At 60.6% G+C, this 43591-nt stretch carries 31 protein-coding genes and 2 pseudogenes; 16 read left to right on the top strand and 17 right to left on the bottom strand.

All coding sequences use genetic code 11. The annotated features are described in order from the left end of the window. The first annotated feature begins 45 nt into the window (after nucleotides 1-45). Nucleotides 46-246 (top strand): hypothetical protein, encoded by a 201-nt coding sequence (locus ACO54Z_RS09700; RefSeq protein WP_485996823.1) that lies wholly within the window; start codon nucleotides 46-48, stop codon nucleotides 244-246. A gap of 2 nt (nucleotides 247-248) precedes the next feature. Further along, nucleotides 249-632, top strand: a complete 384-nt coding sequence (locus ACO54Z_RS09695) for a transposase family protein (RefSeq protein ID WP_485996822.1) — start codon at nucleotides 249-251, stop codon at nucleotides 630-632. Between the two features lie 131 nt (nucleotides 633-763). Here the strand turns inward: ACO54Z_RS09695 and ACO54Z_RS09690 are convergent, their stop codons facing one another. The 3 genes from ACO54Z_RS09690 to ACO54Z_RS09680 form a co-directional block, all read right to left on the bottom strand. Beyond that, on the bottom strand, nucleotides 764-12736 hold the full coding sequence (locus ACO54Z_RS09690) for a glycosyl hydrolase (protein ID WP_485996821.1): 11973 nt from the start codon (nucleotides 12734-12736) through the stop codon (nucleotides 764-766). 39 nt (nucleotides 12737-12775) lie between these two features. Continuing rightward, the gene (locus tag ACO54Z_RS09685) at nucleotides 12776-14017 is read right to left on the bottom strand and encodes a lytic murein transglycosylase (RefSeq protein WP_485996820.1); all 1242 of its coding nucleotides are present in this window, start codon (nucleotides 14015-14017) and stop codon (nucleotides 12776-12778) included. A gap of 183 nt (nucleotides 14018-14200) precedes the next feature. Beyond that, nucleotides 14201-16243, bottom strand: coding sequence for an OPT family oligopeptide transporter (locus ACO54Z_RS09680; RefSeq protein ID WP_485996819.1), 2043 nt, complete (start codon nucleotides 16241-16243; stop codon nucleotides 14201-14203). Here ACO54Z_RS09680 and ACO54Z_RS09675 point away from each other — a divergent pair, their 5' ends adjacent. From ACO54Z_RS09675 to ACO54Z_RS09665, 3 genes are all read left to right on the top strand, one after another. After that, entirely contained in the window at nucleotides 16244-16369 is a 126-nt protein-coding gene (locus tag ACO54Z_RS09675; RefSeq protein ID WP_485996818.1) for a hypothetical protein, read from the top strand. Beyond that, nucleotides 16366-17316 (top strand): M48 family metallopeptidase, encoded by a 951-nt coding sequence (locus ACO54Z_RS09670; protein WP_485996817.1) that lies wholly within the window; start codon nucleotides 16366-16368, stop codon nucleotides 17314-17316. The genes ACO54Z_RS09675 and ACO54Z_RS09670 overlap by 4 nt, the downstream gene beginning before the upstream one ends. A 150-nt stretch (nucleotides 17317-17466) precedes the next feature. Then, nucleotides 17467-18057 (top strand): uracil-DNA glycosylase family protein, encoded by a 591-nt coding sequence (locus ACO54Z_RS09665; protein WP_485996816.1) that lies wholly within the window; start codon nucleotides 17467-17469, stop codon nucleotides 18055-18057. Nucleotides 18058-18284: 227 nt separating this feature from the next. Here ACO54Z_RS09665 and ACO54Z_RS09660 read toward each other — a convergent pair. The 5 genes and pseudogenes from ACO54Z_RS09660 to ACO54Z_RS09640 form a co-directional block, all read right to left on the bottom strand. Beyond that, nucleotides 18285-18788: pseudogene (locus ACO54Z_RS09660) on the bottom strand (ATPase); the annotation flags it as partial. Between the two features lie 29 nt (nucleotides 18789-18817). Continuing rightward, complete coding sequence (fbpC, locus tag ACO54Z_RS09655) at nucleotides 18818-19885, bottom strand: ferric ABC transporter ATP-binding protein (RefSeq protein ID WP_485996815.1); 1068 nt, start codon at nucleotides 19883-19885, stop codon at nucleotides 18818-18820. Between the two features lie 14 nt (nucleotides 19886-19899). After that, the gene (locus ACO54Z_RS09650) at nucleotides 19900-21939 is read right to left on the bottom strand and encodes an ABC transporter permease (RefSeq protein ID WP_485996814.1); all 2040 of its coding nucleotides are present in this window, start codon (nucleotides 21937-21939) and stop codon (nucleotides 19900-19902) included. Nucleotides 21940-22259: 320 nt separating this feature from the next. Continuing rightward, nucleotides 22260-23291 carry an ABC transporter substrate-binding protein gene (locus tag ACO54Z_RS09645; protein WP_485996813.1) on the bottom strand — a complete coding sequence of 344 codons (1032 nt, stop codon included), beginning with the start codon at nucleotides 23289-23291 and terminating at the stop codon, nucleotides 22260-22262. A gap of 148 nt (nucleotides 23292-23439) precedes the next feature. Continuing rightward, complete coding sequence (locus ACO54Z_RS09640) at nucleotides 23440-24474, bottom strand: ABC transporter substrate-binding protein (RefSeq protein ID WP_485996812.1); 1035 nt, start codon at nucleotides 24472-24474, stop codon at nucleotides 23440-23442. A gap of 306 nt (nucleotides 24475-24780) precedes the next feature. On the opposite strand from ACO54Z_RS09640, the gene ACO54Z_RS09635 reads away from it, so the two are divergent. Continuing rightward, on the top strand, nucleotides 24781-25377 hold the full coding sequence (locus ACO54Z_RS09635; RefSeq protein ID WP_485996811.1) for a DJ-1/PfpI family protein: 597 nt from the start codon (nucleotides 24781-24783) through the stop codon (nucleotides 25375-25377). Nucleotides 25378-25415: 38 nt separating this feature from the next. On the opposite strand, the gene ilvA is transcribed toward ACO54Z_RS09635, so the two are convergent. Beyond that, complete coding sequence (gene ilvA, locus ACO54Z_RS09630; protein ID WP_485996810.1) at nucleotides 25416-26936, bottom strand: threonine ammonia-lyase, biosynthetic; 1521 nt, start codon at nucleotides 26934-26936, stop codon at nucleotides 25416-25418. A gap of 30 nt (nucleotides 26937-26966) precedes the next feature. Between ilvA and rpiA the strand changes: the two genes are divergently transcribed. Both rpiA and ACO54Z_RS09620 read left to right on the top strand, forming a co-directional pair. After that, nucleotides 26967-27623, top strand: coding sequence for a ribose-5-phosphate isomerase RpiA (gene rpiA, locus ACO54Z_RS09625; RefSeq protein WP_485996809.1), 657 nt, complete (start codon nucleotides 26967-26969; stop codon nucleotides 27621-27623). A gap of 89 nt (nucleotides 27624-27712) precedes the next feature. Next, on the top strand, nucleotides 27713-28555 hold the full coding sequence (locus ACO54Z_RS09620; RefSeq protein ID WP_485996808.1) for a 23S rRNA (adenine(2030)-N(6))-methyltransferase RlmJ: 843 nt from the start codon (nucleotides 27713-27715) through the stop codon (nucleotides 28553-28555). Nucleotides 28556-28605: 50 nt separating this feature from the next. Here the strand turns inward: ACO54Z_RS09620 and ACO54Z_RS09615 are convergent, their stop codons facing one another. From ACO54Z_RS09615 to ACO54Z_RS09600, 4 genes and pseudogenes are all read right to left on the bottom strand, one after another. Beyond that, the gene (locus ACO54Z_RS09615) at nucleotides 28606-29391 is read right to left on the bottom strand and encodes a segregation and condensation protein A (RefSeq protein WP_485996807.1); all 786 of its coding nucleotides are present in this window, start codon (nucleotides 29389-29391) and stop codon (nucleotides 28606-28608) included. Between the two features lie 74 nt (nucleotides 29392-29465). Continuing rightward, nucleotides 29466-29699 carry a DUF3791 domain-containing protein gene (locus tag ACO54Z_RS09610; protein WP_485996806.1) on the bottom strand — a complete coding sequence of 78 codons (234 nt, stop codon included), beginning with the start codon at nucleotides 29697-29699 and terminating at the stop codon, nucleotides 29466-29468. Between the two features lies 1 nt (nucleotide 29700). Next, nucleotides 29701-29949, bottom strand: coding sequence for a hypothetical protein (locus ACO54Z_RS09605; RefSeq protein WP_298079846.1), 249 nt, complete (start codon nucleotides 29947-29949; stop codon nucleotides 29701-29703). Then, nucleotides 29946-30428: pseudogene (locus ACO54Z_RS09600) on the bottom strand (DUF3990 domain-containing protein). The gene ACO54Z_RS09605 and the pseudogene ACO54Z_RS09600 overlap by 4 nt, the downstream one beginning before the upstream one ends. Before the next feature lie 192 nt (nucleotides 30429-30620). On the opposite strand from ACO54Z_RS09600, the gene ACO54Z_RS09595 reads away from it, so the two are divergent. The 8 genes from ACO54Z_RS09595 to ACO54Z_RS09560 all read left to right on the top strand — a co-directional run bounded on the left by ACO54Z_RS09595 (nucleotide 30621) and on the right by ACO54Z_RS09560 (nucleotide 38380). Continuing rightward, entirely contained in the window at nucleotides 30621-31265 is a 645-nt protein-coding gene (locus tag ACO54Z_RS09595) for an endonuclease III domain-containing protein (protein ID WP_298079848.1), read from the top strand. A 453-nt stretch (nucleotides 31266-31718) separates the two neighbouring features. Further along, a complete protein-coding gene (locus tag ACO54Z_RS09590) occupies nucleotides 31719-32222 on the top strand; it encodes a GNAT family N-acetyltransferase (RefSeq protein WP_485996805.1) in 504 nt (167 codons plus the stop codon). A gap of 520 nt (nucleotides 32223-32742) precedes the next feature. Continuing rightward, the gene (locus tag ACO54Z_RS09585; RefSeq protein ID WP_485996804.1) at nucleotides 32743-34602 is read left to right on the top strand and encodes a PP2C family serine/threonine-protein phosphatase; all 1860 of its coding nucleotides are present in this window, start codon (nucleotides 32743-32745) and stop codon (nucleotides 34600-34602) included. Next, nucleotides 34599-35144 carry a GNAT family N-acetyltransferase gene (locus tag ACO54Z_RS09580; protein WP_485996803.1) on the top strand — a complete coding sequence of 182 codons (546 nt, stop codon included), beginning with the start codon at nucleotides 34599-34601 and terminating at the stop codon, nucleotides 35142-35144. Before ACO54Z_RS09585 ends, ACO54Z_RS09580 begins: the two co-directional genes overlap by 4 nt. 25 nt (nucleotides 35145-35169) lie before the next feature. Beyond that, a complete protein-coding gene (locus ACO54Z_RS09575) occupies nucleotides 35170-35889 on the top strand; it encodes a hypothetical protein (protein WP_485996802.1) in 720 nt (239 codons plus the stop codon). Between the two features lie 61 nt (nucleotides 35890-35950). Next, the gene (gene ybiA, locus ACO54Z_RS09570; RefSeq protein ID WP_485996801.1) at nucleotides 35951-36514 is read left to right on the top strand and encodes a riboflavin biosynthesis intermediates N-glycosidase; all 564 of its coding nucleotides are present in this window, start codon (nucleotides 35951-35953) and stop codon (nucleotides 36512-36514) included. An 80-nt stretch (nucleotides 36515-36594) separates the two neighbouring features. Continuing rightward, nucleotides 36595-36849, top strand: a complete 255-nt coding sequence (locus ACO54Z_RS09565) for a hypothetical protein (RefSeq protein ID WP_298079830.1) — start codon at nucleotides 36595-36597, stop codon at nucleotides 36847-36849. Between the two features lie 28 nt (nucleotides 36850-36877). Beyond that, nucleotides 36878-38380, top strand: a complete 1503-nt coding sequence (locus ACO54Z_RS09560) for a protein kinase domain-containing protein (protein ID WP_485996800.1) — start codon at nucleotides 36878-36880, stop codon at nucleotides 38378-38380. Between the two features lie 246 nt (nucleotides 38381-38626). Here the strand turns inward: ACO54Z_RS09560 and ACO54Z_RS09555 are convergent, their stop codons facing one another. From ACO54Z_RS09555 to ACO54Z_RS09540, 4 genes are read right to left on the bottom strand one after another with little or no spacing between them, the layout of a single operon-like run. Then, entirely contained in the window at nucleotides 38627-39715 is a 1089-nt protein-coding gene (locus tag ACO54Z_RS09555; RefSeq protein WP_485996799.1) for a glycosyltransferase family 2 protein, read from the bottom strand. 35 nt (nucleotides 39716-39750) lie between these two features. After that, on the bottom strand, nucleotides 39751-40509 hold the full coding sequence (locus ACO54Z_RS09550) for a DUF4184 family protein (protein WP_485996798.1): 759 nt from the start codon (nucleotides 40507-40509) through the stop codon (nucleotides 39751-39753). A gap of 17 nt (nucleotides 40510-40526) precedes the next feature. Beyond that, on the bottom strand, nucleotides 40527-41051 hold the full coding sequence (gene speG / locus ACO54Z_RS09545) for a spermidine N1-acetyltransferase (protein WP_298079048.1): 525 nt from the start codon (nucleotides 41049-41051) through the stop codon (nucleotides 40527-40529). 30 nt (nucleotides 41052-41081) lie between these two features. Beyond that, entirely contained in the window at nucleotides 41082-42881 is a 1800-nt protein-coding gene (locus tag ACO54Z_RS09540; RefSeq protein ID WP_485996797.1) for an ABC transporter ATP-binding protein/permease, read from the bottom strand. Between the last annotated feature and the right edge of the window lie 710 nt (nucleotides 42882-43591).

The raw sequence follows: 43591 nt of genomic DNA, 5'->3' as shown, positions 1-43591 counted from the left end.
ACAGGCGGTGGAGCGGGCTTTTATTGAGTATATTATTTAGGGTGGATGGCTATATGCAAGATTATCAGTCAGGTAGAAGAAGTATTGGTACGCCATCCGCAGTTTGCCCTGCCGGGCAAGAAAGCACTATTGCAGTCATTGGAAGAAACGGAAGTAGTGATGATTGATGCGACAGAAATCATGGTTGAGCGTCCCAAAAAAAGCAAAAACGCTGTTATTCCGGCAAAAAGAAGCGACACACATTAAAAATGCAGGTTGTGGTGAGCCAAAAGAGCGGTAAGGTGCTGTGTGTTCATGCGGCAACGGGAAGTTGTCATGATTTTCAACTGTTCAAGCAATCGCGCCTGCCACTGGCACGAGCGCTGAAAGTGTTGACAGACAGTGGTTATCAGGGTATCAAAAAATACCACCAAAATAGTGAGATACCGACAAAATCCAGCAAGCACAAACCACTGGACAAGGAGAAAAGAGAGTACAACCGGCAGGTCGCTTCGCAGCGTATTGGCAATGAACATACCATTGGTTTTATCAAGCGATTCAGAATGGTCGCGGGGCGTTACCGTAATCGACTTCGGCGTTTTTCGCTACGCTTTACACTCATTGCTGCCATCTGCAATTTTGAAATAGCTTAGTTTGGAAAGAGGTCTAATATCGCTCCCCCACCCCAACCCTCCTCCGGGCCTCATTCAAAATGCGGCCGCATTTTGAATGGGTATCCGCCCGTTGCGGGCGCTGCAGGGGAGGGAGGAATTTGAACAGGTTCTTAAATGAGATGGCTATTGTCCTCCTGCGGTAGTGGTGCGGAGTGCGGCGTGCTGTGGTGCGACGGGTCGTACTGTTGCGGGTCGCGGATTTCGACGTGGCTGAGGATGTCTGCCACCGTCAGCGGTTTGCCGCCTGCCGCCGCGATGTCGATGCTGCGGGTATGACCGGCGTGGTCGGTGATATTGAGGTGCTGGCCATCGCCGTCCGTGCTGACTTCCAGCCGCGCGTCGGCAAGGCCGCGTCCTGCCAGCACGATGCGGTCGCCCTCTGCCGGGTTGTAGTCGCTGATTTTGCCCGGCTGTTGCCAGCTGGCCGCGTCGTCGCTGTCCAGCAGGAAGGCGAAGGTATCCGCGCCCGCGCCGCCGGTGAGCTGTGCTGTGCCGTGGCTGGCGATGAGGGTGTCGTTGCCTGCGCCGCCGTGCAGGGCGTGCGCGCCCGCCGTTTTGGTCGCGGCGAGTAGTTCGGCACTGTGTTCGCCGAGGTATTGCAGCAGGTCGGCGCCGTCGTGGCTGACGAGTTTTGCGTAGGCGGCGGTGTCCGCGCCGTCGGCGGTGTGGACGCCGTCGTTGTTGGCGTCGTGGGCAGCCGTCCCGTCGGTGTGGTGGGGCAAGCCCCACCCTACGGTTGTATCGTGGTTCGTGGTGTCGGCAGCTGTGCCGTCCGCGTCGTGATGCGCCCGTTGGGAGGCGGGGTGGCTGTAGTTGGCGCTGGAGGCGCTGTCGTGCAGGGTGGTTTCAACGCTGCCATTGCCGATGGTCGCGCCTTGTGCGTTTGCCAGTTTGACGGTGTAGGTTTCGTCGCCTTCTTTTTTGCCGTCAGCTACGGTTTCGACGGTGAAGTCGGCGCCGGTCTGGCCGCGCGGGATGGTGACGCTGTGTGTCGTGGTTTTAAGGTCGCCGTCGTTGGTGCTGCCGTGGGCGATGGTCACGTCCACGGTCACGTCTTTTCCCGGCATTTTGGCCAGCGTCAGGTCGCCGAGGAATTTTTTGAAGTCGGCTTCCATTTCGTGCCCCGGCCACGGGGTGTAGCTCTGGAATTTGCCGTCTTCGTCCACGCCCCAGTTCGCCCAGGTCATCATGTAGGCGAGGTTCATCGCGCCGTTGCCTGCTTTCATGGCATCGAGCAGTTGGCTGAAAAATTCGGGGTTTTCGTTGCCGTTTTGCTGGATGACGCGGTCGTTGTTGAGGCCAAATTCGGTGAATGCCGCCACTTTGCCGTGTTCACCCGCGAGTTTGGTGACCATTTCGAGATCGCGCACGGTTTGTGTGCGCCATTCGGCGTCACTTTGCCGCGTCTGCGGTTCGCTCTGGTAGGCGTCGTAACCGAAGACATCAACGTATTTGTCGCCGGGGTAGGCTTCGAGGTATTTGGCGCTGTCGCCGCCGAGGCTGCCGTTGGGCGAGTAGGCGTAGAGCAGGTTGTCCGCGCCTTTGCTGTCGAGGTATTGGTGGATGTGCTGCCACAGCGTCTTGTAGTCGTCGGCGCTCATGTGGCCTTTGCCCCACCAGAACCAGTCACCGGTGTTTTCGTGCAGCGGGCGGAAGATGACCGGGATTTTGCTGCCGTCGGCGCGCACGGCGTTGTTGGCGGCGGTGGCGACGGTGTCGAGCCAGTCGTGCAGTTTGCCTTGCAGGTCGCCGCTGATGAGGCGCTGGACATCCACTTTGGTGGTGTCGAAGGCGGTGCCGCCACTCACCGGGTTTTTCAGGTGCGAGGAGAGGGTGACGGTCGCGCCGAGGCTGTCTGCTTCGATGAAGGCGCGGGCGAGCGCCTTGCCGTTTTCTTCCGGGGTTTGTGCCGGGTCGGTCGGGTTTTCGTCGGAGTCAAAGCCGAAGACGGCGGGGTATTTGCCGGTCATGGCGGCGACGTCGGATTTGCGGCCGTAGCCGTCGCTGGCGCTCTCGCCGCGTGCGCTTTCGTCGGTGGCGTGCTGTTGGCCAAAGAGGATTTGCCGGTGCGCAGCGAGGTCTTTCAGTTGTTGCAAGAGCGCCGCCGCACTTGCCGTTTTGCCGACGGGCGAGAGGTCGAGGCCGACGTGGTACTGCGCCGCGCTGCCTTCGGTGATGTCATGCGCGCCGCTGAGGTTGGCGGTGATGTCGCTGGTGGCGGGCGGTGTGTTTTCGCTGACCGCCGGGGTTTCGCTGCTGGTTGGCGTTTCGTGGTGTTTGGCGTTGTCGTCGTAGGTCGCGCGCACGCTGATTTTGTGACCGAGGTCGTCTTTGGTGAGGGTGTAGCGGTCTTGTGTCGCGTGGTTGATGGCGACGCCGTCGCGCAACCACTGGTATTGCACCGTGTCGGGGACGCCGTCGGCATCGCTGACGGTGGCGGCAAGTGTCGCTCCCACTTTGGCCTCGCCTGTGATGGCAACGCTGCCTTCGTGGTTTTCGGCGGGCGGTTGTTGTGGCGAGGCGCCGTTGCCGTCCTTGCCGTCCAGTTGGTAAACGCGGACGTAATCGACTTCCATTGTCGCCGGGAATTTGTCGATGCTGTTGTGCGCATCCTGGTATTTCCCGGTCATGTAGTCGCCGCCGACCGCAACGTTGAGGCGCAGGTAGAACGGGATGTTGAACGGGCCGGGGTGCTCAGTGGCGTTCGGCGCAGCGAAGTTGTCAATGGTGTGGTAGTGGCGACCATCCACGTAGTATTCGAGTTTGCCTTCCTGCCATTTGACGGCATAGGTGTGCCATTCGTCGCTGCCATCCACGTAGGTGATGCCCTGTTTGTGGCGGTGGTTGCCTTTGCCGTAGCCGGTGCCCCAGTGGGCATCGGCGGCGACCTTGATTTGCCCGTCGTGATCGCGGTCTTCGTTGTTGATGTAGCTGCGGGTTTCGAGGACGTCTATTTCGCCACTGCGCGGCCAGCCACCGTATTTGGCTTTGTCCGGACTCATCCAGAATGCCGGCCACAGGCTGCCGTTTTCGGCATTCGGCATTTTGATGCGCGCTTCAAAGTAGCCGTATGTCCAGGTCTGTTTGTCGCGCGATTCGACGAAGCCGGAGGTAAAGTCGTAGGTTTTGCCGCCCCGCTCCAGCCCCGGTTCGTAGTGCGCACTCAATTTGAGCGTGCCGTCGCTGACCGAGACGTTTTTGCCGGAATTGCTGTAGTAGTTTTGTACTTTTGAGCTGTTCCAGCCGCCGGTGGCGATTTGCCAGTTGCCGTCATTCAGCGCGGTGCCGTCAAATTCGTCCTGCCACACGAGGCGGTAGCCGCTTTGGCCGTCAACGGTGGCATCTGCCGCGCTACTGTCGGCATTTTCGGCGTGCTGCGCCTTGTCCTGATAGTTGACGTGGACGCTGATTTTTTTGCCCGCGTCTTCCGGGCGCAACTGGTAACTGCTGCCGGTGGCTCCGTCAATTTTCTGTCCGTCGCGCAGCCATTGGTATTGGATGTTGGTACTGTCAACGCCATCGTCGTCTTTGACCGTAGCGGTAAGGGTACCGCCGACTTTGGCCTCGCCCGTGATGGCAACGCTGCCTTCGTGGTTTTCGGCGGGCGGTTGCGGGTTGGGCGGGGTGTTGCCGTTATCGTTTTCGATGGTGATGTCGAGGGTCGCCGCCGGGGTGGTCTGGATGGCGGCGGTGGCGTTTTTGATGGCGTCCACCGCCGGTTTCGGGCTGCCGTCGTGTTTCCAGAAGCCGTAGTAGGCTTCGTGGTCGGCGGCGTCAAGCAGGTCGGGGCGGTTGTTGTGGTCGGCGTCGATGTTGGCGTCGGGGATGCCGTCGCCGTCGGTGTCAATGTTGACGTCCACGATGCCGTCATGGTTGTCGTCGCGGTTGAGGATGCCCTGGATGTAGTCGGCGCGGTCGTTCTGCGCCTGATACAGGATCATCGGCCCGGTGTAGGCGGATTTTTGTTGCCATTCGATCAGGGCTTTCATGGTGTTCGCCTGCCAGGTTTCGGCGATGCCTGCAAACATCGCGTCCCAGCCGGTTTCGGTCGGCCAGATGAGTTTGCCGCCGTCGCCATGCTCCTGCATGATTTGCATCAGGGTTTTTTCGCCCGCGCCGGGGGCGACGATGTCGCCGTTCATCAGTGCCCAGCCGTTGTCCTTGAAGTCTTTGGCGAGGATGCCGTAGGGGTGGTGCGAGAGCGCGTCAAAGTAGCCTTGTGCGCCCGCCTTGTACATCCGTTCGAGGAATTCTTGCGGGTTGATGTAGCTGCCGTCGGCACGGGTGTCGCCCACGGTCATGCCGCCGGCGAGAACGTTGGCTTCCGCGTCGGCGGCGTGTGCCGCTTCGTACACTTGTTTGAGCAGGCGGGTGTAGTGTTCGGGGTTCGGTTTGGGGTTCGCCCAGGTATCGCGCCAAAATTCGTTGCCCGGTTCGTTCCAGAATTCGTAGTCGTGGATGCCCTGCGCGCTGTAGCGTTTGACGACTTCGCCGAAGAATTTGGCAAATCCGGCGTCGTGTTCGGCTTTGGGCGCGAAGGTGCTGGCGTGGTCTGCCCATTTCTGTTGTTCGGCAGCGCTTTGGTCGCCGAGTTCGCTTGCCCAGTTCGGCGTTCCCATCACTTGCATCATCACTTTCATGCCGTATTTGTGCGCCAGCTTGACGGCGGCGTCGATGTTGCCCCAGTCCCAATGGTCGCCATCTTTCGCCTGTACCCGGTTCCAGCCTGCGGTGATGCGTACCCATTTGACGCCGAGTTCGGCGGCGCGGGCGTAGCTTTCTTCGATGGCGGCGATGTTGTCGCCCGTCCAGCGCGGGTTGACGGGTTGTACGCCAACGCCGTTGGTGCCACGGAAGCTCTCGCGGCCAATGTTGAAGGCGACGGCTTCGTGCTGGTTGTCGGGGCTGGCGTGGATTTTCGGGTCATAACTATAGGAAAGCGTACCGCTCGCGGCGTCGTAGCCGGTGAGTGTCAGCGTGCCTTTGTCGTCGTCAATGACGGTGCGCGGATGGTTGGCGAGGTCGGCCAGTTTGCTGGCGTTCAGCGTGGTGTCGCCGACGGTGAGGGCTTCGCCCGCACCTACTTTGCCAACGACGATGCTGCCCTGGGTCGCGCCGTCGGTCTCGCGCACGGTGAGGCTGTTGCCGGCGGGGGGCTGTACGGCGGGGATGTCGGTGGCGCTGCTCACCGGGTTTTCTGCATGGTGCGCGTTGTCGTTGTATGTCGCCTTGACGCTGATTTTGTGTCCGGCGTCGGCGACGGTGAGCTGGTAGTGGTTGCCGGTCGCGTTGTCTATCGGCTGGCCGTCGCGCAACCACTGGTATTGCACCGTGTCGGGGACGCCGTCGCTGTCGCTGACGGTGGCGGTGAGGGTCGCGCCCACTTTGGCTTCGCCACTGATGCTGACGGTGCCTTCGTGGTTCGCGGGTGGTGCCGGGTTCCTGGTATGCGGCTCCGGCGTGTTGGAATGGTTGCTGCCGTCGTCTTTCATCGGGATGTAGCTGAAGGATTCGAGCGTGACTTTTTGCGGTTTGTTCGCCGTCCAGCCATCGTCGGTGCGCAGCGTCCACATATTGCTGTGGATTTGTTGCAGGTTCGGCTTGATGATGTCGGTGCTGATTTCCTTGATCGGGAATTCTTCACCGGTATCGGCGTTGCGCAGGCTCCAGCGGATTTTGGTCGGCGTCCACTCCAGTTTGGCGGTGGCGTGCGTCCAGCTGTCCGGCCAGATGTTTACCGGCTTGATACCAACGCCGTTGGTATTGGTAAACGGGTAATAGGTTGTCCGGCCTTCGAGGGTGTCGGTACCCCAGCGCGAGATTTCCATCGCGTCGATTTCGCGGTAGCCGTCGTCTTTTGCACCATCCGGGTAGTTCCAGTCAAAGGTGAAGAAGCCGCCAAATACGGTGTATTTGTCAAAGGTGCTGAAGTCGCCCTTGAAGGTCATTTCGTAGGTGCCGTAGCCCATTGAGCGGGTCGAGATGATTTCGGAGGCTACCGGGGTGTGGCCGTCGGCGTTGGTTATGGAGAGATCAAGGCTGGTGTCGTGCTGCTGCACGTTGTCCTTGGACCACTGTCCGTTGGCGTGCGGGCTGCCGTCTTTTTTCCAGCTGTCGCGTGCGACCCATTTGAAGCCCGCCCAGTCGATGGTGGGCTGGCCGTAATCGTTCTCGTAGGCCGGTGCGGTGCCTTCGGCGGCGACGTTCAGGCTGGAGAGGCTGTCCTTGCTTTCAGCGTGCGCTTTCTGGTCGGTGTAGCTGGCGCGGACGCTGATGTCGTGGCCAACGTCGTCGCTGGTCAGGGTGTACTGTCCGCCGGTCGCGCCGTCAATGTCCTTGCCGTCGCGCAGCCACTGGTATTTGACTTCGCCCATGCCGTCTTCGTCGGCGAGGGTGTTGCCCGCATACAGGGTTTGTCCGGCCTGTACCAGACCGCTAACGGTCACGGTACCGGTCGGCGCATGGTTTTCGGCAGGCGGGTTGTTGTCGGCAACCGCGTCGGTCGCGCTGCTTACCGGAGTTTCAGGGTGGTGCGCGTTGTCGGTGTAAGTCGCGCGCACGCTGATTTTGTGGCCGAGGTCGTCTTTGGTGAGGGTGTAGCGGTCTTGCGTCGCGTGGTTGATGGCCACGCCGTCGCGCAGCCATTGGTATTGCACCGTGTCGGGGACGCCGTCGGCGTCGCTGACGCTGGCGGTGAGGGAGCTGCCTACTTTGGCGTCGCCCGTGATGGCGACGCTGCCTTCGTGGTTTTCGGCGGGCGGGGTGGTGCCGCCGTCGTCGTGGATGGTGGTGCTGACGCTGTCTTTGCCCGCCTCAATTTGCCCGCCCTGGGCATTGCTGATTTTGACGGTGTAATGCTCGTCGCCTTCCGCCTTGCCATCAGCAATGGCATCGACGGTAAAGGTAGCGCTGTTTTGGCCTTTGGGGATGGTGACGGTGCGGGTGGTGGTCTGGATGTCGCCGTCGTCTGTCGTGCCGTGCTGGATGGTGACATCGACGGTGATGTCGCGGTCGGCGTTGCGCGTCATCGTCATTTGTCGCGCAAATTCCTGGAAGTCCGCTTCCATTTCGTGTCCCGGCCACGGGGTGAAGGCGGAGTAGTCCGCGCCCGGATTGCCGCCCCAGTTCGCCCAGGTCATCATGTAGGCGATTTTGGCGGCGTCCGGGTCGGCCTTGATGGCTTTGAGCAGGTCGGTGTAGAAGGTGAGGTCGGTGTTGCCGTCCGGCTGGATCATTTTGTCGCCGGAGAGGCCAAATTCGGCCAGCGCCGCCACTTTGCCCCGCGCCGCTGCCATGCGCGAGAGCATCGCCATGTCTTCTACGGTTTCTTTGACCCATTTGTCTTTGGCGGGTAGTGCCTTGTTGGTGTCGTAGGCGTCGTAGCCGAGGATGTCCACCACATCGTCGCCCGGATAGAGCAGGTTGTAGTGGCTTTCGTCGCCGTTGAAGTTGCCGTTGGGGGCAAAGGCGGTGAGCATTTGTCCGTCCGCGCCGTGCTCTTTGAGGTAGTTGACGATGTAGCGGAACAGCTCTTTGTAGGTCTCGGCACCGCCGCGTTCGTAGTACCACCACGCCCATTCGCCGTTGCCTTCGTGCAGCGGGCGGAAGATGAAGGGGATTTTGGTGCCGTCGTCGCGCACCGCGTGTTTGGCCATTTCGGCGACGGTATCAAGCCAGCCGTTCAGCTCCGCGTTCTGGTCGCCGCCGGGCAGCAATCGCTTCAGATCCACCTTGGTGCGGTCGGTCTCGCCCCCCGGCATATCCCAGTGGGCGGAGATGCTGGCAATGGAGCCGACGCTGTCGATTTTTTTGATGGCATCCGCCATGCGTTTGCCGTTTTCTGCGGCGGAGAGGCCGCGCTCCATCGGCGTTTCCATCATCGCCAGTCCGATGATGGAGGGGTAATGGCCGGTCATGGCGAAGACGTCGGATTTGTTGCCTTCGCTGTTGGCGCTGCCGTCGTGCGAGACATCCAGCCCGCGTTGCTGGCCAAAGAGGATGCCGTTGTGGTTTTGCAGGTTGTGCAACAGCTCGCTCGCCGAATTTGCCTGCGGCAGCGCGCGGTTATCCAGGCTGACGGTATAGGTCGCCTTGCCGCCTTCGGTCACTTCGCTTGAGCCGCTGAAGGTAATGCCGGGCGCGTTCGGTGCAGGCGGGGCGGGCGGGGTGTCTTCGCTGACCGCCTGCGTTTCGCTGCTGGTGGGTGATTCATGATGCTTGGCGTTGTCGTCGTAAGTCGCCTGCACCGTAATCTTCGCGCCCTTCTGCGCGGCGGTGAGGGTGAATGTGCTGTTGGTGGCACCGTCGATGGCTTTTCCGTCGGCAAACCATTGGTACTGCACGCCGCTCGCCGGGACGCCATCGGCATCGCTGACGGTGGCGGTGAGGGTCGCGCCCACTTTGGCATCGCCCGTGATGGCAACGCTGCCGGGCTGGTTCGGCGCGGGCGGGGTGATTTGGCCGTCATCGGCGACCGCTTGTGTTTCCGCGCTCTTCGGCATTTCCTGATGTTTGGCGTTGTCTTCATAGACCGCCTGCACGCTGATTTTCGTGCCCTTCTGCGCGGCGGTGAGGGTGAAGGTTTGAGCAGTCGCGCCCATGATTTCGCGCCCGTCGGCGTACCACTGATAGCGGACGTCAGCGGGGACACCATCGGCATCGGTCACGTTTGCCGTGAGCGTCTCCCCGACTTTCGCCGTGCCGCTGATGCTGATGGTGCCTTCATGGTTCGGCGCGGGTACCGCGTCGGGATAGACCGTCATGCTTTTCATGAAGGTGGCGGTGTTGGCGTTGCCCGCGAGGTCGCTGTATTTGCCCTTGCTGACCGAGAGGTAGGCGTCCGCATCCGTCTGCCCGGCGGGGACGGCGTCGGGGGTAAAGCGCACCCGGTATTCGGTGCCGCTGATTTTCTCGAAACCGCTGATTTTACCGCCGTAGGCCTCGATGTCGCTTTCCTCAAAATCCTTCACCGGCTCGCTGAAGACAAAAGTCTGCGTCACCGCTTCTCCGGCTTTCAGATTCATCTCGCCACGGATTTCCAGCAGGCTGGGCGGAATGCTGTCCTGCGGCGTGCTGACCGCGAACACCGCCGAAGTATCGTGCGCCAGCGGCGTGCCTTCCAAATCGGTAAACGCCCCGGCGGCGACGCTCACCGCCGCATTGCCATTACTGGCCGCGCCTGCGGTGAAAGTGGCGGTGTACTCGGTGTCGCTGACCTTCTGGAAGTCGCTGATGGTGCCGTTGGTGGCCTGCAAATCGCTGGCGTCAAAACCGTTCACCGCCTCGCTCAACTTGAAAGTGAGCTTGGTCGGCACGCCCTCGGTGAGCTGATAACTGTCCGCCGTAATCTGCAACTGCGGCGGGGTCGGATTCGCTGGCGGAGTGTTGTCGGCAACCGCGTCGGTGGCGTCGCTGGTCGGCGTTTCGTGATTGTTGGCGTTGTCGTCGTAGCTCGCCTGCACCGTGATTTTCGCGCCCTTCTGCGCGGCGGTGAGGGTGAAGGTTTGCCCAGTCGCGCCATCTATCACCTTGTCATCGGCAAACCACTGATATTTGACGCCCGTCGTCGGTACGCCATCTTCGTCGGTTACAGTCGCTTTCAGCTCGCTGCCGACTTTGGCGTCGCCCGTAATGCTGACTTTGCCCGCATGATTGGGTTGCGGTTGCGGATTGGGTGATGGATTCGGATTGGGTTGCGGGTTTGGCGACGGATTCGGTGCGCTGTTATCAGCGACGGCAGCGGTGGCGTCGCTGGTCGGCGTTTCGTGGTTCTTGGCGTTGTCGTCGTAGGTCGCCTGCACCGTAATCTTCGCGCCCTTCTGCGCGGCGGTGAGGGTGAAGGTTTGTCCGGTCGCGCCATCGATGGCTTTGCCGTCGGCAAACCACTGGTATTTGACGCCCGTCGTCGGCACGCCGTCTTCGTCGGTTACGGTCGCTTTCAGCTCGCTGCCGACTTTCGCCTCGCCGCTGATGCTCACTTTGCCCGCGTGGTTGGGCTGCGGCTGCGGATTGGGTGACGGGTTTGGATTCGGTTGTGGGTTCGGCGATGGGTTCGGATTCGGTTGTGGATTGGGCGACGGGTTCGGGTTCGGCGATGGATTCGGCGCGCTGTTATCGGCGACGGCGGCGGTGGCGTCGCTGGTCGGCGTTTCGTGGTTTTTGGCGTTGTCGTCGTAGGTCGCCTGCACCGTAATCTTCGCGCCCTTCTGCGCGGCGGTGAGGGTGAAGGTTTGTCCGGTCGCGCCGTCGATGGCCTTGCCATCGGCAAACCACTGGTATTTGACGCCAATCGCGGGGACGCCGTCTTCGTCGGTGACAGTCGCTTTCAGCTCGCTGCCGACTTTCGCCTCGCCGCTGATGCTGACTTTGCCCGCATGATTGGGCTGCGGCTGCGGATTGGGTGACGGATTCGGATTGGGCGATGGGTTCGGGTTAGGTTGCGGGTTTGGATTCGGTGACGGCTGCGGGTTTGGCGATGGATTCGGTGCGCTGTTATCAGCGACGGCAGCGGTGGCGTCGCTGGTCGGCGTTTCGTGGTTCTTGGCGTTGTCGTCGTAGGTCGCCTGCACCGTGATTTTCGCGCCCTTTTGCGCGGCGGTGAGGGTAAAGGTTTGACTGGTTGCGCCGTCGATGTCCTTGCCGTCGGCAAACCATTGGTATTTGACACCGGTTGTTGGCACGCCGTCTTCGTCGGTGACAGTCGCTTTCAGCTCGCTGCCGACTTTCGCCTCGCCGCTAATGCTGACTTTGCCCGCGTGGTTGGGTTGTGGTTGCGGGTTCGGTGATGGCTGCGGATTTGGTGACGGATTCGGGTTCGGTTGTGGGTTCGGTTGTGGGTTCGGGTTGGGCGACGGGTTCGGCGTGCTGTTATCGGCAACGGCATCAGTGGCGTCGCTGGTCGGCGTTTCGTGGTTCTTGGCGTTGTCGTCGTAGGTCGCCTGCACCGTGATTTTCGCGCCTTTTTGTGCGGCGGTGAGGGTGAAGGTGCTGTTGGTCGCGCCGCTGATGGCTTTGCCGTCAGCAAACCATTGGTATTTGACGCCTGTGGCGGGAACGCCGTCGGCGTCGTCAACTTTGGCGGTCAGTGTTTCGCCGACTTTGGCGTCGCCGGTAATGCTGACTTTGCCCGCGTGGTTGGGCTGCGGCTGCGGGTTAGGCGACGGGTTCGGGTTCGGCGACGGTTGCGGGTTCGGTGACGGTTGCGGATTCGGCGACGGTTGCGGATTCGGTGACGGTTGCGGATTCGGCGACGGTTGCGGATTCGGCGACGGTTGCGGGTTCGGCGACGGCTGCGGGTTCGGCGACGGCTGCGGATTCGGCGACGGTTGCGGATTCGGTGACGGCTGCGGGTTCGGCGACGGATTCGGGTTCGGTGACGGTTGCGGGTTCGGCGACGGTTGCGGGTTCGGCGACGGTTGCGGGTTCGGCGACGGATTCGGGTTCGGCGACGGATTTGGGTTCGGCGATGGATTCGGGTTGTTCGGATTTTGGTTGTCCGGCGCATCCGCAGGCGGCGGGAATAGCGGGTAGGTGTTGTTGCCCGGCGTTTTTTGGTCGGGCGGAAGTGGGGCGTGGTTGTCCGGGGTGTTGCCGGGGGCGGGCGTGGGCGGCGGGTTGTCGCCCGGCTGCTGCGGTTGCGCCGGCTGGTGTTTGTGGTGTTTGTCGTGGTTGTGCGCGGCGATGGCGATGCCGCCAGCGACGAGGCCGACCGCGCCGATGGTGGCAAGGGGCGCCGAGCTGATGTCGCTGCCTGCGGCGGCGCTGGCGCTGTCGTCGGCGAGGGTTTCGGCGAGGAGGTGTTCGGGGGCGACGGCGACCGGGTAGCGGTAGAGGCTGCCGTCGGGCTGGGTGCCGACCAGCGCGCCTTCGCCACGCGCGTAGTAGTCGTCGATGACGAGCGTGCCCTGGCCGTCGCCGAGGGTGATGTGCAGGTCATCGCCGTCGCGCGCGGTGCGAATGTCGGGCAGGCCGTCAAGCTGGTAGTAGGCGCCGTTAATGGCTTCGATGTGCTGTTCACCCGCGCCGTTGAGCGGGTATTGGGCGATGGGGTTGCCGTTTGCGTCTTTGAGGGTGATGGTGTTCATGCGGTGTTCCTTGTTGGTAGGTGTTGCTGCCTTGCGGGGTTAGTGGATGAGAGCGGCGGCGCTGCGCTGGCTGATGAAGCCGTCCGGGGTTTGGCCGTTGGCCGCCTGCCAGGCGGCGAAGGCGCGGCGGGTGTTCGCGCCCATGACGCCATCGGTGCCTTTGGTGTCGTAGCCCTGCGCGGTGAGGTTCTGTTGCAGGCGCTGTACCTGGTCGCGCGTCAGCCCTTGTTCGTCGCGCGGCCAGCTGGCGCTGATGCCGCCTCCGCCGCTGATGCCGTCGGCAATGAGGCCGATGGCAAGGGCGTAGCTGTCGGCGTTGTTGTAAACCTTGATGGTTTTGAAGTTGGGGTAGGTGAGCAGTGCCGGGCCGCTCACGCCTGCGGGCAGCCACAGTCTGGCGGTGCCCGCCTCATTGGTCAGCGCCGCGCCGTCGGCCTGGCGCGCGCCCAGTTGTCCCCATTGTGCCGGGGCGAGGTTGTTTTCGATGTAGCGGTAGTCGAAGTCGGGGGCGAGGCGCACTTCGCGTCCCCAGCGCTGGCCGCGTTGCCAGCCGCTTTTGCCAAGGTAGTTGGCGGTCGATGCCAGCGCGTCTTCGATTTGCCACGGGTCTCGGCGACCATCGCCGTTGCCGTCGGTGCCGTACTGGAGGAAGGTGGTGGGGATGAATTGGGTGTGTCCCATGCCGCCTGCCCATGAGCCGCGCAGTTCGTCCCAGCGCACGTCGCCGCGCTCAATCAGTTGCAACAGCGCGATGAGCTGCTGTTCGGCGAAGTCGCGGCGGCGGCCTTCGTAGGCGAGGGTGGAGAGCGCTTGGATGAGGTCAATGTTGCCGGTGTTTTTGCCGTAGGCGCTTTCTATGCCCCAGATGGCGACGATGTAGGGCGCGCCGACGCCGGTTTGGTTTTCCAGTTGTTGCAACAGCGGGCGGTATTCGGCCAGTTTGGCGCGGCCTTGCTGGATGCGGTCAGCGGAGACGGCGCTGTCGAGGTACGCCCAGATCATTTTGTTTTGTTCGGGCTGTTTGCGGTCGGCGGAGACGACTTTTTCTTCGTAATGGGTGCGGGCGAGCAGTTGCCGGATGTCGTCGTCGCGGATGCCAGCCGCTGCGGCGCGCTGGGCAAAGGCCTGCTGCCAGGCGGCGAAGTTTGCCGGTTCTGTCGGTGGGGGAGGGGAGGGCGGTTCCGGTTGGGGTTGCGGCCGCGGCTCGATATTCGGCGCGGGTGCGGTGGTACAGGCGCTGAGGATGGTGGCAAGGGCGAGGGTGACAAGGTTGCGGTTCATGGTGGTGGTAATGGTTTGGCAAGGGTAGGGCGGTAGGATAGCGATTGCGGCGAAAGGCGGCAAGATGTTCGGTTGGTGCGGTTTTTGGTGTTCAAAAAAACGCTCCGGACGGGAGCGTTTTGGGTTATTCAGATTCCGCCTCATGTATGCGGAGCATGGCATGAGGCGGATGTGTTTGCGGATTTATTTTTGTCTGGAGCCGCTCATGATGCGTTGAACAAAGACAATGACGCAGGCGAGGAAGGCGACGAGGCCAATCCATTGTGCGGCAGTTCCCCAGTTGTCAAGTTTGATGGCAAGCGGGGCTTCAGAGCCGCCGCTGGTAACGGAGATGACGATGATGAAGGCGAGGATGACGCCAATCAGGCTCTCGCCGACAATCAGCCCGGCCGCAAAGAGGGTACCGATGCGTTCGGCGTTTTTCAGGCGCGGTTCGCTGTCGCTATAGCGTTTGCGGATGAAGTGGTTGGTGATGGCGGCGAGGAAGGCGCCGACAATCAGCGGCGGGGTAATCATCGGCGGCAGGTAGATGCCCATGCCGATAGCGAGCGGCGGTACCGCCAGGCGGCCGTCGGTCGCTTTCTTCAGCCAGAGGTTGAAGGCGATGGCGGCTGCGCCAATGCCCATGCCGGTGAAGATGTAGCCCCATTGCAAGTCGTGCGAGAAGATGCCTTTGGCGATGGTGGTCATGATGGTCGCCTGCGGTGCATTCATGGCGAGGCTTGCGTCCATGCCTTCGCGCGGCATGGCACCGGCAAAACCGTAGGACTGGTAGAGCAGTTCGAGTACCGGAGCGATGACGATTGCGCCAACGATAACGCCGATGATGAGCGAGACTTGTTGCCGCCACGGGGTGGCGCGCAGCAGGTAACCGGTTTTCAGGTCTTGCAGGTTGTCGTTGGAAATGCAGGCGGCGGCAATGATGGCGGTGCCGCAGAAAAGCGTCAGCGCCAGCAGGAATTGGCGGTTGCCTTCGTCGGCAAAGAGACCGCCCGCCTCGCCAATCATCAGCAATATCAGCGAGATGATGATGGTGGCAATGATACCGATGCCGGAAATGGGGCTGGAGGACGAGCCGATGAGACCCGCCATGTAACCGCAGGCGGCGGCGACGAGGAAGCCGATGAGGATGGTGAGCAGGGTGCAGACGACGACCAGCGTCCACGCCATACCGCTGCCGAGGCTGGCGTCGGCGACGAAGCGGTGGAAGCAAAAGACGAGGATGACGGCGGCGATGGCGATCCACAAGAGCATGCTCTGCGGCGAGAGGTTCAAGTCTTCGCGGTGCGCCGCCTGTTCACCCTTGCCGCTGAAGGCGGCGATGGAGAGCTTCATCCCTTCAACCATCGGTTTGAAGAGGGTGATGAGCGTCCAGAAGGCGGCGATGGCGATGGTGCCTGCGCCGATGAAGCGCACGTTATTCTTCCACAGCCCCATCGCATAACCCGCCATATCCGCATCCGGCGGCTGCGGCAGGGTGGCGCTCAGATAAGGAATGATGCCAAACCAGGTCAGCGCGAGGCCGATGAGAATGGCGATACCACCCGCGAGACCAACGAGATACCCCGCGCCGAGCAGGGCAAACGAAAAACCCATCGGCGCCTGGAAAATCGCCGCGCCGGATTTGAACCAATAACTGGCGCTGTCAGCGACAACCCGCAAGCCTTGCGTGCAAAGACTCATCACGCCCGCCAGCGCGCCGCCGGTGAGAATTTCCCTGACGCCGCTTGCGCCCTGCTGCGCGCCGCTGTTCTCAATATTCGGATCGTGGCAGCCGACTTTCAAAATCTCGGCGGCGGCGACCCCTTCCGGGTAGGGCAGATCGCTATGCACCACCATCGCCAGGCGCAGCGGCACAGTGAAAATCACACCGAGAATCCCGCCGGCGGTACACAGCAGTGTTGTCTGCCAGAACGGAAACCCGCTCCAATAGCCGACCATGAGCAGCCCCGGCAGGACGAAAATCACCGAAGAAATCGTCCCGGCGGCGGAGGCCTCGGTCTGCACCAGATTGTTCTCCAGAATATTGCTGCCGTGGGCGAACTTGAGCACGGCCATGGAAATCACCGCCGCCGGAATGGTCGAGGCAAACGTCAGCCCGACCTTGAGGCCAAGATAAACATTGGAAGCCGTAAAAACGACGGTAATCAAAGCACCCAGCACCATGCCGCGCAGCGTCAGCTCGCGGTAATTGGCAAATGGGTCGTGATACGAAGGCGATGACATATGAAAACTCCTGAAGATGAAGAAGGCTGGCATCTTGAAATTATGTTAATGGGAAGTCAAGAAAATCGGCGCGGTGAACTGTGGAAAAATACCGCTCCCCCGCCAACCACACGAGGACAAGCATGAAACTGAACACCCTGCTCATCGCCGCCGCCATCAGCCTGGGCGGCTGCGCCGACGTCGCCAACATGGCCGGTTACGACTCGCAAACGCTCAACCTCAAGGCAGCAGAAGGCTACCAGCAGGTGCTGAGCGAAGCGCGCAGCGAAAACGCGCTCGACACCCGCTCGCAGACGGCGCAACGGGTGCATAACGTCTTCAACCGCATGGTGCCAATAGCGAACGCCAACAACCGCACCGGCATACCCTTCCAGTGGGAAATGAACGTCATCCGCTCCGACGAACTCAATGCCTGGGCGATGCCGGGCGGCAAAATGGCGGTGTACAGCGGCCTCGTCGAAAAACTGCACCTGACCGACGACGAACTCGCCGCCGTCATCGGCCACGAAATGACCCACGCCTTGCGCGAACACAGCAAGGCGCAGGTGGGACAACAAGTATTGACGGCTATCGGTGTGGGCATTGGTGGCAGCATCCTCGCGCAAAACAGCAACATTGACCCCGATATGCTCAAAACGGGCAGCGCGCTGCTTTCCGAATACGGCATCAGCAACCCCTTCAGCCGCCAGCACGAAACCGAAGCGGACATTGGCGGGCTGATGCTGATGGCGCAGGCAGGCTACAACCCGCAGGCGGCGCTGTCCGTCTGGCAAAAAATGGAACAGGCGGGCAGTGGCGGTATGCCGTCCTTCCTCTCCACCCACCCCAGCGGTGCCGACCGCATCCAGGTATTACAACAACATATGCCGGAAGCGATGGCGCTCTACCAGCAAAGCGGCGGCCGCGCCCCCGCGCCGATGCCCGCAGCGCAGGCGAACCCGCTGCCGCAGGGAATACCGGTTGCGCAACCCGCTGCCGTCGCGCCGCAACCAAGCAACTGGGTACCGCAAAACCCTGGCGTGGGGATGCCCGTTGAGCAATGGATGCAGAAACCGGGCAAACGGCGACGCTAAGCGGTTTATAGCCATCCACCGAAAGCCTCATACGGTGTTGCGCCGCTTCGCCGTACAACCGCGTACTGCCTTCAGCGGCGCGCCTTGTCTGAAACTTTCGGTGGATGGCTATATATGAAAGGGGAAGGTAGCTATCTCGCGAACGAACCCATGACAGAAAAAACCGAAACCCACCCGCTGCCGCCCTTCGCCCCGGCCAATGCCCGACTGCTCATGCTCGGCAGTTTTCCGCCGCCGCGCGGGCGCTGGAAAATGGACTTCTACTATCCGAATATTCAGAACGATATGTGGCGCATCTTCGGCCTTGTTTTCTTCGATGACCGCGACCGCTTCGTTAGTGCCGACGGCAAAGGCTACCGCGAGGCGGACATTCGCGCCTTTCTCGCGGCAAAAGGCATCGCCATCAGCGACACCGCACGTCGCGTCCGCCGCCTGCAAGGCAATGCCGCCGACAAGGCGTTGCAAATCCTTGAGCCGCTTGACCTTGCCGCCTTGCTCGCCCGGCTGCCGCATTGTCGTGCCATCCTCACCACCGGTGAACTGGCAACCCGCACCCTGCTGACGCTGCTTCCCGCTGACAGCGCCGCCCCGGCCATCGGCGCGTCCGGACACGCGGACTTTTGCGGACGCACGCTGCGTCTTTACCGCCTGCCGTCTTCTTCCCGCGCCTATCCGCTGGCGCTTGGCAAAAAGGCGGCCAGTTACCGCCAATGTTTTGCCGACATCGGGCTGTTGCCATAAAAAAGCCGCCGAAACGGCGGCGTATTTTTTTAACTATTCCCCGTCTGCTGGCGCAGGGCGGCGGCGTCCAGCCGTAGCGGTTTGCCGTCCCGTGTTTGGATAATGGCGGTATCCGTTTGCAGCGCCAATTGGCGCGCGGCGCGGGCAGCGCGTTGCATCGCCGCCGCTGAGGCGCGCAGCTCGGCATTTTGTGCTTGGGCGATGTCGCCTGTGCAGCGATGATGGTTTTCGCCCCAGGCGAGCAGGGCAGGGCAGTCGGCGGTGTTTTCGTAAACTGCCCAGTGATTGACCGCAGCGCAGTAGGCGTCCAGGTTGGCCAGCCCGGTGGCGAAACGGCGGCGGATGGTCGCCTCCGGGATGTTATGCCCGCCCTGTTTGACCCGCTCGGCGACGCGCAGCACGGAATAGTCGGCGGCGGGCAGGCGGATGAAGTAGAGGCTGACCGCATAGCCCAGCTCCTGCCACGCCGGGATTTGCCGCAGGTAGCTTTGGCTGGAGAGCGTCGTCTCCAGCGCGAAGGATGCGCGGCGCTGCACGGCGGCGGCGATTTCTTCCAGCATCAGCCGCCCCGCCCTGACCGCTGCCGCATCGGGGTCAAACGGCGACAGCCCGGCAGCAATCAGATCGGCGTTGATGAAGTGCGGGCATTGCACTTCGGCAGGCAGAAAGGCGCGGGCGAAGGTGGTTTTGCCCGCACCGTTCGGCCCGGCGAGGATGAGAATTTTGGGCATGGCTTTGGCGCTGTGAACAGGAAGCGCCGTCATGCGCTTTTTTTCTGCCCGTCCGCAGGCAGCAGGAAAACGCCGGTCGGAGTGAGGTGGATATAGCCTTCTTCCTGTCCTTCGCGGAAGTCTTCCGGCTTGAGGTTTATCAGCAGTTCGTGGCCTTGCCAGTCGGCGATGATTTCCCAGTGGTTGCCCATGTACACCGCGTTCTGGATACGGCATTTTTGCGCCGCCTCGCCGCCCGCTTGCAGGGTAATCGCTTCGGGGCGGACGCCGACGAGGCAGTCGCCGTCTGCGAGTTCATATTGGGCAGCATCGGGCAGCTCAAAGCGGTAGCCGTTGGTGGCGACAGTATTGCCGCGCAGTTCGCCCTTGAAAATGCTGGATTCGCCCATGAAGTTGGCGAGGAAGAGCGAGTTCGGGTGCAGGTAGAGTTCGCGCGCGGGCGCTTTCTGCACGATGCGCCCCTTGTCCATGACGATGACCTGGTCGGAGACGGCGAACGCTTCGCTCTGGTCGTGGGTGACGTAAAGCGAGGTGATGCCAAGGCTTTGCTGCAATTCGCGGATTTTCTCGCGCATACTGCGGCGCAGGTTGGCATCGAGGTTGGAAAGCGGCTCGTCGAACAGCAACACTTTCGGCTTCAGCACCAGCGCACGGGCGAGGGCGACGCGCTGCTGTTGGCCGCCGGAGATTTGGTCAACGTAGCGTTCACCGAATCCGGCAAGGTCAACGAGCGCGAGGGCTTCTTCGACGCGGCGGCGGCGTTCGCCGTGCGGCACGTTGAGCATTTTCAGGCCGTAGCCGACGTTATCCGCGATGCTCATGTGCGGGAACAGCGCGTAGGACTGGAAGACGATGCAGATGTCGCGCTGCTGGATGGAGGCCTTGGTGACGTCTTCGCCGTCGATGAAAATCTGCCCGCTGGTCGGGCTTTCCAACCCGGCGACGAGGCGGAGGATGGTGGTTTTGCCGCAGCCGGAGGGGCCGAGCAGGGTGGTCATGGTGCCGCGCTCAATGGCGAGGTTGAGGTGGTCGATGACCACGGTTTTGCCGAAGGATTTGGTGACGTCTTTCAGGACGAGGAAGGCTTTTTCGTTCATGGTGTTTCCGGGATTCAGTGTTGGCGTGCTTTGGAGCGGGCGATGCGGGTGTCGCCGATAATCCAGTCAAAGAAGAGGATGATGCTCATCATGACGACGATGAGGATAGAGCCGTAGGCGATGGCGGTGCCGTATTCGCCGTCTTCGACGCGGTTCAGGATGTAGGCGGTGGCGACGCGCGTGTCGGCGGTGACGAGGAAGATAATCGCGCTGACGGTGGTCATCGCCTTGACGAAGCTGGTGACGAGCGCCGAGAGCAGCGCCGGTTTCAGCAGCGGCAGGATGATGTAGCGGATGGTTTTCAGCGAGCTGCCCTTGAGCGAGAGCGAGGCTTCATCGAGCGACTTGTCGAGCTGGCCGAGCCCGGCGATGGCGGCGCGCATCCCGACCGGCAGGTCGCGCATCACCATCGAGATGATGACGATGATGCCGGTGCCGGTGATATACAGCGGTGCGTCGTTGAAAGCGAGAATGTAGGACACGCCCGCTGCGGTGCCGGGAATGGCGAAGCAAAGCATAGTGAGAAATTCCAGCGTTTTCTTGCCGCGAAACTCCTTGCGCACCACGATATAGGCAATGAGCAAACCGAGCGCGGCGGTGAATACGGCAGCAATGCCCGCATAAATCAGGGTATTAATCAGCGAAGGCCAGGCACCGTCGCTAAAGCCCTGCCCGAAAAGAATCTGATAATTGCGCAGGGTCAGGTTGTAATCCACGCCCCAGTTCACGGTAAAGCTGCCATAGAAAATACTGCCGTACAGCAGCAAATTAAACAGCACCCAGAACGCGAGCAAGCCGCTAATCAGATTTTTCAGACCACGCGGTAATTCCTGCACCTCGCCGCGATACGATTTGCCGGAAACGGTAATGTATGAGCGGTTGCCAATCCACAGATATTGCACGATAAAAATGCCGAGCGAGAACAGCAATAGCAAGGTGCCGAGGGTACTCGCCGAGGCATAATCCAGTTGCGAGCCGGCGATATAAAAATAAATTTGCGTGGCGATGACGTCAAAACTGCCGCCCAATACCAGCGGATTACTGAAATCGGCAAGCGATTGCACGAATACCAGCAGGAAGGCATTGGCGAGTGCCGGACGCAGCAGCGGGAAAATAATCTGGAAGAAAGTCTGATAGCGGTTGGCGCGCAGCGTATAAGAGGCTTCCTCAATCGAAGGGTGAATGGATTTCAGCGCGCCGTCGAGAATCATAAAGGCGAGCGGGGTGAATGCCAGAATCTGTGCAATGGCAATCCCGTTGAAACCATAGAGCCAGTTGCTGTTGGCAAAACCGAGCCATTCGGTGAGATAACCGGAGCGGCCCAGCATCAGCGTTACCCCCAAGCCGACGACAAACGGCGGCGTCACAATCGGCAGAATGGAAAAAATCTTGCCGATAAAGGCGGTGCGGCGGGCAATGCGGGTGGTATAAAGCGCGAAAGCGAGGCCAAAAATGGTGGACATCAGCCCGACAAAACCGGAAAGCATCAGCGAATTGCCAATGACGCGCAGAATGTAACTCTGGCTGAGAATGCGCAAGACCTGTTGCGGATGAAAAGCGCCGTCCTCATAAAACATCGCAATAAAAATCGCGCCGGTCGGGAAGACAATAAACAGCGAAATCAGCAGAATAATGATGAGCAGCGAGGCAATAATAAACTTGTCGCCTTGCAATACCTTGAGACGGGCAAGCGCTAATGTTGCAATAGCGACCAAAGCACCGGCAAGACCGATTACCGCATAGCCGAGCGAAACGTGCGCCAGCTTGGCGCTGACGAGGGTAATGAAGGCAATGATAGCGGTCCAGACGAGTTCGCCTTTGGCACGCGCCGCTGGCGTCGAATTGAACAAAGGAAAAAGCAAAAATAGCAATACCGGTGCGAACCACAGCGCGCTTAAATTGAGCGAATGCCAGCCCATCGCGGCGAGGCGCTCATCCCAGGTAGATTCAACAATGCCGTAATCGAGGGCAAAGGCGGGCAGTAGTGCATAACAGAGCAGCGCGACCGCCACCCAGAAAGCGGACTGGTTCGTCCATCGCAAAAAGACTTTCATAAAAATATTCCGGCTGAAAATTTGAAGGGATGTCATCAATGACACTCCCGAAAACCAATCCTGAAAATCATCGCGGCAATGGTAAATATTTCCGCAACCGCCGCGCTCCCTCCCCCTGTGGGGACTGGAACAGCTCGTCCGAAGGACGAGAAAGTTGGGGTGGGGTTACTGGTGACACACACGGTGTCATTGCAAACTCACGTTTACATACACATCGAGCGCTCAAGTGTATGTAAATAATATGTGGGGTTTGTTGCTGACGCGATGTGTCTGCTGCCCCCACCCCTTCCCCTCCCCCACAGGGGGAGGGAGATCCAATGTTATTTCGCCAATTTGACCTCATCCACCCATTTCTTGATGATGCGCTTGCGCAAATCGCTCGCACCATATTTGTCAAAATCATAGTTAATCAAATTGACGGATTTGAAATCGAGTGAATACGGCGACATTTTCGCTTCGCTATTGGTCAGAATTTGGTGCGTTTCCCCTTTCTGCCATGACAATTCCTGCGCTTCTTTCGACAATGCCCAATCGACAAACAATTTTGCATTTTCAGGATTGCGCGCGCCTTTAATTACGCTCACTCCGCCGATTTCATAACCGGTGCCTTCGCAGGGCACGACCAGTTCCACCGGTGCGCCTTTTTCCCGCTCTAGCGAATGTTCATGCAAAAAGCCAATGCCGATGGATGCCTCGCCGCGTGCGGTATTGCGCGTTGCGGTATTGCCGGACTTGGTATATTGCGAGACGTTTTTGTTCAGTTCCTTCAGGTATTTGAAGGCTTCGTCTTCGCCCCATAATTGAATGAATGTCGCAATCTGCGTGTAAGCGGTGCCGGAGCTTTGCGGGTCGGCGGCCTGAATTTCGTTTTTGTATTTCGGGTCAATCAAATCTTTCCAGCATTTGGGCACGGGCAAATTGAGTTTCGCCAGCCGCTCGGTATTGACGCCAAAGCCGAGAATGCCGAGATAAATGGCGGAGGAATAATTGCCCTTGCGTTTCGCCGGGTCTTTTAATGAATCGGGAATGTATTGCAGATTGGGTGATTTGTAGGGTTCAAGTAATCCCATTTCGCCCGCCTGTGAATGCGGGTCAAGCGTGCCGCCATACCAGACATCGCCTTGCGGATTGTCTTTTTCCGCATCAATTTTGGCGAGAATGCTGCCGGTGCCGCCACGGATAAAACTGGTCTTGATGCCGTATTTTTTTTCAAAGGCGAGGGTTTCCTGTTCGCACATGGTATTTTGCGCGCTGCAATAGACGACGAGGCGGCCTTCGGCAGCGGCGTGTGCAGCAAAAGAAGTGAGTCCTGCCAATACGGCGAGGGTTAATGCGGTGTGAGCGGATTTCATGGTTTTTCCTTATAGGCAATTGTAGTCATGTAGGGTGGGGCTTGCCCCACCATGAAATGATTTATGCGTGGCGGTGGGTCAAGACCCACCCTACAACTATCGGGCGGTTACGACGCAAGCGTCTAACCGCCCCTACATTCGCTTTTTCTTATTTGGCCAGTTTTACCGTTTCCACCCATTTGTCGATGAGGCGTTTGCGTTCGGCGGCAGAGCCGTATTTGGCAAAGTCGTAGTCAATCAGTTTCAGCTGTGCCGGGTCGGGCGTGTTCGGCGCCTGTTCGGCGGTGGTGTTGGTGAGGATTTGCAGCGATTCGCCGTGTTGCCACGCAGATTCCTGCCCTTCTTTGGACAGCGCCCAATCGACGAACAGCTTGGCGTTGTCGAGGTTGCGCGCGCCCTTGAGGATGCTGACGCCGCCCAGCTCATAGCCGGTGCCTTCGCACGGCACGACCAATTCCAGCGGTGCGCCCTTGTTTTTTTCCAGAGTGTAGTCGTGGAGGAAGCCGATGCCAATCGCCGTTTCGCCACGCGCGGCGTTGCGCGATGGCGTGACGCCGGATTTGGTGTATTGCGAGATGTTCGGGTGCAACTGTTTGAAATAGTTGAAGGCTTCGTCTTCGCCCCAAAGCTGGACGAAGGTGGCAAGCGCGGTGTAGGCGGTACCGGCGCTTTGCGGATCGGCAATTTGCACTTCGCCCTTGTATTCCGGCTTGGTCAGGTCTTTCCAGCATTTCGGCACGTCTTTGATGCCGAGTTTTTGCAGGCGCTCGGTGTTCACGCCAAAGCCGAGGATGCCCATATAAATGGCGGAGGTGGCGTTGCCCTTGACCTTGCCCGGATCGCGGAAACGCTCGGTGATTTGCTGCAGGTTGGGCGATTGGTAGGGCTCAAGCAGGCCGAGTTCACCGGCTTGTGATTGCGGGTCGAAGGTGCCGCCGTACCAGACGTCTGCCTGCGGGTTGTTTTTTTCCGCTTCAACCTTGGCGAAGGTGCTGCCGGAGCCGTTGCGGATGAAGGATGCCTTGACGTCGTATTTTTTTGAGAATTGCTGCACCGCGTTTTCGCACATGGCGTTGGTGGCGCTGCAATAGACGACGAGACGCCCGGCAGCGTTGGCGTGTACGGCCAAGAGAGAACCGGCGGCAACGGCGGCGGCCAGTTTGGTGAATTTCAACCATTTCATAGTTTTACTCCTGATTCTGAATGTTCTGCGCGCCGCAGTGCGAACACGCCGTGGTTGGGGAAGTGTGGATTTTGTGCGAAAAGCCACAGATTCCCACAACGTATGCACATTATAGGACGGCTATGGACGGATAAAAAGCACAAGTTTCAACAGAAATCGGACGAAATTTATACCGCTCTAACATTTGTGGATGGTGTGGATTTGGGGGCTGGTACCGGCCCGCAGAGGGCGGGAAGCGGATGGGCAATCCCTCGCGCCAAACGCCCCCACAGCGCATAATGGCGTCCCCCTTTTCAGGAGTTTTCCATGACCACGACCCACATCTATTGCCTGCTTTTCCCCGGCTACCAGACGCTTGATCTGATGGGGCCAGTGGAGTTGCTCTCGCGCCTGCCGGATGTGCGCCTGCATTTTGTCTCGCATAGCGGCGGGCTGATTGACAGCGCACAGGGCTTTGCCGTCGCCACCGACAAGCTGGACAGCCTGCGCTCCGGCAGCATCCTGCTCGTGCCGGGCGGCATGGCAACGCGCACGCTGGTCGCCGATGCCGCCTTCATCGCCGCGCTGGCGGACTGGGCGGCGCAAAGCGCCTGGTGTCTCACCGTCTGCACCGGCGCGGCGCTGCTGGCGGCGACCGGCCTGCTTGACGAACTGCCCGCCACTTCCAACAAGGCCGCCTTCGCCTGGGTGCGCGACACTTTCCCGCAGGTGCAATGGCAGGGCAAGGCGCGCTGGGTGCGGGCGAACCGCTTTTATACCGCCTCTGGCGTCTCGGCGGGGATGGACATGGCGCTCGGTTTTATCGCCGACCGCTACGGCAGCGCGCAGGCGGAAGCCATCGCCCATCGCTGTGAATATGTTTGGCAACGCGAGGCCGGTGCCGATCCGTTCGCGGTGGCATGAAAAAAGGGCTGCATTGCAGCCCTTTTGCTGTGCGCGGCTCAGCCGATTTTCATGAAGCGCTGGTAGGCGCTGTTGTCGGTTTCTTCGCTGTAGTCGTAGCCGATGGCGGCCAGGTGCGCTTCCAGTTGTGCCGGGTCGTCGCTCTGAATCCCTGCAAGGACGCGGCCATAGTCGCTGCCGTGGTTACGGTAGTGGAAGAGGCTGATGTTGTTTTTCGTACCGAGGGTTTGCAGGAAGTGCAGCAGCGCGCCGGGGCGTTCCGGGAAGCCGAAGCGGAAGATGCGCTCATCGGCCATCGCCGCGCTCGCGCCGCCAATCATGTAGCGCAGGTGGGATTTGGCGAGTTCGTTGTCGGTCAGGTTTTCGGTGTCGTAGCCGTGCGCGCGCAGTTTTTCGATGATGGCATCCAGCTGGGCGCGACCGCCGCTCAGTTCGACGCCGACGAAGATTTGCGCCCGCGCCGCGCTTTGGTAGCGGTAGCTGAATTCGGTGACGTTGTGCGTACCAAGCAGGGTGCAGAAGTTGAGGAAGGTGCCGGGGATTTCCGGGATGGTGACGGCGAGCAGGCCTTCGCGCTGTTCGCCGATTTCGGTGCGCTCGGCGACGTAGCGCAGGCGGTCGAAGTTCATGTTGGCGCCGGAGACGATGTTAATCAGCGTCAGGTTTTTCGCGCTTTGTTGCGCCGCCCATTTTTTGCTGCCGGCGGCGGCGACCGCGCCGGAGGGTTCGGCGATGGCGCGGGTGTCGTCAAAGAGGTCTTTCATCGCCGCGCAGATTTCGTCGGTGCTGACGGTGATGAAGTCATCGACGTGCTGTTTGATGAGTTCAAAGGTCAGCTCGCCCGGCATTTTCACCGCGACGCCGTCGGCGAAGATGCCGACCTGGTCGAGCGTCTGCCGCTTGCCGCCGCGCACCGCAGTGGTCATTGAGGCGGCGTCTTCCGGCTCAACGCCGATGACTTTGATGTCCGGCCGTAGTGCTTTCACCAGCACGGCGATGCCCGCGAGCAGGCCGCCACCGCCGCAGGGAACGAAAATGGCGTCAATGTGGTGCGGGTGCTGCGTCAGGATTTCCAGCGCGATGGTGCCTTGCCCGGCGATGACGTCCGGGTCGTCAAACGGGTGAATGTAGGTGTAGCCGTGCGCTTCTTGCAGTTCGCGCGCGTGCTGCGAGGCGGCGTCGTAGAAGTCGCCATGCAGGACAATTTCCACCTGCGCCCCGCCCAGACGGCGCACCGCGTCAATCTTGATTTGCGGCGTGGTGACGGGCATGACGATCACCGCGCGCATCCCCAAGCGGTTGGCAGAAAGGGCGACGCCTTGGGCGTGGTTGCCCGCAGAGGCGCAAATCACGCCGCGCGCGCGTTCGGCTTCGCTCAAGCGGTACATCTTGGTATAGGCGCCGCGCAGTTTGAAGGAAAACACCGGTTGCAGGTCTTCGCGCTTGCAGAGAACATTGTGTCCGATCCGGTCGGAGAGGCGCGGCATCGCGTCCAGCGGCGTCTTGGTCGCCACGTCATAAACCGGAGCGGTAAAAATTTTCTCGATATAATGCTGCATGCGTGAAATTCCTTAATAAAGAGGTAACAAATGGACCAAAACGCCCTGAAAATGCTGGCGGCCAAAGCGGCGCTGCATTATATCGAAGACGGCATTACATTGGGGGTCGGCAGCGGCTCGACGGTCAATTGCTTCATCGAGGCGCTTGGCGCGGCAAAAATGCAGTTCGCCGACATCGTCACCGCCTCGGACGAAAGCACGCGCCGCCTCGAAGCATTCGGCTACCGCGTCAGCGATTTGAACAGCGTCGGCCGCATTGACGTGTACGTCGATGGCTGCGACGAAATCAACCCGCACAAGGCGATGATCAAGGGCGGCGGCGCGGCACTGACCCGCGAAAAAATCGTCGCCGCCTGCTCGGCCAAATTCGTCTGCATCGTCGATGAAAGCAAACACGTTCCGGTGCTGGGGCGCTTCCCGCTGCCGGTGGAAGTCATCCCGATGGCGCGCAGCTTCGTCGCGCGCGAACTGGTCAAACTGGGCGGCGAACCGCGCTGGCGCGAAGACGTCGTCACCGACAACGGCAACTGGATTCTCGACGTGCATCACCTCGAAATCGCCGAACCGTACAAACTGGAAGAAGCGATTAACAACATCCCCGGCGTGGTCACCAACGGCATCTTCGCCCGGCAGGCGGCAGACGTGGTGATTACCGCCTACCAAAGCGGGCGGATTGGCACAAGCTGACCGCGCAGCAAAACCTCACACGGTGCGCCCCGGCGCACCATTTTTACATTCATGCTCCAGCACCGGACAGCCCGCCACACATCTGAACCATGCTCAGCTACCGCCACGCCTACCACGCCGGCAACCACGCCGACCTGCTCAAACACTACCTGCTCGCCCGCACCCTCGCCTATTACAACGAAAAACCCAAGCCTTACGACTACATCGACACCCACGCCGGCGCCGGATACTACGACCTGGGCGCCGCCCATGCCCAAAAAAACCGCGAATACCACAGCGGCATCGCCCGCCTGCACGCCGCCGCCGACCTGCCCGCACCGCTTGCCGCCTGGCGCGAACAAATGCGCGAATGGCAACCCGCGCCGGACGCCTACCCCGGCTCCGCCTGGATTGCCGCCTGCCTCCTGCCCGCTCCCGGCAAACTGCACCTCTTTGAGCTGCACCCGACAGACTACGCCGCGCTGGATGAAAACCTGCGCCCGCTGCGCCTCGGTCGCCGCCTGCGCCTCCAGCGCGCCGACGGCTTCGCCGGGCTGATAGCGCTGCTGCCGCCCGCGAGCCGCCGCGCCATCATCCTCATCGACCCGCCCTACGAACAAAAAAGCGACTACCAGACCACCCTCGCCACCCTCGCCGCCGCGCACAAACGCTTCGCCAGCGGCAGCTATCTCATTTGGTATCCCTGCCTGCCGCGCGCGGAAAGCCGCCAGTTCCCTGTTGAGCTCACGCGCCAGTTTGGCGACAACTACCTGCGCGCCGAGCTGCACATCCGCGCGGCAAGCGGCGCGCACGGGATGCACGGCAGCGGAATGTTCCTCATCAACCCGCCGTACACCCTGCCCGCCGAACTGGAAACCGTGCTGCCCGCGCTGCAAACCCTCTGCGGCGAAGACAGCGGCAGTCGCTTCGTGCTGGAAGCGCACATTCCCTGACCGGCCGCCACAAAAAAAGCGCCAAACAGGCGCTTTTTTCATGACTACACTCACCCGCCGCGCAGGCGCACACTAACCGGGGCAAACAGCGCCGGTTGCTGCCATTCCAGCAACTGCGAGCGATCCAGCTCCAGCATCGCCATCAGAGAAATCACCAGCCCGCCGCGCCCCTCGCCCGCATGACAGAATGACGCCAGCGACTGCCAGCCGTCATGGCGACGCAAACTCGCCTGCATCGCGTCCATCCGCTCGGTCAGCGAAAACTCCTCGCTCTCGACCTCATGCGCGCGGCGCAAATCATGCCGCAGCCACAACTTGCGCAACATCTCCGCCAGCTTCGCCGCATCCGCCGGCGGTTTCACCAGCGGTTGTGCCGCCGCGGGCGGCACGTGCGCCGACAGCGCCGTCCCGGCACCGACACGGGGTAACGCCGCCAGCGCCTCCGCCGCCTTGCCCGTCTGCACATAGCGCAACAACTGCTCCGCCAGCGCCGCACGCGGGTCGGGCGCCTCCTCCGTCTCCGCATCCGGCAGCGGTGGCCGTGGCAGGAGCATCCGCGCCTTAATCTCGGCCAGCGTCGCCGCCATCAACAAATACTCCGCCGCCAGCCCCATATCGAGCTGCTCCATCACCTCCAGATAAGCAAGATATTGCCCGGTAATCAGCGCCACCGGAATATCCAGCACATCAAAATGCTGCTTGCGGATCAAATAAACCAGCACATCCAGCGGCCCGGAAAACGTCTCCAACAATACCCTGAGCGCATCCGGCGGAATAAACAAATCCTTCGGCAACTGCGCCACCGGCTCGCCAAAAACCAATACCTGCTGTTCCATCCATTCATCCTGCGAAAAAGGCGCGCATTATACGCGCGCCCGCTGCCTTCAGGCGGTTTTGTCCGCCCTGTTTTTTAATGGGACGGGCATTCGCTCTGCCGCTCGGCCATTAGCCGGTCAATATCGGCAAAGGCATTTTCCAGACGCTCAATATGATAAATGCCGTAGAGATCGAAAATGAAACGGGTCAGGTTCAGTTTGTCCCATTGCTCCAGCACCCGATTGGCCGTGGTATCTTTCGCTTCGGCATAGCGCTCTATCAGATAAATGAAGAATTGCATTTCTTGGGAAAGCGTGGCTGTCGTCATTTCAGTATTCCGCGCGGATGTAAAGAGAATTGGCAGGGTCGCCGGTAATCTGCTCGCATTCCCACATATCAAAAACAATCAGCGGGCTGCCTTTGTCAAAGGCCAGCTCCGCATCGGCAAGCATTTGATAGGTTTTTGACTGGATGAACCTTCTGAAGGCCTCCTGTTCGGGCAGTCCGTATTTGGCGATGATTTCGCTGATAACGGCACGGTCAAAGTAATCGAGCGTCCTCGCGCTTACCTTGTTCATAAAATTTCACTCCCGTCAAATTCAAGAAATGCCAGGGCGTCAGGGGTGAGAAAAGCATATTGGTCGGTCAATCGCTGTGGCAATAACCGCCGGATGGCTTCTTCCCGGGTATATCTGCCGTCGATATAGTCATCAATAACCGGCAGGGTGGCATCATTGGCAACCGGGCCGACAATCAAATCATAAGCGGCAACGGGCAGGGCACAGCGGTTGGCAACGACAAATTCGAGCCAGTCTTCGCCCGCTTCATGGAAATGTTTGACGCGCAGTCGGGAATTCTACGCCGTATTAAAAAGATAGCGGTTGAGTATGGCTTGTGCTGTGCCGCGACGGCGGGCGACCAGCCTTGCCCAGCGTATCGCCTGCTCCTGATCGCTGGTTAAATAGAATCCTGCGCCGAAATCCAGCGCGCGCAAACGCGGCAGGATTTCGGGCTGGCGCACTTCGGCATTGCTGCCGTGATAGAGGGATATTTTCATGTTTTTCATGAGGAGCAGTTGGAAAATCAGGCAAATATTCTTTTCAGATCTTTCAGTTTATGCTGTTCATACACTGCAAGCGGAGCCTATTTTAGAGATTTTGCGACGGGCGGGAAAGGTGCGAGTCGTCGCCAGAGCTGACAGAAATTGCGTAAAATATCGCGCCTGCCATTTTTCTGAAACATAAAACATATGACCGTATCTTCCCTTTCATTGCATGAGCGTCGCCTCGCCGTACTCAATGCGCTGGTTGCCCACCATGGCGCCCAACACTGGTGGGAGCATGAAAACCGCCTGCTTGACTGGGTTGCGACCATCCTTATCCAGCAAACCACCCAGGCGAATGCGGAAAAGGCGCTGGCGAATCTGGAAGCCCGGCTGAATGCGCCGTGGTTGCATCAGGTAGCGTTATCCGAACTGGAAATGTTGATTCGTCCGGCCGGTTTTTACCGGCAAAAGGCGCGCTATCTGAAAAACCTGATGGTATGGTTCGCGCGTCTGGATTTCAATCTGGCTGCCTGCGATGGTATTCCCGATGATGAATTGCGACGCGAATTGCTCGCCATCAAGGGTATTGGTGCGGAAACCGCCGATTCAATGCTGCTCTATATTTTCAACCGTAAAGTCTTTATTGCCGATCAATATGCGCTGCGCCTGTTTCGGCGGCTGGATTTGGGCAATTTCGGCAATTATGAAGCGATGCGCCGTGAATGCCAGTCTTTAACGGAGCACGCCCCGCTGGCACAATGCAAGGAATGGCACGCCTGTATTGATGTTCATGGCAAGGCATTCCGCCTGCAGAAAGATTTTGACGAATCTTTTTTGTTAGCAATTTAGGGGCGGTTTACTATTTGTTTTGGATGCAGTCGCTGACGTGGATGGTTTGCTGCCCCTACCCCCGCTGCGCAGCACTACTGTCGGCACTTTGCATCAGGCTTTGCGCGAAGGTGATGAAGGGTGTGATGTTTTTTTACGCAAGGGAGCCTGCAACCCTTTTTGTGGGCACCCGGTTTTATTCCGGACAGTAGTGCTGCGGGGGATGGGGCGGGGTTAGCTTGCATACCTCGAAGTTGATGCAGCGACCTTTCCATTTACATAAACTAACCTCGCTATCCTGTATGTATAGTATGTATAGTGATACTCACAAAGTTCTGTACAAGGCTCGCCGCCGAAGACAGTATTAGTACGGCGAAGCGGTGCAATGCTGTATAGGGCTTTGTGAGGATGGCTATAAACCGAATTCCCCCACCCTACACGCCTCCCGCTGACAACCACCAACAAGGAACTCCCATGACAGACATCACCATCCGCACCGCCCGTGCTGATGAAGCCGCGACCCTCGCCGCCATCGAAGCCGCCGGGTTCCCGCCCGCCGAGGCGGCCAGCCCCGAAAGCATCAGTGCCCGCCTGCGCGTCTTCCCCGAACAATTCTTCGTCGCTGAAGCGGACGGCAAGGCCGTCGGCTTCATCAACGGCTGCATCTCCGACGTCCCTGACCTGCCCGACGCCTACTACCACGACGCCACCCTGCACCAGCCCAATGGCGCCTACGCCGCCGTCTTCGGCCTCGTCGTCCTGCCCGCATACCGCGGCCAGGGCATCGCCGGCAAACTGCTGCAACACTACCTTGCCACCATGCGCGCACGCGGCAGACGCGGCGTCATCCTCACCTGCAAGGAGCACCTCATCCCGTGGTATGAAAGCCACGGCTTCACCAACCACGGCGTTGCCAACTCCGAACACGGCGGCGCGACCTGGTACGACATGAAAGCGATTTGGGATGACGCCCCGTGAACCACCGCCGCGATTTCCCCTCCCGGCGGGATAACCCGCATTCCCCGCTACCACAATCCCCCCTCCCCCTGTGGGGAGGGGTTAGTTCGCATAGCCCGTATTCATGCAGCAACCCTTCCATTTACATACACCAACCCCGCTATCCTGAATGTATAGTGGAATAAACTTGAAATAACCCAAATTCAAGCTCTGTGTAGTGAAAGGAAGCAAGGTAAGCCGCTGATATGCTCCCTCTCCCTGTAGGACAAGCATTGCTCGCGTAGCGAGAGAGGGCTGGGGTGAGGGCAGCAAACAATTGAAAAACTGAAATTTTAATTCATCAACAATATCGCTTACCCCCACCCCGCCCCTCCCCAGGGTCCCATTCAAAATGCGGACGCATTTTGAATGGATGCCCGCCCGCTGCAGGCTTCGCCCTGCGGGGGAGGGAGATTCTCAGGCTGTTTCTGTTATAAACCGGATTTCCCGCCGCAGCCTTTGACCGCCTGCCACAAAGCCATCATCCAACACCCGAAAAACCATGAACCTCAAAACCCTCCTCGGCGCACTGCTTGCCGACGACACCCGCTTGCAACACTTCATCCACACCCACCCACAGCTCGCCGCTGCGCTGGAACAAGCCCTGCAGGACGATAGCGTCCCCGATGGCGCCCCTGTGGATGACGAAGATGAAATCGTCTTCGTCCCTTTCCTCAGCGAAGCCGAAATTCGCGCGCAATTTGGCACTAGCGGTGGCGACATCCGCGGCTACGATTACGACCCGGACGGGCGCGGTATTCACCCGCTGGCAGAACGCGAAGGCGATGAAATCGTCTGCATCCCGGTGCTGACACCGGAACAGCGCGACGCATTACTCAAAAAACTGGACAGCGTCGACAAAGCGGATACTCCCCCGCCAAGCGACACCGCTTTCTCCGATAACGAAGCAGAAACCGCCGCCATCCCGCCTGCCGCCACCAGCGACAGCACTCCTGTTACAGAAAAACCACTTGAATCGCCTGCCGTCACGGCAACTGCCCCTACCGCCAGCCACGGCGCGCCAAGCGACGGCATTGCCTTCTTCGACAGCGAAGAAACCCGCATTGCCACCCCTCCTGCCCCCGCCAGCGAAACCCCGCAACCGCAAACAGCCGCAGAAAACACCACCGAACCACCTACTGACAACCCCGAACCCGCCATGCCCCTCCCGTCGCACACCCCCACACCCGCCCCGGCACAACCGCCGCGCATCAGCCTCTCGCCGCTGCCGCCCGCCAACGAAGGCCAGCACTACGAACGCGAGCTGTCGCCCGACGCGCCCGTTCTCAACATCGCCTTCGCACAAGAATGTGGTCTCGCCTGGGACGGCGAGACACGCCGCATCCACGGCACGCCCACCACCAGCGGCGACATCATGCTTACCATCACCATCAGCCACGACGGCAAACAGCACGACATCATCCAACCGCTGCACATCAACCCCGACCCGAAAAGCCTGTGGCAAGACAAACCCTCCGACCAAAGTGCCCCCTTCGCCAAGCCAGACAGCATTGAGACCCTGCAAGACACGCCACGGGGGCGCCTGCTTGCCGCGCGCGTGCGTGGCCGCTCCCATGCCCACGTTGGCAGCTACTGCGACGACGACTACCGCCTCGCCAGCCACGACGCCAGCGGCGTCCACCTGCTCATCGTCGCCGACGGTGCGGGCAGCGCCAGCCATGCGCGCTACGGCTCACAACTGGCGGTAAATGCCGCCGCCGACATCATCCTCGCCCTGCTCGACGACCCCGGCAAACCGCACCACAAACTGGCGCACGCCGACAGCGCCACCCGCAAACAAATCGCCGACAACCTCATCGCCAACGCCCTGCACGCCGCCGTCAGCGCGCACAAAACCGCCGCCCAGCAGGCGGGCATCGCCGAAAAAGCGCTCTCCTGCACCCTGCTCATCGCCCTCACCCTGCCACTTGCAGGCGGCGGCTGGTACAGTGCGGGCTACCAGGTCGGCGACGGCGCGGCCGCCTTGTGGCATCCCGAAAACGGCGCGCTGCACCTGCTCGGTGTCGCCGACAGCGGTGCTTACTCCGGTGAAACCCAATTCCTCACCGCCGCCCAACTCCAGCCGGATGACATCCAGCGCCGCATCCGCACCATCGAAACCGCAGCCGCGCCGACCGTCATCCTGATGACCGACGGCGTCTCCGACCCCAAATTTGAAACCGACGCGGCACTCGAAAACCCGCAGCGCTGGCAGGCACTCTGGGACGAGCTGCAAGCGCCGCTTGCCGCCGCAGAGCCCAAAGCGGCGCTGCATGACTGGCTCGGCTTCTGGTCGCGCGGCAACCACGACGACCGCACCATCGCCTTCTTCCTGCCCGCCGCCGGCGAGACACAAACATGAACAGCGCTCCCATGCTTACCCTGCGCAAACCCACCGCCGCCGATAGCGCTGCCATCGAAGACTACCGCCGCGCCGTGCATGACGCCGGCCTGCCCCTACACGGCGCGACGCTTGACCTCTTCCCCGATGTCGCCAGTTGGCTCGCCTTTCATGAAGCACCCGCTGGCACACTATTGCCAAACGGTGTCGCCAAAGTCGCCGACAGCACCTGGCTCGGCTGGGACGACGAACACCTAGTTGGCATCATCAACCTCCGCCACGAACTCAACGACTTCCTGCGCCATTATGGCGGCCACATCGGCTACTCCGTCCACCCTGCCTGCTGGAACCGCAGCTACGCCACACAAATGCTCGCCCTTGCCCTGCGCAAAAGCGACGCCCTCGGCCTGCGCGAATTGCTGCTCACCTGTAGCCCGGACAACCTGGCATCTAGGCGCGTTATCGAAAAAAACGGCGGCGTGCTGGAACGCATCGGCGCATACCGTGGCGAGCGCATCTGCTCACCGGATAACACGCTGAAAACGGCTTGCCATCTGCCCTAAATACACGCAAAAGAGGACAACCACCATGCGCAAAAAACTATTAATGCTCGCCGCTACCGTTATGACAACGCTGCTATTGACGGGGTGCATGATTACTTCAGCGCTTATTGGCGAAGGTAAGCAGATCCATGAAGAAATAGAAAATGATGAAATCATTGCCTTTGCCGAAGTTGCCAAAGAGTTGCCAACCGTCCAAAAAGGCAGCCTGATTATGCAGGGTAAAAAATACTGGTTCATCATTAGGTCAGTGCCAAAATCTAACCAGGAAAATATAGAAATATTGCACAAAGTGCTAACAGAACCCTGGAAAGAACAATTTCAATTTACCGATGAATCTGGCTTGATAACCAAAGATTATTTGGAACTTCAATTGCCCTACAATGTTGCACGAGTTGGTAGTGATAGTCCTTTTGAAATTTCACTTTGCCTGCGCTATTACACCGTTAGCGACAACGAAAAAACACGGTTAAAAGAGATGGGATTTACCGTACTGCCAGATAGCAAAGCATGGCATCGCTGTTTTGAAATGGATGGTGGTTTATATAAGAGTCCGCAAGAAAATATACCGCAGCAGCAATTAAGAAGAGTGCTGCCCGTAAAAATAATAGCCGAACTCACAGAAGACCCAAAAATGACACCTATCAAAGCGGTAGCATTGCCATTTGCGATGGCGGCAGACGTGGTTATTACCATCCCGGTTATGACAGTTTTTCTAATTACGCACCCTATAAATAAAAACTGGTAAAGAAAGAATAATTCGATAAAAATCGGCAAGTCATATTATTTAAAAATAAAAAAGGAACCCCATGCCCTACCGCAACCTCACCGAGCTGCAAACCGCCTGCCGGCAAAAACAAAAGCTCAAATACCTGTTCTTCTGGGGACACACCCCGGTGCGCGCGGGCGAAGTGGATAAAGCCGTGCTGAGCCAATGGTATCCGGCGCCCTTTACCCTGGACGGCGTGCGCTATGCCACCGCCGAACACTACATGATGGCGCAAAAAGCCGCGCGCTTTGCCGACCGCGTTGCCTTTGCCACCATCATCGCCAGCGACTCGCCCGGCAAGGCAAAAGCGCTGGGGCGGGCAGTGGCAAACTTCGATGATGCCACCTGGCAGGCGGCGCGCTTTGACATCGTCTGCGCCGGCAACCTCGGCAAATTCAGCCAAAATCCGGCGCTGCAAACCTTCCTGCTCAACACCGGCGACAAAATCCTCGTCGAAGCCAGCCCGCAAGACCGCATCTGGGGCATCGGCCTGGCAGCCAGCGACCCGCGCGCTGCCGCCCCGCTGCAATGGCTGGGCGAAAACCTGCTCGGCTTCGCGCTGATGCAGGTACGCGCGCAACTGCGTGGCAACAGCTCACGATGAACATCACCCTGACATGGCGCTCTCATTTACATACACCTTAGTCGCTACCCTGTATGTAAACCATTCACCCAGCAATTGCCATGAACACACCAATCCTGATTCTTGCCGCCATCGCCACTTGCGCCGTTCTCTACCCGCTGCACCGCTGGCTTGCTCGCCGCAGCCGCACGACCCTCGACGCTATCGACTACTTCGTCTCGCCCCTTCTGGTCTATGGCGGGCTGACGCTCGCGGTTTACCGCGACCATTTCGGCTGGCTTGGTGGCGGCATGGCGCTTTCCTTTGCCGTTCATTGCTATTTCCGCTGGCTAAAATCAGCCGCCCGCAACCCCTAACCGCATCCAACCCTCTGAACAAAAAACCATGAGCCAAAACATCATCACCCTCACCGCCAGCAACGGCGAAACCGTCCGCTTCGTCGATGAAGTCAAAGCGCAGGGCGGCATGAAAGACGTCAAATTCTCGCCCGACCGCGACTACGTCGTCGCCTTCTTCCGCGAAAAAGCCGACCCGGCGACGCGCGAACGCCTGGAAATGATCACCGGCCAATATCGCGAACGTATCTTCAACCAGGAAGGCGGCGAATACCTGAAAAACCTCTACTGCTGGCCGACCGCCGTCGTTGAGCACGAAGGCCGCCTCGGCGTCGTCGTCCCCTTCTACCGCAGCTGCTTCTTCTTTGAATACGGCAGCCGCAACAACGATATGCTCAACATCAAGGGCAAGGACAAGGACGGCAAATGGTTCGCCAGCGCCAACAACCGCAACAAATTCCTCGACCCGCGCGAGCTGGGCGACTGGATGCGCCACCTCAAAGTCTGCATCATGCTCGCCCGCGCGGTGCGGCGGATGCACATGGCAGGCCTATCGCACAGCGATCTGGGTTACAAAAACTGCCTGATTGACCCCACCACCGGCCAGGCCTGCCTGATAGACATCGACGGTCTCGTCGTCCCCGGCAAGCACCCGCCGACCGTCGTCGGCACGCCGGACTTCATCGCCCCCGAAGTCGTTGCCACCGCGCACCTCGACCGCAACGACCCCAAGCGCAAACTGCCGTCGCGCACCACTGATCTGCACGCGCTCGCCGTGCTCATCTATATGTACCTGCTCTACCGCCATCCGTTGCGCGGCGACAAAATCCACGACCCCAACGACAGCCAGCGCGACGAAGAACTGAGCATGGGCAGCCAGGCGCTCTTTGTCGAGCACCCCAAAGACGCGAGTAACCGCATCAAAGTGGCGCAACTCAAACCGAGCGAACTGCCGTGGAAAGACACCGCGAAAACGCCCTACACCCTCTGCGGCCCCTACATCAGCCGCCTCTTTGAACGCGCCTTCATCGAAGGACTGCACAACCCGCAGGCGCGGCCGACCGCCGACGAATGGGAACACGCGCTGGTGAAAACCGTGGATTTGCTCCAGCCCTGCGAAAACCCGCAGTGCGAGCAAAAATGGTACGCCTTCGACAACAGCAAAAACCCGCGCTGCCCCTTCTGCGGCACGCCACACCACGGCAAACTGCCGGTGCTGAACCTCTACTCGCAGGCGCCCGGCGGCAGCTACCGCCCGGACAACCACCGCATCATGGTCTATAGCGGCCAGTCGCTGTTCAAATGGCACGCTGACAACCGCGTCTTCCCTAACGAAAAACTGACTGCGGCAGACGCCAAACGGGTCGGCTACTTCGTCCAGCACAACGGCGACTGGTGGCTGGTGAACGAACGCCTGCCGGAAATGTACGACGCCGTCGGCAAGACGGCCATCCCGCCCGGCGGCAAAATCAAACTGGTGGAAGGCGCGCAAATCCTCCTGCAAAAAGGCGTGGGCGGACGGCTGCTGATGGTGCAAATGGCGGGGGCGTAAACAGGATTTTTCAGACAGGAAGGAGATAAAAAAAACGCCGCTTGATGCGGCGTTTTTTGCGTCATCGCTCGGATGGTGCGCCGAGGCGCACCCTATGGCGGATGCTGTGCGTAGCGTGTATGGCGGCGTAGCCGACACGCACGCGGGAAAGGCTGGAACCGCGTGCGTGCCTGCGGCACACACCCTACGCACGGAACCCGCCCGCTGCGGGCTTCGCCCTGCAGGGGAGAGATTTTGAACCGCTGCTCAGCGTTTCCAGAAACGCAGCCGCTTGATGCGGCGGATGAAGGAGAGCAGTTCGGCGCGTTCGTGCTGTGCCTGTTCTGCCCGTGCCTGCGCCTGTTGTTGCGCCTGTTCCGCCGCTGCCCGTGCCGCTGCCGCCGCTTCGCGTTCCAGGGCGAGTTCGCGGGTGAGCTGGTGCAGTTGTTCTTGCAGTGCGTCCTGTTTGTGCAGGCATTCGTGCAGCAGCTGGCGCAGCTCGCCCCGCGTGTCTTCGAGGTGGCCGTGCAGTCCGGCGACGTGGTCGTCGGTGTGGCGCATATGGAGGCCGTTTTGCAATGCCAGGCCGAACAGGTGCGGCGCGGTGCGCAGGGTGTCGCGCATGGCCTCGTCGCGCAGGCGGCGGTCGTAAATCCAGTGGGCATGGGCGAGGTCGTGCATGGAATTGCCCCAGTCACCGGCGACGCCGTGGCGGTGATGCCAATAGGCGAGCGGCGTGCCTTCGATGAGGCCGAAGGTTTTTTGCCGGGTCAGGCGCAGGTGCAGGTCCCAGTCTTCGACGACGGGCAGGGCGGCGTTGTAACCGCCTGCGGCGCGGATGTCCGCCGTGCGGTAGAGGCAGCCGATGGGTACGGCGCGGTTGATGACCAGCAGCTCCAGCAGCGACAGGTCGTGAATGCCGGGTTGCAGCGGCTCGCGCCGGCATTCGCGCCAGCCGCCGTTGCCATCGGCTTCTTCGTGGATGATTTCGGTGCGCACCGCGACGGCAGCGGCTTGCGGATGCGCGTCGAGCCAGGCGGTGGTGCGCGCGAGGAAGTCGGGGTGCCAGGTGTCATCGTCATCGTGCAGGGCGAGGTATTCGCCGGTGGCGGCGTCCAGTCCCTGTTGCGCGCTGCCGCTGCGGCCAAGGTTCTGCGGCAGATGAATGGCGCGGGTTTTGTCGCGCAGGGCGGCGGGCTGGGCGGCCAGCAGCGCGTCTATCCCGGCGGCGTCGCCACCATCGTTGATGATGTGCGCCTGCCAGTCGGTGCAGGTTTGCGCGGCGATGTCGGCGAGGGCACGGGCGAGGAAGGGCAGGCGGTCTTTGCTGCGGATGATGATGGAGACTTTGGGCATGGTGGTTGTCCTGGTGTGATGACCGGTGGCAAAGGCTAATTTCCGGTTTTTTGTATCGTGCGCAGCCGCAGCCACAAGCCGCTGGCACACAGGAGCAGCAGCACGGCATCGGTGAAGCGAATGGTCCACAGCACGCTGATGTCGGTCAGGCGTCCCCAGGAGCCGGTGGCAAAGGCGGTGGCGGGCTGGAGCAGTTGCCACAGCAGCACTGTCAGCACGCCGAGGGCGACGACGCCCAGCCAGAAGCAGATTTTTTGCCCGCCGCCGCAGGGCGAACGGTGCGGGAAGTGTCGCGCCATCAGCCATTGGTATGCGGCGAGCAGCATCAGTCCGCCGATGCTGAGGACGTGCTGCACCCATTGGTATAGCGGCAATGCGCCAGCGGGTTGTTGTAGTCGTGGCAGGTGCTGGACAAACCAGCCGTTCGGGTGGGTAAAACCGTCCAGCACGATATGCGTCGCCGCGCCGAGGGCGGCGGAGAGGGCGAATACCACCACCGTCTGCCAGCGCCGCGAAAAGTGGGCAGGCGGCGGGTAGGCGGCGTTCAGGCAATCAGGCAGGTAGCGGCGCAGGCAGGGCGAGAGCAATGCGAGCGAGAGCAGGTAAACCAGCGCGGTGAGCGGCACGTCGTAATACAGCACCGACGGCCAGCTATGGCCGCCGGGGTAGGGGCGACCGTGGAGGTAATAGGGGAAATCGGGCGACATCGCGCCGATGACCAGCGCGGGGAAATGCAGCAACCGGTAGCGGTGCAGCGGCAGGACGATAAACGGGTGGGACAGGGTGAAGGGCATGGGGACTCCGTTTGCAATCAGCGCGCGCGGCGCAGCCAGTCGGGCTGGAAGATGCACATCCGCGTGACGTCGCGGTAGCTGCCATTGACGAAAAATTCGTGGCGCAGCACGCCTTCCGCCTGAAAGCCGAGTTTTTCGTACACATGGCGGGCGCTCGTGTTTTCGACATCGACGATGAGGTAAATCTTGTACAGGTTCAGCGTGCTGAAGCCGTATTCCATCGCCAGCGCGGTGGCGCGGGTGGCGATACCGCGTCCCTGGTGATCGGGGGCGACGATAATCTGAAATTCGGCGCGGCGGTGGACGTGGTCGATTTCGACCAGCTCGACCAACCCCGCCTTGTCGGCATCGGCCTCGATGACGAAGCGGCGCTCGCGCTGGTCGTGGATGTGTTCGTCGTAAAGGTGGGTCAGCTCGGTGAAGGTCTCGTACGGCTCCTCAAACCAGTAGCGCATGACGTTAGCGTTGTTATCCAGCTGGTGGACAAAGGTGAGGTCTTCGCGCTCAAGCGGGCGCAGGCGGATGGCGGTGTGCGGGTTCATTTGCGGCGTGGGTGGTGGTTGGGAGCGTCATTATAGGGCGGTGGCGCGGTAGCGGTTGAGGTCAAGCTGCTGCGGGAACAGCGCCTTGATCGCCGGTTGGTGGCTGATGGCGAGGCAGAGGCTGTCGGGCAGGGCGGCTTGCAGGGTGCGGATGAGGGTACTGGCGGCGGCGTCGTCCAACTGGTTGGTCGCCTCGTCCAGATAGAGGATTTGCGGGCGGGTGATAAGGGCGCGGGCGAGGCTCAAGCGCTGTTGTTCGCCGCCGGAGAGGCGGTTGCCCCAGGCGTCTTCGCGGTCAAGTTCGCCGGCGAGCCGGGTGAGGCCGACTTGTTCGAGGGCGCGGATGAGGGTGGCGTCGTCAATGCCGTCGCGCGCCGGGTAGCAGAGGTTGGCGCGCAGGGTGTCGTGTGGCAGGTAGGGGCGTTGCGGGAGGCTTAAGATGGGAGCGCTATTGGGCGGCGAGGTATGTGAATCAGAGTACATTTGCAATCCGGTTATGGCATCTAGTTGGTTTACCCCCTCCCCAACCCTCCCCCGCTGCGGGCTACGCCCTGCGAGGGAGGGGGCAGCTCCGTTCGCGGGCAAGTAATACCGCCCCCGGTAATACGGCCAGATGCCCGCCAGCGTCCGCAGCAGCGTGGTTTTGCCGATGCCGCTCGCGCCGTCGAGCAGCAGCCAGCCGGGCGCGCGGGCGTTGAGCTTAAGCCCGCTGATGAGCGCCCTACCGTCGGCGGTGGCAAGGCTCAGGTTTTCCGCGCGCAGCGTGTCGCCGCTGCTTTCGGGTGCTTTGGTCGCGGGCAGTTGTTCGAGCGCTTCCTGGAAGCGGGCGAGGCGCTCCACTACCGCCGCCCAGACGATGAGTTGTTTATAGACGTCGAGGAACCAACCGAAGCCGTCCTGCACGCGGGCGAAGGCGGCGCGGGTCTGCATGATGTCGCCGAAGCTGAGTTTTTTCGCGAGATACATCGGCAGGGTGGCGAAGATGGGGATGAAGATGCTGATGCGGACGTAGCTGGCGTAAAACATCCCGAACCAGTATTCGCGGTCGATAAGCGCGCGCCAGTTGTTTTTGATTTGGGCAAAGCGCTGCGTCAGCCGCGCCTGTTCAGCGGGTGCGCCCCGGTAGAGGGCGATTTGTTCGCTGTGGTCGCGGATGCGCAACAGGGTCGCGCGGTAGTCCGCCTCAAAATGTTGGCGCTCGACGTTCAGCGTTTGCAGTTTGTTGCCGACGAGGTGCCCCAGCCAGGTGGTGAGTGCCGAGTAGGCGAGCGCAATCCAGATGAGGTAGCCGTGGATGGTGAATTCGTACCCGCCGAGGGTGAGGGTCTGCTCGCCGGAGAGTTCGTAGAGGATGGTGAGGTAGGTGGCGAGGGTGACGCTTTTTGAGATGAAGGAGCGCAGCAGTTCCAGGCTTTTTTCGGCGAGCAGGGCGATGTCTTCGGCGATGCGCTGGTCGGGGTTGTCCGGCTCGCCAGAGAGTTGCAGGCGGTAGTGTTTGTGATCAGCCAGCCAGTCGCGCTGGAACTGCTCGCTCATCTGCTCGCGCCAGTGGATGATGAGGCGCTTGCGCAGCCATTCGCCCGCGTTCGCCCAGGCGACGACGAGGCCGAGATAGCCGAGGTATTCGACGACCAGCGCGGGCAGGATGCTGCCGTTCATGTCGTGCAGGGCGTCGTAGAAGCGCTTGTCCCAGCGCACGATCCAGACACCGATGAGGATGAGGATGAGGGTGCAGGCGGTGTCGGCGGCGAGCAGCGCCCAGGCAGTGCGGTTGTGGCGGGTGAACCAGTACGGGGCGATGAGGCGGAGGAAGCGGCGCAGGGTTTTCATGGCTGTGTTTTTCGGGGTGGGTGTGGTGGTTTTGATGTAAGTGTATGTAAATGGTTCCCGTAGGGGCGGTTAGCGCAGCGTAACCGCCCGTGTCGTGGCGGGCTGCGCTTCGCTGCGGGTTTCGGCGGCGGTTACAGCGCCTGCGCCGACCAGCCCGTCCGCAGAACTTGTAGGGTGGGGCTTGCCCCACCGCCGGGACAACAATGGCGGCAGTTTACATACAGGGTAGCGGGGTTGGTGTATGTAAACGGGCGGTATTTCAATCCGCTCTTGGTGTAGCGACAAATATCGCTACCCCCACCTCAACCCTCCCCCGCTGCGGGCTTCGCCCTGCGGGGGAGGGGGCGTATCGGTGCGGGTTTCGGCGACGGTTGCAGCGCCTGCCGCCAATCAACCCCCTCCCCTGCAGGATGCGCCAGTGTCCGCAGCGGGGGAGGGATGGGGAGGGGGTAACATTACTGACAATACCCCCGCTGTTTGTTCAGCAATCCGTTTACATACACCTGAGCGCTCGATGTGTATGTAAATGGTTTTCGTAGGGACGGTTGCAGCGCCTGCGCCGACCAGCTCCGTCCGCAGAACCTGTAGGGTGGGGCTGCCCCACCGCCGAGACAACATTGGCGGCAGTTTACATACAGGATAGCGGGGTTGGTGTATGGGTGGTGTCCTAAAATGTATGCTGATAAACGGCGGGCAAACAAAAAGCAACG

This window comes from Cardiobacterium sp. (genome assembly GCF_057314735.1).
This window is presented reverse-complemented; position numbering and strand designations above follow the sequence as displayed.

What these genes read in the sequence shown, in the direction of transcription:
- ACO54Z_RS09675 (WP_485996818.1), top strand. Translation starts at nt 16,244, where the DNA reads ATGAAAACTCCTGAAGATGAAGAAGGCTGGCATCTTGAAATTATGTTA.
- ACO54Z_RS09690 (WP_485996821.1), bottom strand. Translation starts at nt 12,736, where the DNA reads ATGAACACCATCACCCTCAAAGACGCAAACGGCAACCCCATCGCCCAA.
- ACO54Z_RS09685 (WP_485996820.1), bottom strand. Translation starts at nt 14,017, where the DNA reads ATGAACCGCAACCTTGTCACCCTCGCCCTTGCCACCATCCTCAGCGCC.
- speG (WP_298079048.1), bottom strand. Translation starts at nt 41,051, where the DNA reads ATGAACCCGCACACCGCCATCCGCCTGCGCCCGCTTGAGCGCGAAGAC.
- ACO54Z_RS09565 (WP_298079830.1), top strand. Translation starts at nt 36,595, where the DNA reads ATGAACACACCAATCCTGATTCTTGCCGCCATCGCCACTTGCGCCGTT.
- ACO54Z_RS09650 (WP_485996814.1), bottom strand. Translation starts at nt 21,939, where the DNA reads ATGAAAGTCTTTTTGCGATGGACGAACCAGTCCGCTTTCTGGGTGGCG.
- ACO54Z_RS09595 (WP_298079848.1), top strand. Translation starts at nt 30,621, where the DNA reads ATGACCGTATCTTCCCTTTCATTGCATGAGCGTCGCCTCGCCGTACTC.
- ACO54Z_RS09550 (WP_485996798.1), bottom strand. Translation starts at nt 40,509, where the DNA reads ATGCCCTTCACCCTGTCCCACCCGTTTATCGTCCTGCCGCTGCACCGC.
- ACO54Z_RS09680 (WP_485996819.1), bottom strand. Translation starts at nt 16,243, where the DNA reads ATGTCATCGCCTTCGTATCACGACCCATTTGCCAATTACCGCGAGCTG.
- ACO54Z_RS09585 (WP_485996804.1), top strand. Translation starts at nt 32,743, where the DNA reads ATGAACCTCAAAACCCTCCTCGGCGCACTGCTTGCCGACGACACCCGC.
- ACO54Z_RS09695 (WP_485996822.1), top strand. Translation starts at nt 249, where the DNA reads ATGCAGGTTGTGGTGAGCCAAAAGAGCGGTAAGGTGCTGTGTGTTCAT.
- ACO54Z_RS09610 (WP_485996806.1), bottom strand. Translation starts at nt 29,699, where the DNA reads ATGACGACAGCCACGCTTTCCCAAGAAATGCAATTCTTCATTTATCTG.
- ACO54Z_RS09605 (WP_298079846.1), bottom strand. Translation starts at nt 29,949, where the DNA reads ATGAACAAGGTAAGCGCGAGGACGCTCGATTACTTTGACCGTGCCGTT.
- rpiA (WP_485996809.1), top strand. Translation starts at nt 26,967, where the DNA reads ATGGACCAAAACGCCCTGAAAATGCTGGCGGCCAAAGCGGCGCTGCAT.
- ACO54Z_RS09665 (WP_485996816.1), top strand. Translation starts at nt 17,467, where the DNA reads ATGACAGAAAAAACCGAAACCCACCCGCTGCCGCCCTTCGCCCCGGCC.
- ilvA (WP_485996810.1), bottom strand. Translation starts at nt 26,936, where the DNA reads ATGCAGCATTATATCGAGAAAATTTTTACCGCTCCGGTTTATGACGTG.
- ACO54Z_RS09590 (WP_485996805.1), top strand. Translation starts at nt 31,719, where the DNA reads ATGACAGACATCACCATCCGCACCGCCCGTGCTGATGAAGCCGCGACC.
- ACO54Z_RS09700 (WP_485996823.1), top strand. Translation starts at nt 46, where the DNA reads ATGGCTATATGCAAGATTATCAGTCAGGTAGAAGAAGTATTGGTACGC.
- ACO54Z_RS09615 (WP_485996807.1), bottom strand. Translation starts at nt 29,391, where the DNA reads ATGGAACAGCAGGTATTGGTTTTTGGCGAGCCGGTGGCGCAGTTGCCG.
- ybiA (WP_485996801.1), top strand. Translation starts at nt 35,951, where the DNA reads ATGCCCTACCGCAACCTCACCGAGCTGCAAACCGCCTGCCGGCAAAAA.
- ACO54Z_RS09575 (WP_485996802.1), top strand. Translation starts at nt 35,170, where the DNA reads ATGCGCAAAAAACTATTAATGCTCGCCGCTACCGTTATGACAACGCTG.
- ACO54Z_RS09645 (WP_485996813.1), bottom strand. Translation starts at nt 23,291, where the DNA reads ATGAAATCCGCTCACACCGCATTAACCCTCGCCGTATTGGCAGGACTC.
- ACO54Z_RS09540 (WP_485996797.1), bottom strand. Translation starts at nt 42,881, where the DNA reads ATGAAAACCCTGCGCCGCTTCCTCCGCCTCATCGCCCCGTACTGGTTC.
- ACO54Z_RS09670 (WP_485996817.1), top strand. Translation starts at nt 16,366, where the DNA reads ATGAAACTGAACACCCTGCTCATCGCCGCCGCCATCAGCCTGGGCGGC.
- ACO54Z_RS09635 (WP_485996811.1), top strand. Translation starts at nt 24,781, where the DNA reads ATGACCACGACCCACATCTATTGCCTGCTTTTCCCCGGCTACCAGACG.
- ACO54Z_RS09560 (WP_485996800.1), top strand. Translation starts at nt 36,878, where the DNA reads ATGAGCCAAAACATCATCACCCTCACCGCCAGCAACGGCGAAACCGTC.
- fbpC (WP_485996815.1), bottom strand. Translation starts at nt 19,885, where the DNA reads ATGAACGAAAAAGCCTTCCTCGTCCTGAAAGACGTCACCAAATCCTTC.
- ACO54Z_RS09620 (WP_485996808.1), top strand. Translation starts at nt 27,713, where the DNA reads ATGCTCAGCTACCGCCACGCCTACCACGCCGGCAACCACGCCGACCTG.
- ACO54Z_RS09640 (WP_485996812.1), bottom strand. Translation starts at nt 24,474, where the DNA reads ATGAAATGGTTGAAATTCACCAAACTGGCCGCCGCCGTTGCCGCCGGT.
- ACO54Z_RS09580 (WP_485996803.1), top strand. Translation starts at nt 34,599, where the DNA reads ATGAACAGCGCTCCCATGCTTACCCTGCGCAAACCCACCGCCGCCGAT.
- ACO54Z_RS09555 (WP_485996799.1), bottom strand. Translation starts at nt 39,715, where the DNA reads ATGCCCAAAGTCTCCATCATCATCCGCAGCAAAGACCGCCTGCCCTTC.